The 57,523-nt window shown below is 62.7% G+C and carries 45 protein-coding genes, 2 tRNA genes and 1 riboswitch; of the genes, 32 read left to right on the top strand and 15 right to left on the bottom strand.

The window, feature by feature from the left end:
- Window positions 1-193: 193 nt before the first annotated feature.
- Entirely contained in the window at window positions 194-1,615 is a 1,422-nt protein-coding gene (gene hldE / locus ACIPOO_RS07775; RefSeq protein ID WP_274131719.1) for a bifunctional D-glycero-beta-D-manno-heptose-7-phosphate kinase/D-glycero-beta-D-manno-heptose 1-phosphate adenylyltransferase HldE, read from the top strand.
- Window positions 1,616-1,736: 121 nt separating this feature from the next.
- Here the strand turns inward: hldE and ACIPOO_RS07770 are convergent, their stop codons facing one another.
- The 4 genes from ACIPOO_RS07770 to ACIPOO_RS07755 form a co-directional block, all read right to left on the bottom strand.
- Window positions 1,737-2,708 carry a metal ABC transporter ATPase gene (locus tag ACIPOO_RS07770; protein ID WP_400605638.1) on the bottom strand — a complete coding sequence of 324 codons (972 nt, stop codon included), beginning with the start codon at window positions 2,706-2,708 and terminating at the stop codon, window positions 1,737-1,739.
- Window positions 2,709-2,743: 35 nt separating this feature from the next.
- Window positions 2,744-3,553 (bottom strand): aldo/keto reductase, encoded by an 810-nt coding sequence (locus ACIPOO_RS07765; RefSeq protein ID WP_400605636.1) that lies wholly within the window; start codon window positions 3,551-3,553, stop codon window positions 2,744-2,746.
- The gene (locus ACIPOO_RS07760; protein WP_400605633.1) at window positions 3,550-4,725 is read right to left on the bottom strand and encodes an NAD(P)/FAD-dependent oxidoreductase; all 1,176 of its coding nucleotides are present in this window, start codon (window positions 4,723-4,725) and stop codon (window positions 3,550-3,552) included. The genes ACIPOO_RS07765 and ACIPOO_RS07760 overlap by 4 nt, the downstream gene beginning before the upstream one ends.
- Window positions 4,726-4,788: 63 nt before the next feature.
- Entirely contained in the window at window positions 4,789-5,121 is a 333-nt protein-coding gene (locus ACIPOO_RS07755; protein ID WP_274131715.1) for a multidrug efflux SMR transporter, read from the bottom strand.
- Between the two features lie 107 nt (window positions 5,122-5,228).
- Here ACIPOO_RS07755 and ACIPOO_RS07750 point away from each other — a divergent pair, with 107 nt between their 5' ends.
- Together ACIPOO_RS07750 and waaA are read left to right on the top strand one after the other, a co-directional pair.
- Window positions 5,229-6,113, top strand: a complete 885-nt coding sequence (locus tag ACIPOO_RS07750) for a LysR family transcriptional regulator (RefSeq protein ID WP_400605630.1) — start codon at window positions 5,229-5,231, stop codon at window positions 6,111-6,113.
- Window positions 6,114-6,127: 14 nt separating this feature from the next.
- Window positions 6,128-7,399 (top strand): lipid IV(A) 3-deoxy-D-manno-octulosonic acid transferase, encoded by a 1,272-nt coding sequence (gene waaA / locus ACIPOO_RS07745; protein ID WP_400605628.1) that lies wholly within the window; start codon window positions 6,128-6,130, stop codon window positions 7,397-7,399.
- A 132-nt stretch (window positions 7,400-7,531) separates the two neighbouring features.
- Here waaA and ACIPOO_RS07740 read toward each other — a convergent pair whose 3' ends face one another.
- Window positions 7,532-8,971: a TolC family outer membrane protein gene (locus tag ACIPOO_RS07740; protein ID WP_274131710.1), complete on the bottom strand. Its 1,440-nt coding sequence runs from the start codon at window positions 8,969-8,971 to the stop codon at window positions 7,532-7,534.
- 168 nt (window positions 8,972-9,139) lie between these two features.
- A riboswitch (TPP riboswitch) is annotated at window positions 9,140-9,244 on the top strand.
- A gap of 169 nt (window positions 9,245-9,413) precedes the next feature.
- On the opposite strand from ACIPOO_RS07740, the gene thiC reads away from it, so the two are divergent.
- Complete coding sequence (gene thiC, locus ACIPOO_RS07735) at window positions 9,414-11,300, top strand: phosphomethylpyrimidine synthase ThiC (RefSeq protein ID WP_400605625.1); 1,887 nt, start codon at window positions 9,414-9,416, stop codon at window positions 11,298-11,300.
- 153 nt (window positions 11,301-11,453) lie between these two features.
- Window positions 11,454-12,743, top strand: a complete 1,290-nt coding sequence (gene cytX, locus ACIPOO_RS07730; protein ID WP_274131707.1) for a putative hydroxymethylpyrimidine transporter CytX — start codon at window positions 11,454-11,456, stop codon at window positions 12,741-12,743.
- On the opposite strand, the gene ACIPOO_RS07725 is transcribed toward cytX, so the two are convergent.
- On the bottom strand, window positions 12,712-13,458 hold the full coding sequence (locus ACIPOO_RS07725; protein ID WP_400605621.1) for an RsiV family protein: 747 nt from the start codon (window positions 13,456-13,458) through the stop codon (window positions 12,712-12,714). The genes cytX and ACIPOO_RS07725 overlap by 32 nt on opposite strands.
- A gap of 230 nt (window positions 13,459-13,688) precedes the next feature.
- On the opposite strand from ACIPOO_RS07725, the gene ACIPOO_RS07720 reads away from it, so the two are divergent.
- The 9 genes from ACIPOO_RS07720 to ACIPOO_RS07680 all read left to right on the top strand — a co-directional run bounded on the left by ACIPOO_RS07720 (window position 13,689) and on the right by ACIPOO_RS07680 (window position 23,931).
- Complete coding sequence (locus ACIPOO_RS07720; protein WP_400605619.1) at window positions 13,689-14,306, top strand: NUDIX domain-containing protein; 618 nt, start codon at window positions 13,689-13,691, stop codon at window positions 14,304-14,306.
- Window positions 14,297-14,749 carry a DUF1249 domain-containing protein gene (locus ACIPOO_RS07715; protein WP_274131704.1) on the top strand — a complete coding sequence of 151 codons (453 nt, stop codon included), beginning with the start codon at window positions 14,297-14,299 and terminating at the stop codon, window positions 14,747-14,749. The genes ACIPOO_RS07720 and ACIPOO_RS07715 overlap by 10 nt, the downstream gene beginning before the upstream one ends.
- A gap of 958 nt (window positions 14,750-15,707) precedes the next feature.
- Entirely contained in the window at window positions 15,708-16,517 is an 810-nt protein-coding gene (cpdA, locus tag ACIPOO_RS07710; RefSeq protein ID WP_400605617.1) for a 3',5'-cyclic-AMP phosphodiesterase, read from the top strand.
- Window positions 16,518-16,704: 187 nt separating this feature from the next.
- Window positions 16,705-17,271: a YqiA/YcfP family alpha/beta fold hydrolase gene (locus tag ACIPOO_RS07705; protein ID WP_400606330.1), complete on the top strand. Its 567-nt coding sequence runs from the start codon at window positions 16,705-16,707 to the stop codon at window positions 17,269-17,271.
- Between the two features lie 102 nt (window positions 17,272-17,373).
- Complete coding sequence (gene parE / locus ACIPOO_RS07700) at window positions 17,374-19,278, top strand: DNA topoisomerase IV subunit B (protein WP_274131701.1); 1,905 nt, start codon at window positions 17,374-17,376, stop codon at window positions 19,276-19,278.
- Window positions 19,275-20,255 (top strand): esterase-like activity of phytase family protein, encoded by a 981-nt coding sequence (locus ACIPOO_RS07695; RefSeq protein WP_400605615.1) that lies wholly within the window; start codon window positions 19,275-19,277, stop codon window positions 20,253-20,255. The genes parE and ACIPOO_RS07695 overlap by 4 nt, the downstream gene beginning before the upstream one ends.
- A gap of 35 nt (window positions 20,256-20,290) precedes the next feature.
- Complete coding sequence (locus ACIPOO_RS07690; protein WP_400606327.1) at window positions 20,291-20,773, top strand: TIGR02281 family clan AA aspartic protease; 483 nt, start codon at window positions 20,291-20,293, stop codon at window positions 20,771-20,773.
- Window positions 20,774-20,783: 10 nt separating this feature from the next.
- Window positions 20,784-23,042, top strand: a complete 2,259-nt coding sequence (gene parC / locus ACIPOO_RS07685) for a DNA topoisomerase IV subunit A (protein WP_400605613.1) — start codon at window positions 20,784-20,786, stop codon at window positions 23,040-23,042.
- 181 nt (window positions 23,043-23,223) lie between these two features.
- Complete coding sequence (locus tag ACIPOO_RS07680; RefSeq protein WP_274131698.1) at window positions 23,224-23,931, top strand: membrane integrity-associated transporter subunit PqiC; 708 nt, start codon at window positions 23,224-23,226, stop codon at window positions 23,929-23,931.
- A 601-nt stretch (window positions 23,932-24,532) separates the two neighbouring features.
- Here the strand turns inward: ACIPOO_RS07680 and ACIPOO_RS07675 are convergent.
- Window positions 24,533-26,062 carry a histidine kinase gene (locus ACIPOO_RS07675; RefSeq protein ID WP_400605609.1) on the bottom strand — a complete coding sequence of 510 codons (1,530 nt, stop codon included), beginning with the start codon at window positions 26,060-26,062 and terminating at the stop codon, window positions 24,533-24,535.
- A 130-nt stretch (window positions 26,063-26,192) separates the two neighbouring features.
- Here ACIPOO_RS07675 and serB point away from each other — a divergent pair, with 130 nt between their 5' ends.
- Window positions 26,193-27,404 (top strand): phosphoserine phosphatase SerB, encoded by a 1,212-nt coding sequence (gene serB, locus ACIPOO_RS07670; RefSeq protein WP_400605606.1) that lies wholly within the window; start codon window positions 26,193-26,195, stop codon window positions 27,402-27,404.
- A gap of 125 nt (window positions 27,405-27,529) precedes the next feature.
- On the opposite strand, the gene ACIPOO_RS07665 is transcribed toward serB, so the two are convergent.
- From ACIPOO_RS07665 to ACIPOO_RS07650, 4 genes are all read right to left on the bottom strand, one after another.
- Window positions 27,530-29,320: a molecular chaperone gene (locus tag ACIPOO_RS07665; protein ID WP_400605603.1), complete on the bottom strand. Its 1,791-nt coding sequence runs from the start codon at window positions 29,318-29,320 to the stop codon at window positions 27,530-27,532.
- Between the two features lie 283 nt (window positions 29,321-29,603).
- A complete protein-coding gene (asd, locus tag ACIPOO_RS07660; RefSeq protein WP_274131694.1) occupies window positions 29,604-30,467 on the bottom strand; it encodes an archaetidylserine decarboxylase in 864 nt (287 codons plus the stop codon).
- A gap of 50 nt (window positions 30,468-30,517) precedes the next feature.
- Window positions 30,518-31,333 (bottom strand): thiosulfate sulfurtransferase, encoded by an 816-nt coding sequence (gene rhdA, locus ACIPOO_RS07655; protein WP_400605600.1) that lies wholly within the window; start codon window positions 31,331-31,333, stop codon window positions 30,518-30,520.
- A 46-nt stretch (window positions 31,334-31,379) separates the two neighbouring features.
- Window positions 31,380-32,915, bottom strand: coding sequence for an HDOD domain-containing protein (locus ACIPOO_RS07650; protein ID WP_400605598.1), 1,536 nt, complete (start codon window positions 32,913-32,915; stop codon window positions 31,380-31,382).
- A gap of 211 nt (window positions 32,916-33,126) precedes the next feature.
- Between ACIPOO_RS07650 and motA the strand changes: the two genes are divergently transcribed.
- Window positions 33,127-33,978: a flagellar motor stator protein MotA gene (gene motA, locus ACIPOO_RS07645; protein ID WP_274131691.1), complete on the top strand. Its 852-nt coding sequence runs from the start codon at window positions 33,127-33,129 to the stop codon at window positions 33,976-33,978.
- A gap of 3 nt (window positions 33,979-33,981) precedes the next feature.
- Entirely contained in the window at window positions 33,982-35,001 is a 1,020-nt protein-coding gene (gene motB, locus ACIPOO_RS07640; RefSeq protein ID WP_274131690.1) for a flagellar motor protein MotB, read from the top strand.
- Window positions 35,002-35,227: 226 nt separating this feature from the next.
- Here the strand turns inward: motB and rsgA are convergent, their stop codons facing one another.
- Window positions 35,228-36,259, bottom strand: a complete 1,032-nt coding sequence (rsgA, locus tag ACIPOO_RS07635; RefSeq protein ID WP_400605595.1) for a small ribosomal subunit biogenesis GTPase RsgA — start codon at window positions 36,257-36,259, stop codon at window positions 35,228-35,230.
- A 112-nt stretch (window positions 36,260-36,371) separates the two neighbouring features.
- Between rsgA and orn the strand changes: the two genes are divergently transcribed.
- Window positions 36,372-36,908, top strand: coding sequence for an oligoribonuclease (gene orn, locus ACIPOO_RS07630; protein WP_274131688.1), 537 nt, complete (start codon window positions 36,372-36,374; stop codon window positions 36,906-36,908).
- 109 nt (window positions 36,909-37,017) lie between these two features.
- Here orn and queG read toward each other — a convergent pair whose 3' ends face one another.
- Window positions 37,018-38,115, bottom strand: a complete 1,098-nt coding sequence (gene queG, locus ACIPOO_RS07625; RefSeq protein ID WP_400605593.1) for a tRNA epoxyqueuosine(34) reductase QueG — start codon at window positions 38,113-38,115, stop codon at window positions 37,018-37,020.
- Window positions 38,116-38,177: 62 nt separating this feature from the next.
- On the opposite strand from queG, the gene ACIPOO_RS07620 reads away from it, so the two are divergent.
- From ACIPOO_RS07620 to ACIPOO_RS07565, 12 genes are all read left to right on the top strand, one after another.
- Window positions 38,178-39,674, top strand: a complete 1,497-nt coding sequence (locus tag ACIPOO_RS07620; protein WP_400605591.1) for an NAD(P)H-hydrate dehydratase — start codon at window positions 38,178-38,180, stop codon at window positions 39,672-39,674.
- A complete protein-coding gene (tsaE, locus tag ACIPOO_RS07615) occupies window positions 39,662-40,132 on the top strand; it encodes a tRNA (adenosine(37)-N6)-threonylcarbamoyltransferase complex ATPase subunit type 1 TsaE (protein WP_400605589.1) in 471 nt (156 codons plus the stop codon). The genes ACIPOO_RS07620 and tsaE overlap by 13 nt, the downstream gene beginning before the upstream one ends.
- Before the next feature lie 2 nt (window positions 40,133-40,134).
- On the top strand, window positions 40,135-41,574 hold the full coding sequence (locus ACIPOO_RS07610; protein ID WP_274131684.1) for an N-acetylmuramoyl-L-alanine amidase: 1,440 nt from the start codon (window positions 40,135-40,137) through the stop codon (window positions 41,572-41,574).
- Window positions 41,571-43,559, top strand: coding sequence for a DNA mismatch repair endonuclease MutL (gene mutL / locus ACIPOO_RS07605; RefSeq protein ID WP_400605586.1), 1,989 nt, complete (start codon window positions 41,571-41,573; stop codon window positions 43,557-43,559). The genes ACIPOO_RS07610 and mutL overlap by 4 nt, the downstream gene beginning before the upstream one ends.
- Entirely contained in the window at window positions 43,559-44,530 is a 972-nt protein-coding gene (gene miaA, locus ACIPOO_RS07600; protein WP_274131682.1) for a tRNA (adenosine(37)-N6)-dimethylallyltransferase MiaA, read from the top strand. Before mutL ends, miaA begins: the two co-directional genes overlap by 1 nt.
- 90 nt (window positions 44,531-44,620) lie before the next feature.
- Window positions 44,621-44,881, top strand: coding sequence for an RNA chaperone Hfq (gene hfq, locus ACIPOO_RS07595; RefSeq protein WP_007921378.1), 261 nt, complete (start codon window positions 44,621-44,623; stop codon window positions 44,879-44,881).
- A 12-nt stretch (window positions 44,882-44,893) separates the two neighbouring features.
- A complete protein-coding gene (hflX, locus tag ACIPOO_RS07590) occupies window positions 44,894-46,195 on the top strand; it encodes a ribosome rescue GTPase HflX (protein ID WP_400605581.1) in 1,302 nt (433 codons plus the stop codon).
- A 96-nt stretch (window positions 46,196-46,291) separates the two neighbouring features.
- Complete coding sequence (gene hflK / locus ACIPOO_RS07585; RefSeq protein WP_400605579.1) at window positions 46,292-47,470, top strand: FtsH protease activity modulator HflK; 1,179 nt, start codon at window positions 46,292-46,294, stop codon at window positions 47,468-47,470.
- Entirely contained in the window at window positions 47,470-48,339 is an 870-nt protein-coding gene (gene hflC, locus ACIPOO_RS07580) for a protease modulator HflC (RefSeq protein WP_274131677.1), read from the top strand. The genes hflK and hflC overlap by 1 nt, the downstream gene beginning before the upstream one ends.
- 295 nt (window positions 48,340-48,634) lie before the next feature.
- On the top strand, window positions 48,635-49,822 hold the full coding sequence (locus ACIPOO_RS07575) for an ATP phosphoribosyltransferase regulatory subunit (RefSeq protein WP_274131675.1): 1,188 nt from the start codon (window positions 48,635-48,637) through the stop codon (window positions 49,820-49,822).
- A 54-nt stretch (window positions 49,823-49,876) separates the two neighbouring features.
- Window positions 49,877-51,169 carry an adenylosuccinate synthase gene (locus ACIPOO_RS07570; RefSeq protein WP_274131674.1) on the top strand — a complete coding sequence of 431 codons (1,293 nt, stop codon included), beginning with the start codon at window positions 49,877-49,879 and terminating at the stop codon, window positions 51,167-51,169.
- Between the two features lie 149 nt (window positions 51,170-51,318).
- The gene (locus ACIPOO_RS07565) at window positions 51,319-53,253 is read left to right on the top strand and encodes a methyl-accepting chemotaxis protein (protein WP_400605575.1); all 1,935 of its coding nucleotides are present in this window, start codon (window positions 51,319-51,321) and stop codon (window positions 53,251-53,253) included.
- A 164-nt stretch (window positions 53,254-53,417) separates the two neighbouring features.
- Here the strand turns inward: ACIPOO_RS07565 and ACIPOO_RS07560 are convergent.
- A tRNA-Leu gene (locus tag ACIPOO_RS07560) sits at window positions 53,418-53,504 on the bottom strand.
- A gap of 231 nt (window positions 53,505-53,735) precedes the next feature.
- Window positions 53,736-53,822, bottom strand: a tRNA-Leu gene (locus ACIPOO_RS07555).
- Between the two features lie 227 nt (window positions 53,823-54,049).
- Between ACIPOO_RS07555 and rnr the strand changes: the two genes are divergently transcribed.
- Together rnr and rlmB are read left to right on the top strand one after the other, a co-directional pair.
- Entirely contained in the window at window positions 54,050-56,668 is a 2,619-nt protein-coding gene (gene rnr / locus ACIPOO_RS07550) for a ribonuclease R (protein ID WP_400605572.1), read from the top strand.
- On the top strand, window positions 56,665-57,423 hold the full coding sequence (gene rlmB / locus ACIPOO_RS07545; protein ID WP_400605570.1) for a 23S rRNA (guanosine(2251)-2'-O)-methyltransferase RlmB: 759 nt from the start codon (window positions 56,665-56,667) through the stop codon (window positions 57,421-57,423). Before rnr ends, rlmB begins: the two co-directional genes overlap by 4 nt.
- The last annotated feature ends 100 nt before the right edge of the window (window positions 57,424-57,523 follow it).

Here is a 57,523-nt window from a genome sequence, read left to right as displayed (position 1 = left end):
CCTTTGACGCCTATCGCGAGCAAGCTCACTCCTACAGGATTTGCGCAAGACCTGTAGGAGTGAGCTTGCTCGCGATGGGGCCGGCACAGGCATCCTCACGTTCTGTTACGCCGACTTTTCCCCAAGGCCTCAAGCCTTTCCAAACCCTGTGCTAAGATTCCGGCCTTGTTCATTCTTAGTTACGGGTTGTTCGATGAAGTTGTCCATGCCGCGTTTCGATCAGGCACCAGTTCTGGTAGTGGGCGATGTCATGCTCGACCGCTATTGGCATGGCGGTACCTCCAGAATTTCCCCTGAGGCCCCGGTGCCAGTGGTCAAGGTCGACCAGATCGAAGATCGCCCGGGCGGCGCAGCCAACGTTGCGCTCAACATCGCAGCCCTGGGCGCCAAGGCCTCGCTGGTCGGCGTGACCGGTGAAGACGAAGCCGCCATCAGCCTGAACAACAGCCTCAAGGCCGCAGGCGTGACGGCCCGCTTCCAGCGCGTTGCCCACCAGCCGACCATCGTCAAGCTGCGGGTCATGAGCCGTCACCAGCAACTGCTGCGCATCGATTTCGAAGAACCCTTCGCGACCGACGCCATCGCCCTGAGCGAGGAAGTCGACTCCCTGCTGGACGGCGTCAAGGTGCTGGTGCTGTCCGACTACGGCAAGGGCGCGCTGAAAAACCATCAGGTGCTCATCAAGTCCGCCCGTGACCGCGGGATTCCTGTGGTCGCCGACCCCAAAGGCAAGGACTTCAGCATCTATCGCGGCGCCAGCCTGATTACCCCGAACCTCAGCGAATTCGAAGCCATCGTTGGCCATTGCGTCGACGAAGCCGAGCTGGTGGCAAAGGGCGCGAAGCTGATGACCGATCTCGAACTGGGCGCGCTGCTGGTCACCCGTGGCGAGCACGGCATGACCTTGCTGCGCCCCGACCAGCAGGCCCTGCACCTGCCGGCACGCGCCCGGGAAGTGTTCGACGTGACCGGCGCCGGTGACACCGTGATTTCCACCCTGGCCGCCGCCCTGGCCGCCGGAGAAGAGCTGCCCCACGCGGTGGCCCTGGCCAACCTGGCCGCCGGCATCGTGGTCGGCAAGCTGGGTACCGCTGCCATCAGCGCCCCTGAACTGCGTCGCGCCATCCAGCGTGCCGAAGGTTCGGAACGCGGCGTGCTGACCCTCGATCAACTGCTGCTGGCCGTCGAAGATGCGCGGGCCCACGGCGAGTCGATCGTGTTCACCAACGGCTGTTTCGACATCCTGCATGCCGGCCACGTGACCTATCTGGAACAGGCCAGCGCCCAGGGTGACCGGCTGATCGTCGCGGTCAACGACGACGCATCGGTGAGCCGCCTCAAGGGGCCGGGTCGTCCGATCAACAGCGTCGACCGGCGCATGGCGGTCCTCGCCGGGCTCGGCGCGGTGGACTGGGTGATCAGCTTCCCCGAGGGCACACCGGAAAACCTGCTGACCCACGTCAAGCCCGATGTGCTGGTCAAGGGCGGCGACTACAGCGTCGATCAGGTGGTAGGCGCGCCGATAGTCCAGGCCTACGGCGGCGAAGTGCGCGTGCTGGGTTTGGTAGAGAACAGCTCGACCACCGCGATTGTCGAGAAGATCCGCGGGCAGTAGCGCAAAACCACATACCGCTGTAGGAGCGCGCTTGCCCGCGACGGCGGTGTGTCAGTCAGCATTCATGTATCTGACACACCGCCGTCGCGGGCAAGCGCGCTCCTACAGGTCAGTGTAGCTTTCAGGTTTTATGCAGCGTCTTGCGCGCCATGCGCAGCAGCTGTTTGGCGCCCACCTTCAAGCGGCGCTTGATGCCCGGCTTCTTCGCTTTCGCAGGCGTCAGCCCCTGCGCCAGCAGCCAGTCCTTCCAGCGAATCCGCTCCTCACGCACCACCCAGCCTTCCTGCGCCGCGAAGCTTTCGGCCAGGTACAAACCACGGGTGCCCGCCGGTGACAGCTTGTCGTTCTTGAGCGTATACAGCTCAGGCAAGGGCACGCCATTTTCCAGCGGCATCAGGTAAAGGTCAGGCTTGCTGCGGTTAAGCCGTGCGACCAACTGGTCATTCTCCAGCGTCTCATCGACGTGAAACAGGCTCAGCGGCCTTGCCTCCCGGGGCACTTCCAGGCGCATGTCGTAGATCAACTGCAGCGAAGCGGTCGGCAGGTGCACATAGGCGCGCGGGCGTTCGATCAAGGTCATGCTGCCGCAGCGCACGGGGCGCGCAGCGCCGGACAGCGGGCTCAGGCGAAAGGGCATGGCCTCGCGGTAGTGCAGGGCGGCAGCGTAGGGCGCAGGCAGCCAGGTGTCGTTGAAGCGCCCGCCGAGCCAGCCCTGGGGCGTTTCGATCAGGCATTCCTCGGCCACTTCCTGAATCGCCGTGTGCAGCGGCAGGTTCAGCTCGTGGGCCGGCACGTAACCGGAAATCAGCTTGAGCACCACATCGCCACGGTCCTGGCGGCGCTGGCGCACCAGCACCCAGTAATCGCGGTTCTGCCAGTTCAGCGTCAGGCGCACCGAGACCCCCAGGTTGGCCAGTTCCGTGGAGAAGCGCTCGCTGTCCTGCACCTCGATCTTGCGACGACGTTGCAGCGTCTGGGAAAAATTCAGCGGCATCCCGACGCTCTGGTAACTCAGGCCTTCGGGAGTGGCTTCGACGAACAGCGGCAGGGTCTTGAAGTTGCTCGGGTTCTTGCGGATCAGCGTTCGCGGCATATCGGCTCCTTCTTGCGTTGGGGTCGGCCGCCCGTTCAGTTCTGACGGCGGATCACGGAGGCAGCGGTTGCCACGTTATGGGCCAGGTGCAGCGGGTTGATGGTCCCGACGATAGCACCGGTGACGCCAGGATGTGCGAACAGCAGTTCGAAACTGGCTTGCACAGGATCGACACCTGCGCCTGCGCAAACGTGCCCGCTGGCCAGCGCTTTTTTGATCAGAATGCCTTTGGCGTGAACAGCAGCGTAGTCCAGCACCGGCTTTTCGCCCTGTTCGTTGAGGTTGTAGGTGACCATGGCGCAGTCGCCATCCTGCAAGGCCAGCAGGCCGCCTTCCACGGTTTTGCCCGAGAAGCCGAAACCGCGAATCTTGCCTTCGCGCTTGAGCTCGGCCAGCGTCTGGTACACCCCGCACTCATTGAGCACGTGCAGGTCGTTGCCGTCCGAGTGCACCAGCACCAGGTCGATGAAGTCGGTTTCCAGGCGTTTGAGGCTGCGCTCCACAGACAGGCGCGTGTGCGCCGGGCTGAAGTCATGGCGGGACTGACCCGCCTCGAATTCTTCGCCGACCTTGCTGACGATGACCCAGTCCTGACGCTGGCCGCGCAGCAGAGGGCCCAGGCGTTCTTCGCTGCGGCCATAGGCGGGGGCGGTGTCGATCAGATTGATGCCCAGGTCCCGCGCCTGCTTGAGCAGCATCCGCGCTTCGTCGTCATCGGGGATGGTGAAGCCGTTGGGGTATTTGACGCCCTGGTCGCGGCCCAGCTTGACCGTACCCAGGCCGATAGGGGAGACGTCGATGCCCAGGCTGCCCAGCGGGCGATGCAGATCGTGCAGAGTCTTCATGGCAGCAGCACGTCCCACACAGGTTTGGCCAGCGCCGGCCGGGGCAGGTCTTTGCGCGCCGGTTGTGGAATCGGGTGGATGTCATCCCGCGACAGTGAAGCCAAGACCCGATCGGCGAAGTCCGGCGCCAGCGCCAGTTTGGTCGGCCAGCCCACCATCAGCCGCCCCTGAACGTCGAGGAAAGCATTGTCCGGGCGTACCAGGCCGCTTTGTTGAGGCTCGGCGCGGTCCACGCGCAAGGTTGCGAACTGCGCCTGGCTCAGGTCGATCCAGGGCAGCAGGTGAGTCAGTTCCTTTTTCGCCGCGGCGATCTGTTCGGCGGGCTCGCGGGCCACGCCTTCGGCTTCGGAGATGTCGCCGCCCAGGTACCACACCCACTGGCCATCGGCCGCTGGATGGGTGGTGACCGTGATGCGCGGCTTGGGACCGCCACCCAGGCAGTGGGCGTATAGCGGCTTGAGCGTCGGCCCCTTGACCATGACCATGTGCAGCGGACGACGCTGCATGGCCGGATGGCTGACGTTCAGCGTCTTGAGCAGATCGGCCGTACCGCCGCCGGCGCTGAGCACCACGCGCTGGGCGTGGATGTCGCGGCCATCGACACGCAGGCCGACCAGTTCATCTTCGTGCAGCAGCGGCTCGATGTTCTCGCCCGCCAGCAGGCTGTCGCCGGCCAGTTCAGCCAATTTCTCGATCAGGCTGGGAACATCGATGACCAACTCGGCCAGGCGGTAGACCTTGCCCTTGAAGCGCGGATCCTGCAGCGCAGGCGGAAGGTCCGTGCCCTTGACCTGATCGACCCGGCCGCGCACTGCCTTGCTGGCGAAGAAACTGGTGAGGTTGCCCGCCAGAGTGCCCGGCGACCACAGGTAGTGCGCCTCCGACAGCAGACGCACGCCCGACAGGTTCAACTCGCCCTTGCCTGCGAGCGCCTCACGCCAGCGGCGGGGCATGTCGGCGATGGCTTCCGAGGCGCCGGACAGCGCGCCGTGCAGTGCATATTTGGCGCCGCCATGGATGATGCCCTGGGATTTGACCGTCTGCCCGCCGCCCAGGCTGGCGCTTTCCACCACGATAGTCGAGAAGCCCTGCCGACGCAGGCGAGCGTTGAGCCAGAGGCCGGCAACGCCTGCGCCGACAATCAGGACGTCAGTGGAAATAGCGGAAGACATGAACACCTCAAATGGCGAAACGAATTGCGCCATTATAGGGGAACAGGCTTTTGAGTAACCTGCTTAATGCCCTGCGGTTTTCGAGAACAGCTGAATCACCACTACCCCGGCGACGATCATCGCCATGCCGGCGATGGCAGGCAGGTCGAGTTTCTGGCCGTAGATGATCAGCGCCGCGATGCTGACCATGACGATGCCCATGCCCGCCCAGACCGCGTAGGCCACGCCCACCGGGATGCTGCGCACCACCAGCGTCAGCATCCAGAACGCCACGGCGTAACCGACGATCACCAGCAGCAGCGGCAGTGGCGTGCTCAGGCCTTTGACGGCTTTCATCGAAACAGTGGCGATGACTTCGGCGCAGATGGCGATGGCGAGCAGGTAGTAGGCAGACATGATGAAAGTCCTCTTTGCAGATACGTCTTCAATGGCTGCCGATTCTAGTGATCGTTCAGATGGGGTAAAGTCATTACCTATCTCACTGGCTGATAGGTTGCCGTGTCATGGAATGGAGCCTTGAACAAATCAGGCTGTTCGTCAGCGCCGCCGAGCAGCGCTCGTTTTCCGCCGTAGCGCGAGAATCCCGGCGGGCGCAGTCGGCGGTCAGCAGTGCGATTGCCATGCTGGAGACCGATCTGGGCGTGAGCCTGTTCGATCGCAGCAGTGGTCGCCAGCCGCGCTTGACCGAAGCGGGCAGCGCTTTGCTTGAAGAAGCGCGGGAACTGCTGCGCCAGTGCGAGCGGCTGGACGGTCGTGCCCTGGCGTTGATGCGCGGCCAGGAAGCGCGGTTGCGCCTGGCCCATGACGAAGCCATGCCGTACCAGCCGGTCCTCGACAGCCTGGACGCGCTGGATCAACGCTTCCCCAGCGTGGAGGTGCAACTGGCCAGCGGCGCGCAGGGCGATGTGGCGCGCAAGCTGGTGGAGCGGCGCGCAGACCTGGGCCTGCTGTTTCATCACGACCAGATGCCCGAAGCCCTGGAGCGGCGGGTGCTGGGCAGTGTGGAGATGGTCACGGTCTGCGCGGTCGATCATCCCCTGGCGAGCCAGCCGGTGGTCACCCGCCAGCAGCTGGCGCGGCACCGGCAGTTGCTCATCGCGCCGCAGCAGAGTGGCTATCCCGGTGGCGAGCAACTGAGCCCGCAGGTATGGCGCGCGGACAGTTTCTACGTCATGGCCGAACTGCTGATGCGCGGCCTGGGCTGGGCCTGGCTGCCGCGCCACGTGGTGCAATACCCGGCCTATCAGAACCAGATGATCGAACTGAGCAGCGAGTGGACGCCGCCTGCGCTGGTGGTGGAAATGGTCTGGCGCCGCGACGAACCCCTGGGGCCTGCCGCACGCTGGCTGGCCGAATGCTTCACCCATCATTTGAAGGCCATTGGCTGATAAACTCCGCGCCCATGAATAGAACTCTCTACACACTGCTGTTTCATCTTGGCCTGCCGCTGATTGCCCTGCGCCTGTGGCTGCGGGCCCGCAAGGCCCCTGCTTATGCACAACGTATCGGTGAACGGTTCGCTCGCGGGCTGCCGCCCATGCAGAAGGGCGGCATCTGGGTGCACGCCGTGTCGGTGGGCGAGAGCATCGCTGCCGCGCCGATGATCCGCGCGCTGCTGGCACGTTATCCACAACTGCCGATCACCATCACCTGCATGACGCCCACCGGGTCCGAACGCATCCAGTCGATGTTCGCCAACGAGCCGCGCATTCAGCATTGCTACCTCCCATACGATTTTCCGTGGGCGGCGGGGCGTTTTCTCGATCATATCCAGCCCAAGGTCGGCGTGATCATGGAGACCGAGCTGTGGCCCAACCATATTCATCAATGTGCGATGCGGGGTATTCCAACAGTTCTGGCCAACGCGCGTCTGTCGGAGCGTTCGGCGCGGGGTTACGGAAAGTTCGCCAGACTGACCCGGCCGATGCTCGCCGAGATGAGCCTGATCGCCGTGCAGACCGAAACTGAAGCCCAGCGTTTTCGTGACCTGGGTGCGCGCCCTGAGCGCGTAACCGTCACCGGTTCGATCAAGTTCGACCTGACCATCGACCCGCAGTTGCTGGCGCGTGCGGCGCAGCAGCGAGCCGACTGGCAAACCACCGGGCGGCCGGTGTGGATCGCCGCCAGTACCCATGCCGGTGAGGATGAGGTGGTTCTCGCCGCCCACCGCGAGGTGCTGAAAAAGCATTCCGAAGCCTTGCTGATCCTGGTGCCGCGCCACCCCGAGCGCTTCAACAGCGTGTTCGAGTTGAGCCGCCAGCAGGGTTTTGCCAGTGTCCGTCGCTCGACCGCCGAGCCGGTCACCCGCGAAACCTCGGTGCTGGTGGGCGACACCATGGGCGAGTTGCTGTTTCTCTATGCGCTGGCTGACATCGCCTTCGTCGGTGGCAGCCTGGTGCCCAACGGCGGGCACAACCTGCTGGAGCCTGCGGCGCTGGACAAGCCGGTATTGAGCGGCCCGCATCTGTTCAACTTCCTCGAAATCGCAGCGATGCTGCGCAGTGCCGGGGCGTTGGAGGAGGTGAGCGATGCGGCGGGATTGGCAGCGGTGGTGCAGCGATTGATCGAGGGGCCTGAGCAGGCGAAAGCCATGGCCGATGCGGGGTTGGCGGTGATGAAGGCCAATCAGGGCGCGTTGCAGAAGTTGCTGGACGGGATCGGTCGGTTGATCTGATTCCGGAGCAGCACGGCTTTTTCAAAGACGCGGCCGTTGTAGGAGCGCGCTTGCCCGCGACCGCGTTCGGTCAGGCGCCATCAATGTCACGGGCCGACGTCTTCGCGGGCAAGCGTGCTCCTACAGGGGAGTTTACCGCTCTGAAGGACGCTCGAAATTCTTCGCCGCTTCCTTCGCCAGATCCGGCGGCAGGAAGTCCTTGTCCGGGTTGTAATCGGGTTTGAGGAAGCGCGACAAATCCTGCAAGTCCCCCGGGCTCAGCGTGCCGGCCGCTTGCTTGAGGCGCAGGTTGTCGAGGATGTAGTCGTAGCGGGTGTTGTTGTAATCACGCACCGATGCGTACAACTGACGCTGCGCATCGAGCACGTCGACGATGTTGCGCGTGCCCACCTGATAGCCGATTTCCGTGGCTTCCAGCGCGCTCTGGTTGGAAATGATCGACTGTTTGCGCGCCTGCACCTGTTCCACGTCGGTGTTCACGGCACGGTGCAGGTTGCGGGTGTTTTCCACCACCTGGCGGCGCAGGCCCTCGCGCTGTTGTTCGGTCTGGCCGAGGCGGGCGTAGGCTTCGCGCACTTGCGAGCTGGTCAGGCCGCCGCTGTAGATCGGGATGTTCACCTGCAAACCAATGGTGCGTTGTTCGACGCTGCCGTGGAAGTCCTGCCCGGTGTAGTTCGGGTTGGTGAAGCCCAGCGGGTCGTTGTCGCCTTTCTGGTACTGGGCGACGGCATCGACGGTCGGCGCGTGCCCGGCCTTACGCTGGCGCAGGGTTTCTTCGGCGGCGCTGACGGCGTAGTTGCTGGCCAGCAGGTTGAGGTTCTGTTGCGAGGCCGTGTCGACCCAGGATTTCGCATCGTTGGGCGACGGCGCCAGCACCGGCAGGGTGTGGACGATGCCTTCGATGGAGTTGTATTCGCGATTGGTCAGGGTCACCAGCGCCTGGAAGGCGTCGTCCACCTGACGCTTGGCGACGATCCGCGCCGCCCGGGCAGTGTCGTAGCTGGCCTGGGCCTGGAGCACGTCGGTCTTGTCGGAAAGCCCCACGTCGAAGCGCTCGTTGGCCTGATCCAGTTGGCGCTTGAACGCGGCTTCTTCGGCCTTGGTCGAGGCCAGGTTGTCCTGGGCGCGCAGCACCGAAAAATAGTCCTCGGCGCTTTGCAGAATCAGGTTCTGCTCGGTCGCGGACAATTGCAGGATGGCCTGTTCGTTGACGTCCTTGGCCGCCTTGAGCTGGAACCAGCGGTCGGCGCGGAAGATCGGTTGGCTCAGGGTGGCGCGGTAGACCGTGCCGCTGCGGTTGATGACCGCAGAAGGTTCGTCGATCTTGGTGCGGGTGTTGTTGATGTCGGCACCGCCGGAAATGTTCGGCAACAGCCCGGCGCGGGCCTGGGGCACGATCTCTTTCTGCGCATCATAGCTGGCGCGGGCGGCGGCGAGGTCGGCGTTGTTGTTCACAGCTTCCTGGTAGACGCTGACCAGACCGGTCTTGGTCGGCAGTGGCAAGTCCGCTGCTGTGGCCATCGCGTTGGATGCGCATGAAACGGCAATGGCCAGTGAGAGTTTGCGCAGCATAGACATTCCCTAGTAATTCAGCTGTGTGAAGACGTGGCCGCAAGATCGCTTTGCGCCGGTTGCGAGTGTAGTTCCACAAGATCGCGACAACAATCCGACAGATGCGCCATTTAACGAGCGTTTGAATTCCGCGCTTGGCGTTTGCCGGGTGTGGCGTCTAGACTGACGCCGTTCTTGTCGGGGTGCCTTGCTATGAGGCTGAGATCGGATAATCCGGATCCCGTTGAACCTGATCAGGTTAGCGCCTGCGTAGGGAACAAGATTTCTCGTCTCCCGGCGAGTCCTCTTGAGTATCGTCCGGGTCTTTTTTGTTCATTTTTTGAACAGTCCTCGTGTTTCGATTCTCGGCATCCGTATTCTCACAGGGTGCATCCGTCCGTTCGATTCAGGCTCAAGCTCCGACAATCCATGCGCTGCACCATGATGTCCGGAGAGCCTGTTGATGAGTACAAAACTAAAAAACGCCAATCTGAGTGAATCCGCCCAGGTCGATTCGGGGTCGGTGCAGCCGTTCACCCGCTCGCAGAAAATCTACGTCCAGGGTTCGCGCCCGGACATCCGCGTGCCGATGCGTGAAATCAGCCTGGATGTGACCCCCACAGACTTCGGTGGCGAGATCAACGCGCCGGTCTGCGTGTACGACACCTCGGGCCCCTACACCGATCCCAACGTCATCATCGATGTGCGCAAAGGCCTGGGCGACGTGCGCTCGGCGTGGATCGACGACCGTGGCGACACCGAACGCCTGGGCGGCCTGAGTTCCGACTTCGGCCAACAACGCCTGGCCGATGCCGAACTGACCAAACTGCGCTTCGCCCACGTGCGCAACCCGCGCCGCGCCAAGGCCGGCGCCAATGTCAGCCAGATGCACTATGCGCGTCAGGGCATCATCACCGCCGAGATGGAATACGTCGCCATCCGCGAAAACATGAAGCTGCAGGAGGCCCGCGCTGCCGGCCTGCTGAAGCAGCAACACGCCGGCCACAGCTTCGGCGCCAGCATTCCCAACGAGATCACCCCTGAGTTCGTGCGCGAGGAAATCGCCCGCGGCCGCGCCATCATTCCGGCCAACATCAACCACGTCGAACTGGAACCGATGATCATCGGCCGCAACTTCCTGGTGAAGATCAACGGCAACATCGGCAACAGCGCGCTGGGCTCGTCCATCGAAGAAGAAGTGGCGAAACTCACCTGGGGCATTCGCTGGGGGTCGGACACCGTCATGGACCTGTCCACCGGCAAGCACATTCACGAAACCCGCGAGTGGATTATTCGCAACTCGCCTGTGCCCATCGGCACCGTGCCGATCTATCAGGCGCTGGAAAAGGTCAACGGCGTGGCTGAAGATCTGACTTGGGAGCTGTTCCGCGACACGCTGATCGAGCAGGCGGAGCAGGGCGTCGACTACTTCACCATTCACGCTGGTGTGTTGCTGCGCTACGTGCCGCTGACCGCCAAGCGCGTCACCGGGATCGTCTCCCGTGGAGGTTCGATCATGGCCAAGTGGTGCCTGGCGCATCACAAGGAAAACTTCCTCTACACCCACTTCGACGAAATCTGCGAAATCATGAAGGCCTACGACGTCAGCTTCTCGCTGGGCGATGGCCTGCGTCCGGGCTCGATTGCCGACGCCAACGACGAAGCGCAGTTCGGTGAGCTGGAAACCCTTGGCGAGCTGACCAAGATCGCCTGGAAGCATGACGTGCAATGCATGATCGAAGGTCCGGGCCATGTGCCGATGCAGCTCATCAAGGAGAACATGGACAAGCAGCTGGAATGCTGCGACGAGGCGCCGTTCTACACCCTCGGCCCGCTGACCACCGACATTGCGCCGGGTTACGACCACATCACCTCGGGCATTGGCGCGGCGATGATCGGCTGGTTCGGTTGCGCGATGCTCTGCTACGTCACGCCCAAGGAACACCTGGGCCTGCCGAACAAGGACGACGTCAAAACCGGGATCATTACCTACAAGATCGCCGCCCATGCAGCCGACCTCGCCAAGGGCCATCCGGGCGCGCAGATTCGCGACAACGCCCTGAGCAAGGCGCGTTTCGAATTCCGTTGGGAAGACCAGTTCAACCTCGGCCTGGACCCGGACACCGCGCGTTCGTACCACGACGAAACCCTGCCGAAGGATTCGGCCAAGGTCGCGCATTTCTGCTCCATGTGCGGGCCGAAGTTCTGCTCGATGAAGATCACCCAGGAAGTCCGTGAGTACGCGGCCAACCAGAAGATCGAAGCGGTGGACCTGTCTGTGGCCGAAGGCATGCGCGAGCAGGCCGAGCGGTTCAAGCAGGAAGGCAGCCAGTTGTACAAGAAGGTCTGACACCACGCCCGCCCTTCTGTAGGAGCGCGCTTGCCCGCGACGGCGGTGGGTCTGACACCTGATGTTTCTGACCCAACGCCATCGCGGGCAAGCGCGCTCCTACAGGGGGCTTTGCGCATGAATCCAATAACAATGCTCCTCCGAGATAACAACGTGAACACACCCGGCACCTACTCCCCCGACATCCCCGTCCCCGCTGCCAAGCGGGTGTTCGGCGGTCGGGATCTGTTTTCCCTGTGGTTTTCCCTGGGCGTGGGCCTGATGGTCCTGCAAACCGGCGCATTGCTTGCGCCGGGGCTGGGACTGTCTGGCTCGATGCTGGCCATCTTCCTCGGCACCCTGGTGGGGGTTCTGCTGCTTGCCGCCGTCGGCGTGATCGGCAGCGACACCGGCCTGTCGTCCATGGCCGCCCTCAAGCTGAGCCTTGGCAGCAAGGGCGCGGCGCTGCCGGCCATCCTCAATCTGCTCCAACTGGTGGGTTGGGGTTCGTTCGAAATCATCGTCATGCGCGACGCGGCCACGCTGCTGAGCGCTGGCGCCTTTGCCGAAGGCAGCCTGTGGACAAGCCCGCTGCTCTGGACGCTACTGTTCGGCGGCCTGGCCACCTTGCTTGCCGTCAGCGGCCCGCTGACCTTCGTGCGGCAGATCCTGCGCAAGTGGGGCATCTGGCTGCTACTGGCCGCGTGCACCTGGCTGACCTGGAACCTGCTGAGCAAGGCTGATCTGGCGGCGCTGTGGGCCCGTGCCGGAGATGGCTCGATGCCGTTTGCCGTGGGTTTCGACATTGCCATCGCCATGCCGCTGTCCTGGCTGCCGCTGATCGCCGACTACTCACGCTTCGGCAAGCGCGCCACCGGTGTGTTTGGCGGCACGGTGCTGGGTTTCTTCATCGGCAACTTCTGGCTGATGACCCTGGGCGTTGCCTACACCTTGGCCTTCGCGCCAAGCGGCGAAGCCAATGCGCTGCTGCTGGCGCTGGCCGGCGCTGGAATGGGCATTCCGCTGCTGCTGATTCTGCTGGACGAGTCGGAAAACGCCTTTGCCGACATCCATTCGGCAGCGGTTTCCAGCGGGATTCTGGTGAAGATCAAGGTCGAGCATCTGGCGCTGGCCATCGGCGTCATCTGCACGCTGATCGCCTGTCTTGCGCCATTGGCGCAGTACCAGAACTTCCTCTTGCTGATCGGCTCGGTATTCGCGCCGCTGTTTGGCGTGGTACTGGTGGATCACTTCATCCTGCGTCGTCGCAGCCATGGCGCCGCGACTGAGGGTTTGCGCTGGATGACGCTTCTGGCCTGGCTGGGCGGGATTTCCACCTATCACCTGCTGGCCAATCTCTACCCGGACATCGGCGCAACACTGCCAGCGCTGATCGTCGCTGGCGTGCTGCAACTGATCCTGGGCAAGGCGATCAGCTCCGGCCGGGGAACAGTTCCGGCTTGATGATGCCGTTGAGCTGAGGGTAAGGAATCTTCAGCTCGATGTGGCCCATGGCGTACGGGGCGATGGTGGTGACCGGATATTTCAGGATCACTGCACCGTACGTCAGGGCGATGTTTGAAGTTCGCTTGAATGGCCACATCTTCTGGAACTCGGTGTCCTTGTCCAGCTTGGTGCTGACCTGCCAGGCCTGGTGCGCCATTTCAGCCTTCGCCCAGAACGCTGCTTCCTGGCCTGGCACCAGCATGTCGGCCAGCGTCAGTACGCGCTGTTGCTGGCGCGAATAGTTGATGAAGGCGCGGCCCGGGTTGCCGTGGGCGCCGCCGGTGTCCAGGTAGCTGGACAGCTCGACCACCACGATTCCGTCATGCTGCTCACGTACCTTGGCCTGCAAATAGCTGCTGTAGCGCGCCGGCGCCGTGGCCAGGAACTGTTCCTGGTACGCCTTGAGGGTCGGTGGCACCGGACCGTCGGTGTCGCTGCGGGTCAGCTGCAGCAGGGTGCGCTGCACGATGGCATCGAGCTTGGCTTCGTCTGGGAAATGCACGGTATCGATATTGACCAGCGGGCAATCGCTGGCGGTGCAGCCGGGTTTGACTAGCTCCGAGGCGTCACGCTGAACGGTCAGCGGACTGCGCATATTGGGTTGGAACAGGCTCTGGCAGGCGCCCAGAATCAGGGCCAGGCAGGCCATCGAAATGATCTTCAGAAACGACATGGTGATCCTTGACGTTGACATAAAGGGCCATCACTTGGGTGCAACGGCAACAGGCTTCGACTGCGTCTGGCGCAATCAGTTCGCCACTGGGCGGATTAGAGTGCCTTTCGGTTGCCGTCGTCTACCTTTACAGCCGGATTTGCGCGTCTGAACGCCCGGCAAGGGCTGCATCCGGCGCGTCAGCACGTTAGGATGGGGCCATGAACTGAGCGCCTTGCAGTGAGAAACCTATGACCGATACCGAGAAATCGACGCCCACAAAGCATGAAATCACCCGGCGCGAAACCTGCTTCAAGGGTTTCTATCAGCTGGATCGTCTGCACCTGCGCCATGAGCTTTTCGACGGCGGCATGAGCCCGGAAATTTCCCGCGAGCTGTTCGTGCGTCACGATGCCGTGTGTGTCTTGCCTTACGACGCCAAACGCGATGAAGTGGTGTTGATCGAGCAGTTCCGGGTCGGCGTGATCGGCAAGCATTCAAACCCCTGGCTGATCGAAATGGTCGCGGGCCTGATCGACAAAAAAGAGCAGCCTGAAGAGGTTGCTCACCGCGAAGGAGAAGAGGAAGCTGGGCTTGTCTTCAACGCGTTGTGGCCGATCACCAAATACTTTCCGTCGCCCGGCGGCAGCAATGAATTCGTTCACCTGTACCTGGGCAAATGCGACAGTGAGGGGGCGGGCGGCGTCCATGGGCTTGAAGAAGAGGCCGAAGACATCCGTGTGTCGGTCTGGTCGTTCGACGACGCGATGCAAGCCGTAAAAGACGGACGCATCGTCAACGCTGCAACTATCATCGCAATACAGTGGCTGGCGCTCAATCGCGCCGAAATCAGGGGGCTGTGGTCGTGAATCTTTTGCGCGAGCGCTACCGTGTCGACCTTGCCGGGCTGCAGGCAGCCTGCGAGGCGAACTACGCGCGCTTGATGCGTCTTTTACCCGAGATGCGCAATGAACAACGTTCCCGCCGGGTGGCCGTCACCCAGGGCGATCAGATGCTGGGCGTGCTGTCGGTCGAAGTCGTGCAGAACTGCCCGTACACCTCGACGCTTCTAGTGCGTCAGGAACACAGCCTGCCGTGGCTGCCGGTGCCTGTCCTGGAAGTGCAGGTGTACCACGATGCGCGCATGGCCGAAGTCATCGGCGCCCAGCACGCTCGGCGTTTCCGCGGCATCTACCCATACCCCAACGCCCACATGCACCAGCCCGACGAAAAGGCCCAGCTCAACATCTTCCTCGGCGAATGGCTGAGCCACTGCCTGGCCTGCGGACACGAGTTCGAAGCGGTTCGCTGAGCATTCCTTATCCGCACTTCTCTCTCGTAGCAGCACGGCTTGCCGGCGGGAGCGGTGTGTCAGTCAACCCATCTGTCCCTGACACACCGCCCCCGCCGGCAAGCCGTGCTGCTACGGGGCGGTGTACAACCAAAGCTCTTGATCTTGATCTTGATCTTCTTACGCGATGGTACAGGCGCCACCGAACGCGACGTCAAGGCGCCAGGCCGAACGGAGGTGTCGCGTAGTGGGTTGAGCGGCAGGAAGCCGCGAAAGCCGTGCAGGCCATGGATGGCCCATCACGGCGGACCCACGGAGCGGCGCCGGAGTGAGGGAACCGGGACGAAGTCGCGGCCCAGCCTGTCGCAAATGGTTTGGCTACTTTGCCGAAACAAAGTAGCGCGCCGTAAAGGCGCAAAGGTGATTCCGAGTCGACATCGCGAACGGATATGCTCACCAGAATCTGGACCACTACCACTGGGGGCAGATCCGTTATCGAGTGCACTGGACCTGAGGGTTTCGCCCCTTACGGGCGACCTACTTTCTTTCGGGAAAGTAGGCAAACCATTTGCTCCTGGCTGGGGTCCTTCGGACTTCCCTCGACTCCGGCGTCGTTCCGGGGGCACGCCATGATGGGCCATCCATGGCCCGCACGGCTTTCGCGGCTTCCTGCCGCTCATCCCCCTCCACGACACCTGCGCTCGGCCTGGCGCCTTTACGTCGCGTTCGGCGTCGCCTGCACCATCGCGCACAAAGATCAAAATCAAAATCCAAAGCACCCCACCGCCCTGTAGCAGTCCGGCTTGCCGGCGAGGCGCCCTCAAGATCGCTGTCGTCGGCAAGCCGGACTGCTACGGGACCGATTACACCCACGCGCCTGTCGATCTTGCACAAATGAGAACTGCAACCCTGTTTCCGGGTTTGCCGTTGCTCCAATCAAACACCATAATCCGGCCATACCCGCTCAAGGAGATGGCCTTTGCCGAGCGCAGCCCTGAATTCGTCCTCTGTATTGTTGGTGCAACTATCCGACAGCCATTTGTTTGCCGAAGCGGACGGCGCGCTGCTGGGCATGACCACGCGCGACAGCCTCACGGCGGTCGTGGACCGGGTGCTGGCCGAGCAGCCGCAGATCGATCTGGTGCTGGCCACCGGCGATCTATCCCAGGACGGCACGGTGGAGTCGTATCAGGCGTTTCGCCAGGCGAGCGAGCGGCTGGATGCGCCCAAGCGCTGGCTGCCGGGCAACCATGACGAGCTGCGGGAGATGGCGATTGCCGCGCAGCAGAGCGACGTGCTCGACCCCGTTGTCGACATCGGCAACTGGCGGGTGACGATGCTGGATTCCGCCGTGCCGGGTTCTGTGCCCGGTTATCTGGAAGACAAGCAACTGCAACTGCTGGCCCAGGCCCTGAGCGAGGCGCCGCAACGCCATCATTTGATCTGTCTGCATCATCATCCGGTGCCCATTGGCGCGGCGTGGATGGAGCCCATCGGTCTTCGCAACCCGGATGCCCTGTTCTCGGTACTGGAACGTTTTCCCCAGGCCCGTGCTTTGCTCTGGGGCCACGTGCATCAGGAGTTCGACCAGATGCGCAATGGGCTGCGCCTGATGGCTTCGCCCTCGACCTGCATTCAATTCGCGCCGAACAGCGAAGACTTCGCCCTCGACGCGAAGGCTCCGGGGTATCGCTGGCTGCGTCTGTTCGACGACGGGCACATGGAAACCGGTGTGTCGCGCATTGATCCGGACCTGTTCGAGGTCGATCTCAGTGGCGCCGGGTATTGAAGGAAACATCCTGAATTCGCCACACACCGCCAACAAACGAGTGTTCACGCCGTTGTCCCTGTAAACTGCGTGGCTTTGCCGTGTGAGGCAGCCCCAGGCGGCCCCTTGAATCGCAGCTTACGGAGACGATCCCGTGAACCCGCAACATTCGACTCTGCTTTATATTCACGGCCTGAACAGCTCGGCGATGTCGAAAAAGGCCACGCAACTGGCCTCCCTCATGCGAACGCTGGGGCTTGGCGAGCAATTGCGCGTGCCGGAGTTGCACCATCACCCGCGCCAGGCCATCGCCCAGCTCGAGGCGGCCATCGAGGAACTAGGCGGTCGGCCATTACTGGTCGGCAGCTCGCTCGGCGGCTACTATGCGACTCACCTTGCTGAGCGGCATGGTCTGAAGGCGGTGTTGATCAACCCTGCGGTCAATCCGCACCAGTTGTTCGACGGCTTCCTGGGCACGCAACAGAACCTGTACACCGGCGAAACCTGGGAGCTGACCCACGATCACGTGGCTGCGCTGGCTGAGATAGAAGTGCCGGCGCCGCAGGACCCCCAGCGTATCCAGGTGTGGCTGCAGACGGGTGACGAAACGCTGGACTACCGCCGCGCCCAGGCCTTCTACCGGGCGTGCGCGCTGCGCATCGAGGCCGGTGGCGATCACAGTTTCCAGGGGTTTGCCGATAAACTGCCCACCCTGTTGAGCTTTGCCGGGTTTGCCCCGGAACTGCTCCAGGCCATCGATCTGTCGTCGTTGTGAATGTGCGACCGATCAAAGCCTTTGCTGCAACAAATATGTAGAACACGCTTGGAACAATAGCGTCACTCCGAAATTTCATGAACGACTTGATGACGAGACCCCATGGCCAATCCCAGCGCTAGCTCTTATAACGCAGACGCCATCGAAGTCCTCTCGGGCCTCGACCCGGTCCGCAAGCGGCCGGGCATGTACACCGACACCACGCGGCCGAACCACCTCGCCCAGGAAGTCATCGACAACAGCGTCGACGAAGCACTGGCCGGACACGCCAGATCGGTGCAGGTCATCCTGCACGCCGACAACTCCCTGGAAGTGGCCGACGACGGTCGCGGCATGCCGGTGGATATTCACCCGGAAGAGGGCGTGTCGGGCGTCGAGCTGATCCTCACCAAGCTGCACGCGGGCGGCAAGTTCTCCAACAAGAACTACCAGTTCTCCGGCGGCCTGCACGGCGTGGGGATTTCCGTGGTCAACGCGCTCTCGACCCAGGTGCGGGTGCGGGTCAAGCGTGACGGCAACGAATACGAAATGTCCTTTGCCGACGGCTTCAAGGCCAGCGAACTGGCAGTCGTGGGCACGGTTGGCAAGCGCAATACCGGCACCAGCGTCTATTTCGCCCCGGATCCCAAGTATTTCGACAGCCCCAAATTCTCGGTCAGCCGCCTCAAGCACGTGCTCAAGGCCAAGGCCGTGCTGTGCCCGGGCCTGACCGTCAGCTTTGAAGACAAAGGCACCGGCGAGAAGGTCGAGTGGCATTACGAAGATGGCCTGCGCTCCTACCTGCAGGACTCGGTCAGTGACTTCCTGCGCCTGCCTGAAGAGCCCTTCTGCGGCGTGTTTGCCGGCAACAAGGAAGCGGTGGACTGGGCGCTGCTGTGGCTGCCCGAGGGTGGCGACAGCGTTCAGGAAAGCTACGTCAACCTGATCCCGACCGCCCAGGGTGGCACCCACGTCAACGGCCTGCGTCAGGGACTGCTGGATGCGATGCGCGAGTTCTGCGAATTCCGCAACCTGCTGCCACGGGGCGTGAAACTGGCCCCCGAAGACGTCTGGGAACGCATCGCCTTCGTGCTGTCGATGAAGATGCAGGAGCCGCAATTCTCCGGCCAGACCAAGGAGCGCCTGTCGTCTCGCGAAGCGGCGGCATTCGTCTCCGGCGTGGTCAAGGACGCCTTCAGCCTGTGGCTCAACGCCCACCCTGAAATGGGCATGCAGTTGGCCGAGCTTGCGATCAACAACGCCGGTCGTCGCCTCAAAGCCAGCAAGAAGGTCGAGCGCAAACGCATCACCCAGGGGCCTGCGCTGCCGGGCAAACTGGCGGACTGCGCCGGTCAGGACCCGATGCGCGCCGAGCTGTTTCTGGTCGAGGGTGACTCGGCCGGTGGTTCGGCCAAGCAGGCGCGGGACAAGGAATTCCAGGCCATTCTGCCGTTGCGCGGCAAGATCCTGAACACCTGGGAAGTCGATGGCGGCGAAGTGCTCGCCAGCCAGGAAGTGCACAACATCGCCGTGGCGATCGGAGTCGATCCGGGCGCGGCTGACATGAGCCAGCTGCGCTATGGCAAGATCTGCATCCTGGCCGACGCCGACTCCGACGGCCTGCACATCGCAACCCTGCTGTGTGCGTTGTTCGTCCAGCACTTCCGCCCGCTGGTCGAGGCCGGTCACGTCTACGTTGCCATGCCGCCGCTGTACCGCATCGACCTGGGCAAGGACATCTACTACGCCCTGGACGAAGCCGAACGTGATGGCATTCTCGACCGCCTGGTGGCCGAGAAGAAGCGCGGCAAGCCACAGGTCACCCGATTCAAAGGCCTTGGCGAGATGAATCCGCCACAGTTGCGTGAGACCACCATGGACCCGAACACCCGGCGCCTGGTGCAACTGACGCTGGACGACATCGAAGCCACGTCGCAGATGATGGACATGTTGCTGGCGAAAAAACGCGCGGGCGACCGCAAGGCGTGGCTTGAATCCAAAGGCAACCTGGCCGAGGTGATGGTTTGAGGCGAGGCTGGCTGGCCGCCCTGTTGCTGGCCGCCGCTCCCGCGTTCGCCGCGCCGCTGCCGGAGCTGAAGTTGTTGTCCGAGCATCCGGTGGACGACATGGTGGGCGGCAATCTCTCGGGGCTGGCCTCGTGCGATGGCGTGCTGTGGACGGTATCCGACCGCGACGACACGCTGCTGTACCGTCTCGACACTTCGGCGACGGTGTGGAAGGCGCGGGCGCAGGTCCTCGAGATTCCGCCGATTCCCGACAGCGGCCTGTCAGCGACCCTGCGCGGCATGGCCAAGGCTTCGGCGCTGGTGCGTGGCGGCGATCTGGATTTCGAGGGCGTGAGCTGTGACGCTGCCGGCAACCGTTATCTGGTCAGCGAGGCCTATGCCACGGTGCTGAAAGTGCCGGTGGACGGCGCACCGACCTGGCTCGACCTGCCCAGGGCGCTGGTCGAGGAGGCGCAGTCGGCGGGAATGCTGCAGCACTTCAACGCGATCTTCGAAGGCATCGCGATCAACCCTGCCGGCGACCGGCTGTGGCTGGCCGCCGAGCGCGAGAAGCGCGGGCTGCTGACTGCAAAATTGGGTAATGACGGCTGGGAATGTGATGCCAGTTGCATCCTCAAGGTCGAGTCCGGCAACGACATCCTGCCGCCTGAACTGGGCGGTAAATCGGTCGCCAAGGATTTCTCCGACATCTCGCTGTACAAGGGCAAGCTGTACACCCTGGAGCGGGCGGCGTACCGGATCTGTCGGCGTACCCTGGAAACCGGGCAACTCGAAACCTGCTGGTCCTTCGCCCAAGAGGCACTGAAACCCAACCGGCTCTACGATCAGAAATACGGCCTGACCGAGGCGCTGATCGTTGACGACAAGGGCGCCTGGGTCGGGACTGACAACAACTTCGGTGCTCGCGCCGATGGCGAAAAACGCCCCATTGTCTGGCGCTTTGCGGCGCCTGAGGGTGGCTGGAGCGCCAGGCCTTGACCCAGGCACCTCCCGGCAAGCGCGCCGGGCGCCTGATGCTGATCATCGTCTGGGCCGCAGCGCTGTTCCTGGCGACGCGGTTTTTCGGCGAGTGGGAGCAGCGTCAGGAAAACCCGAACACCAGCGTCAGCTCCGAGCATGGCGACGGTTACGTCGAGGTGCAACTGGTGAGCAATCGCGAGGGGCATTTCGTCATGACGGGGCAGATCAATGCCCGCCCGGTGCAGTTCATGCTCGACACCGGTGCGACCAACGTCGCGATCCCGCAAGCGGTGGCAGACGCATTACGCCTGGAGCGTGGTGCCCGGGTCGAGGTGAGCACGGCCAATGGCCGCACCGAGGCTTTTCGGGCCACGCTGAACAGGCTGCAGATCGGCGATATCGTCCTGGACAACGTGCGCGCCCTGGTGGTGCCCGGTCTGGACGGCGATCAGGTGCTGCTGGGTATGAGCGCCATCAAACAACTCGAATTCACCCAGCGCGGCGGCACCTTGCTGCTGCGCCAGACGACAAAATGATGAGGCCCGCATGAGCGACTCCCTTGACCTCAGCCTGGACGGCGTAGAACGCCGCTCGCTGGCTGACTTCACCGAACAGGCCTATCTGAACTACTCCATGTACGTGATCATGGACCGTGCCCTGCCGCACATCGGCGACGGCCTGAAGCCTGTACAGCGGCGTATTGTCTACGCCATGAGCGAGTTGGGCCTGGACGCCGACGCCAAACACAAGAAGTCGGCGCGTACCGTCGGCGACGTGCTCGGCAAGTTCCACCCCCACGGCGACTCGGCCTGTTACGAAGCCATGGTGCTGATGGCGCAGTCCTTCAGCTATCGCTACACGCTGGTCGATGGCCAGGGCAACTGGGGTGCGCCGGACGATCCCAAGTCGTTCGCGGCCATGCGCTACACCGAGGCGCGCCTGTCCCGTTACTCCGAGGTGCTGCTGACCGAGCTTGGCCAGGGCACGGCGGACTGGGTGCCGAACTTCGACGGCACACTGGATGAACCTGCCGTTTTGCCGGCACGTTTGCCGAATATCCTGCTCAACGGCACCACCGGCATCGCGGTCGGCATGGCCACCGACGTGCCGCCGCACAACCTGCGTGAAGTCGCGTCGGCCTGTGTGCGCCTGCTGGACGAGCCCAAGGCCACCATCGAGCAGCTTTGCGAGCACGTTCAAGGCCCGGATTACCCGACCGAAGCGGAAATCATCACGCCGCGCCATGACCTGCTGAAAATCTACGAAAGCGGCCGTGGCTCGGTGCGCATGCGCGCCGTGTATCGCGTCGAAGACGGCGACATCGTGGTCACCGCGCTGCCGCACCAGGTGTCCGGGGCCAAGGTGCTGGAGCAGATCGCCGCGCAGATGCAGGCCAAGAAGCTGCCGATGGTCGCCGACCTGCGTGACGAATCGGACCATGAGAACCCGTGCCGCATCGTCATCATCCCGCGCTCCAACCGCGTCGATCCCGAAGAGCTGATGCAGCATCTGTTCGCCACTACTGAGCTGGAATCCAGCTACCGGGTGAACATCAACATCATCGGCCTGGACGGCAAGCCGCAGCTGAAGAACCTCAAGGCGCTGCTGTCCGAATGGCTGCAGTTCCGCATCACCACGGTGCGTCGCCGCCTGCAGTTCCGCCTGGACAAGGTCGAGAAGCGGCTGCACCTGTTGGAAGGCTTGCTCACTGCTTACCTGAACCTGGACGAAGTGATCCACATCATTCGTACTGCCGAACACCCGAAAGCCGAACTGATCGCGCGTTTCGAGCTGTCGGAGATTCAGGCCGACTACATCCTCGACACCCGCCTGCGTCAGTTGGCACGTCTGGAAGAGATGAAGCTGCGTGGCGAGCAGGACGAGTTGCTCAAGGAACAGGCCAAACTACTGGCCCTGCTGGGCAGCGAAGCCAAGCTGCGCAAACTGGTGCGTACCGAGTTGCTCAAGGATGCGGAAACCTATGGCGATGATCGCCGCTCGCCTATCGTCGAGCGCGCCGAAGCCAAGGCGCTGTCCGAAAACGAACTGATGCCGACCGAGCCTGTGACGGTCGTGCTGTCGGAAAAAGGCTGGGTGCGCTGCGCCAAGGGCCATGACATCGACGCGACCGGGCTTTCCTACAAAGCGGGCGACGGCTTCAAGGCCGCGGCCAACGGTCGCTCCAACCAGTTTGCGGTGTTCATCGACTCCACCGGCCGCAGCTATTCGCTGGCGGCCCATACATTGCCGTCGGCCCGTGGCCAGGGAGATCCGTTGACCGGACGCCTGACGCCACCGCCAGCCGCAACCTTCGAGTGCGTACTGCTGCCGGACGACGATGCGCTGTACGTCATCGCTTCCGACGCCGGTTACGGGTTTGTGGTCAAGGGTGAAGACCTGCAAGCCAAGAACAAGGCGGGCAAGGGGCTTGTCAGTCTGCCTGCGGGCGCCAAGGTGATCCTGCCGCGCCTGGTGCCGGACCGTGAGCAGAACTGGCTTGCGGCGGTGACCACCGAAGGCCGCCTGCTGGTGTTCAAGATCAGCGACCTGCCGCAACTGGGCAAGGGCAAGGGCAACAAGATCATCGGTATTCCGGGCGATCGCGTGGCCAGCCGCGAAGAATACGTGACTGACCTTGCAGTCATTCCTGATGGCGCCACCCTGGTGCTCCAGGCGGGCAAGCGCACGCTGTCTCTGAAACCCGACGATCTTGAGCACTACAAAGGGGAGCGAGGCAGACGTGGCAATAAGCTACCACGCGGATTCCAGCGAGTTGATGCATTGTTAGTGGAAAGCGCTACGTAAACGGCCGTTTTCAGCGATCGATCTTCGTATTGTCACCAAGATCGACGCAGAATCGCTGGAGTCATCGGGCATATTCACGGATGATATGACGTCCTTTGGCGCCAGCGTGGCTGAGTGCCTTTATGTTCTCTGAGTATTTGACATTGTGGGCCCGTCGTGTGGTGCCCACTTGGACGGAATGATGAATTTTCTACGCGTTCCTTTTGTTCTGTTGTTAACCGGCGTTCTGGGTTTGGCCGGGTGCAGTGTTCATCAGCCTACTTCGCTCTATCAACTGGACAGCGGCGAACCAGGCCAACCAAAACAAAGTGCCGGCGTGGCTGTTGTGCTCGGGCCGGTTTCCGTTGCTGATTACCTGCAGCGGGAAACATTACTTCAGCGTCAGCCCGATGGCAGCCTGACTGCCTCGAAGGATGGCCGCTGGGCCGGCAGCCTGTCTGCCGACATCGACCAACTGCTGCTGCGCCAACTGGCGTGGAAGCTCGACAGCCAGCGCGTGGTGATGGCGCCGGCTGCGGCCAATTTCACGCCTGACGTGCAGGTGGTGCTGTCGATCACCCGTCTGGACTCCGGCGAGAACCAGCCTGCGGTGCTCGATGCCCAATGGCGTCTGCTGGACCGTCGCGGCACCGTGCGTGACAGCAAGCTGGTGCACCTGGAAGAGCCGCATGCCGGCACTTCCGCTGCTCAGGTCAAGGCTCAGGGCGTGCTGTTGCAGCGTCTGGCCGAGCAGTTGAGTGCTGCGGTCAAGCCGGTGGCTGCGCAGCCATTGGTCGCTGACGAGCCGAAGAAGTCCGCCCAGCCCGCCAAGACCCGCACCGATCAGGACAAGCCAAAGATCCCGATGGCCTCGCCGATTCGCACCGATCTGGAAGTGTTCCGCTTCTAAGGGCCACGCCCAACAAGAAAGCCCGCAGTGATGCGGGCTTTTTTGTGGGCGATGGGTTAGGGAAGATGCACAGGTCACGTCGCCCCGGAATCTGTAGGAACGCGCTTGCCCGCGACGGCGATGTGTCTGAGGGGTATGTGCTGGCTGACACCACGCCGGTCGCGGGCAAGCGCGCTCCTACGGCCTGCGGCCAGAATCAAAAGCGCGGACGTGCACCCTGTAGGAGCGCGCTTGCCCGCGAGGGCGGTGTGTCTGAGGGGTATGTGCTGGCTGACACTACGCCGGTCGCGGGCAAGCTCACTCCTGCGGCCTGCGGCCAGAATCAAAAGCGCGGGACGTGCAACCCTGTAGGAGCGCGCTTGCCCGCGACGGCGGTGTGTCTGAGGGGTGTGTGCTGGCTGAGACTACGCTGGTCGCGGGCAAGCGCGCTCCTACAATGCCGTGGTGGTCCCGTAACCTGTAGGAGTGAGCTTGCTCGCGATGGCGATCTGCCTGGCGGGGATGTGTCGGCTGACACGCCGCAATCGCGAGCAAGCTCACTCCTACGGCCTGCGGCCAGAATCAAAAGCGCGGACGTGCAACTCTGTAGGAGCGGGTCAGGTCAGACCTTGCGCGCTTCGTGCATGCGCGCCAGTTGGCGTTCGAGCATCGACGGGTAGGGTTCCATCAGGCGCTCGACGCAGCTTGCGCCTTCGGGGCTGGCGATCGGGCGGATGCGGGCGCGCTGGCGGATGGTGTGGTCTTCGCTGATCTTGCGCTCCACCAGCAGCAGGTTGCGGCTGTGTTGCGAAAGGGCGAGGGCGTCCTGGGCGGTTTCGGTCAGCAGCAGGTCGATCTGGTCCATGCCGTGCAGGCCTTCGCCCAGCGTAAGGCCCAACTGCAATTGCAGGGTGATGCCGCTGTCGGCCACTTCGATCTGCAGCGCATGGCTCAGGGCGCGCAACAGCTCGCCGCAGCAAATCGCGTTGGTCAGGTAGTCGTCGCCGCTGTCCTGGGTGCTGAACACCATCAGCGAGCTGCCATCGTTGAGCGTGTGCAGTTCGCTGTCATACAAGGATGCAGCCTGGTCGATGCAGTCGCGATAGCGCTCCAGCAACTCGGTCAGGCGGGTGCGGGGCAGGCGGCGCAGTTGTTCCTGGGAACCCAGTTGCACGGCCAGCACGGCGCTGTATTGCGGCTGCAAAGGCACCACTGGCAACACAGGGCGCGGGGCCGGCTTCTGCACCACCGGAGTTTCGTCACGAAGATCGGCGAACGGGTCGTCTTCGTCTTCCTGATCTTCCTCGGCCACGATGCGGCGGGCCGGAATGGCCGTGGCACGCGGTTTTGGCGCTTCGTCGAACTCGGGATCGGCGAGGTCGCTGGCGTCAAATTCGGGCGAGGCGTCGTCGTCTTCCTCAACCTGTTCAGGTTCCGGAGCCGGTGCAGGCTCGGGCTCAGGCGGCGCGTAGGACGCCTTGAGCTGGCGCGCCAGGTCGCCGATTTCGTCCTGACGGTCGGTAGCCGGGGTGTACGGGTCGATATAACGCAGCCACATGCGCAGTTGCAGCATGGGCGTCGAGATATGCCGCCCCAGGCGCAGGCTCAATGCCAGCGCCAGTGCGAGCAGGATACCGGCCAGAATGCCCATGCTTTGCAGGCTGATGGTCAGCGGCTGCTGGAACTGGCTCATGTCCAGGCTGATGCGCAGGGTGCCGGCGACCACGTCCTGAAAGGTGATCTTGATCTCGTACAGGCCCTCGGCCTCACCCAGCAGGCCGTTTTTCGGGCGCTGGCCCGCTTCGGCGAGGATTCGGTTATCCATGCTGTAGATGGCCGCGTGGGCCACCAGCGGGTTCTTGACCAGATTACCCAGCAACACGTTGAGGCTCAGGATGTCGTTGGACACCAGAAGCTCGGTGGCGGAGGTCGCGGTTTGCGTGGTCAGGGCCTGGCCCAGCGCGTCCGCCTGCTCGTGCATGGCTTGCTTGAACTGCAAGCCCATCACGCAGGCGTAGATCACCAGCGCCAGCGCGACGAGGATCACGTTGTGGCTGGCGATGCGCAAAGCTATCGGAACGCGTCGGTGACGCAATGCCCGGAAGATCAGCAAGAAGAAATTATCGGTTTTTACTGGCGTGGGCCGGTTCACTGAGCACGGCTCTCTTGGAGAAGTTGGGGCGCAGTATAGCGAGCGACCCAGACGGGGCAAAGCGCTCGCTGTGCCCGGCGGTCACTGAAAGTGCGTAGAATGCGGTTTTTTTCCACAGCGGGGGTGCGCCTTGCGCGAAATTGTCCTGATTAACATCACCGGCGAAGACCGCCCGGGTCTGACTGCGGCCTTTACCGGCGTCCTGGCCCAGGGCGGCGTCGATGTCCTGGATATCGGTCAGGCCGTGATCCACGACACGCTGTCGTTCGGCATTCTGGTCCAGATCCCGGACACCGAAAGCGGGGCGGCGGTGCTGGACCAGGTCCAGTCGAAGGCCGATGAACTGGGGCAGCAGGTGCTGTTCACTCATGTCAGTGAAGACGATTACCAGCATTGGGTCGACGATCAGGGCAAGGACCGGCACATCGTCACGCTGCTGACGCGCAAGGTCACCGCCGAGCAGTTGCAGACCGTCAGCTCGATCACCGCCAAATACGGCCTGAACATTGACCGGATCGACCGTCTGTCCGGGCGTATGCCACTGGACATGCCGAGCGACAAGGGCAAGGGCTGCATCGAGTTTTCCGTACGTGGCGAGCCGGCCGATGCCCAGCAGATGCGCGCCGAATTCCTGCACGTGGCGCAGGAGCTTAACGTCGACATCGCTTTCCAGCAGGATTCGCTGTTCCGCCGCAACCGCCGTCTGGCGGTGTTCGACATGGACTCGACGCTGATCGAAGCCGAAGTCATCGACGAGCTGGCCAAGGCCCACGGCGTGGGTGACCGCGTGTCGGAAATCACCGAGCGCGCCATGCGCGGCGAACTGGACTTCCGCGCCAGCTTCAAGGAGCGCCTGGCGCTGCTCAAGGGCCTGGACATCAAGGTGCTGGACGAAATCGGCGCATCGCTGCGCCTGACCGAAGGTGCCGAGACCCTGTTCGCCGAACTCAAGCGCCTGGGCTACAAGACTGCGATCCTGTCAGGCGGCTTCACCTATTTCGCTCGGCAGTTGCAGGCCAAGCTGGGCATCGACTACATCTTCGCCAACGAGCTGGAAGTGGTTGATGGCAAGTGCACCGGCGTTGCCGTGGAGCCGATCGTCGACGCCCAGCGCAAGGCCGATCTGTTGCGCGAGCTGGCGAGCAAGGAAGGTTTGAGCCTGGAGCAGACCATTGCCGTGGGCGATGGCGCGAACGACCTGCCGATGCTGGCGATTGCCGGCCTGGGCGTGGCCTTCCGCGCCAAGCCGCTGGTCAAGCAGTCGGCGAAACAGGCGATCTCGACCCTGGGCCTGGATGGCGTGCTGTATCTGCTGGGCTTCCGGGATCGGGAAGGGCTATAAAGACGTTGTAACTTCTGTAGGAGCGAGCTTGCTCGCGAATGCTGACGCTCATCCGATGAAGATCTGTTGGATGTACCGGCCCCTTCGCGAGCAAGCTCGCTCCCACAGGTCGAAATCAGAATGCCTTACAACACCGTCCACAACGAATCGAATTCCTGCTCTGGCACTTCGCTGCCCGGGGCGGGTTTCTTCGGTGCTTCCAGGATCTGATATTCGAACTGGTTGTAGCTGCCGGTCGTCGCCCGACGATTGCTCAAGGTGGCGCGGCGCTCGTCGCCGGTGGTGTTGATCATCACCTTGCTGCCGTCCTCGAAGGGCAGGCGCGGGGCGACCACGGTCGCTGGCACGTCGATGGCCCGTACCTCGGGCAACAGCAGCGCTCGCAGGTACTGGCTGCTCTGCTCGCCCCGCAGCAATTGCATGCCACAGGCCTGGGCAAAGGGCGCAATCAGCTCGACTCCCATCTGCGTGCCACCGCTGCGCACCTGGCGCACCCAGCGCACGACCGCGATGCTCCAGCCATGGCCGTGGTCCTGAATTCCGATCATCTCCCCGGCCTGCAACTGGTCAGGCACGTCCTTGGGCCACGCCAGGCAGTAACCACCGGGGCTGTGATTGACGATGTTCAGGCTGTAGCTGGGAAAGCCTTTCTGGGCGTCGGAAGCGGGGGCGCCGCCGTCGGCTTCGTCACGCTGGTATTCGATTTCTTCGAACGGCAGCATGGTGGTCGATGTGCCCTTGCGCTGCACCTCGATCGACTGCGCCCAAGGGTCATGCTTTTCCGGTACGAGCGGTTCGAGGGTGTATTCGGCGACCTTGCTGACGGTCACGGCCGGCACCAGCAGCAGGTCGCTGAAGCTCTGCTGCCCGCCAACGAAATAGTGCAGGGCGCTCATGCCGACGCAGACGGTCAGGGTGCCCTGGCCCGGCATGCGCTGGAAGGCGCGCTCGGACACATCGCCCCATGCGGCCGCAAGATGCTGCAAAACATCGATCGACAGGCCCGGGGGCACGTGCAGATAAGACTGCGAACGCTGCTCGATGGGCGTGTCGATGTAGCGCTGCAAGGCGGCGGACAGGGCGCGGGGGTTGATGCCCAGCAGACTGGCGCGCTGATCCTCGGTGTACAGCGAGGTGTAGCGCGGCGCAGTGTCGGTGCCGTGGGCCACCGCATAGAGGCTGGTGTCGTCCACCGGCTGCTGGAGGGTGACCATGGAACTCCAGGCGTCCAGCGCATCGGCCAGCTTGCCGATGTTGTGCTGGCGCATCTGGTTGCAGCGTGAGCAGCCCATCAACAGCGCCACGGTGTAGGTCTGTTCCACCGTCAGCGTGCGAGTGTGGTGTGCCTGGCTGTCAGCAACGGGGATGTTATGCAGTTGATGCTGCCGGGCGATCTGGTAGATCAGGTGCAGCTCCAGCCACAGGCCATCCTGCACCGGGCAATACAGCTGGTTGGCGCGGATCAGCGGGCCGTTGAGGCAATGCATTGCCCGTTGCAGCGCGGTTGTCAGCAGGGTGATGCGATCCCGGGTGAGCCTGGGTGCCACCTTGGCGATGATCTGTTTGTAGCCGATGGCCAGATGGTTTTGCAGGGCCTGACACAGGTTCGCGACCTTGCGCGGGCGCTCTTCGAGCACCACCGACTGGTTCAGAAAGTGCCGCTCAAGGTGCTTGCACACGAAAAAAACTTCCGGGCGCAGCAATTCGAGCAACTGCAGGCGGTTGTCGCTGGGGGTGAGCAACTGGTTCAGCTCGCCCAGGCCCTGGTAGAGCTGGCGGGCCATCTCGCCGAGGTTGGCTTTGGGAAGCGTGGCGATCCAGCGTTTCAGGTCTTTGGGCGTCGCGTCACAGAACGACAGGCTCGACTGCGTCGGCACAGGTGCGCGCAACAACAGTGGGAGGCTCAAATTACTCATGTGACAAACAAACTCCAAAAGCTACTGGCTCGAAAGGCTGCAGGAAACTGCGTGGATAAAGGTGCGCAGGCCGAGCGAAACGAGCAAGTTTACGTCAATTGGAAGCGAAATTTCCTACAACACCGATAAGTGACTTTACCATCATCGGTATTTCAGAACAGTCCTAATATCAAAATGACATTGTATCGTCCGTGATACTTCGGCTTCATGACCGCCCATGGCGGACCGTATCCGGGGATACGGGACCGCCAACAAAAGCGTGTCAGGATTTGTCAGGCAATAATCAGGCCTGAGCGGGGACGGCCAGCAACTGGCCCATTTGCGTTGGCGATCCTGCCGCCAGGGTCTGCGCCCATTTCACCTGATCCGGCCCGAACAGCACGATGGCGGTCGAACCCAGTTTGAAGCGGCCAAGCTCGGCGCCTTTCTCCAGATGAATCGGGGCGCGCGCGGCTTCGTCGTAGCGGAAAGTCTTGAGTTCGCGCTTGGGTGGCGTGACCAGGCCCGCCCAGACCGTTTCGATGGAAGCGACAATCATCGCACCCACCAGCACCACGGCCATCGGGCCACGCTCGGTATCGAACAGGCAAACGACGCGTTCGTTGCGGGCGAACAGTTCAGGGACGTTTTCAGCGGTGGTCTGGTTGACCGAGAACAGGCGGCCCGGCACGTAGACCATCTCGCGCAGGGTGCCAGCCAGCGGCATGTGCACGCGGTGGTAGTCTTTCGGCGACAGGTAAATGGTCGCGAACTCGCCGCCCATGAACGGCGCGGACAGACGTGCATCACCGCCCAGCAGTTCCAGGGCGCTGAAGCTGTGGCCCTTGGCCTGGAAGATGCGGCCATGTTCGATCGGGCCCAACTGGCTTACGGCACCGTCGGCAGGGCAGAGGATCGCCCCGGGGGTTTCGTCCAGCGGGCGCGCGCCCGGTTTCAGGGCGCGGGTGAAGAAATCGTTGAAGTGCGGATACGCGGTGACGTCTTCAACCAGTGCCTGGGACATGTCGACCTGATAGCGGCGCACGAACCACTGGGTGAACGCATTCTTGAACCAGCGCACGCGGCATTCGGCGACGCAGCCGGCCAGGCGCGAGAGCAGATGATGGGGCAGCAGGTATTGGAAAAGAATAAACAGACGCTGTTTCATCAAGGATCCTAAAGTGTTTCAAAAAAGGGTTGAAGGCCGATGTGCAGGTGTCACTTTTCGATCGGCGTGTCCGGGTGGTTGCCCCACTCGCCCCACGAGCCGGCGTAGCCCTTGATGCGTGGGTAGCCCAACGCCTTGGCCACCAGGTAGGTGAAACCCGAGCGATGGTGTGTCTGGCAATGGGTGATCACTTCCTTGTCAGGGGTGATGCCCAGTTCTTCGAGAATTTGCGGCATATCGGTGCGGATGCGCAGGCTGCGCGCCTTGTCCATGCCGGCGGTCCATTCGAAGTTCACGGCACCGGGGATGTGGCCGCCCCGGGCTGCCACCATCTTCTCGCCGGAATATTCCAGCGGGCCGCGGGCGTCCCAGATCGCGAGGTCGGCGGCGCCCAGGCGGCTTTGCAGGTATTCGCGGGTGGCGGTGGGCTCATCGTGCAGGGTCAGCGCCACCGGGCCGCCGGCAGATGCCGGTACTTCGGTGGAAAGCGGCAAGTTCTCTGCCTGCCAGGCCAGCAGCCCGCCATCCAGGTAGTGGTACTTCGAATGCCCGATGACATCCAGCAGCCAGATGAAACGCCCGGCCCAGCCACCGCCTTCGTCGTCGTACACCACGTAGACCGCGTCAGGGTCGTGGCCCAGTTCGCCGAACAGCGCTTCAAGCTGCGCCTGGGTCGGTAGCAGGCCCGGAGCAGGCGGCTGGCCCAGTTGCGTGCGCTTGGGATCGACGAAGCGCGCGCCGGGAATGTGGCCGGCGTCGTAGCGGGCCGCGCTGGTCAGGTCGACCAGGATCAGTTCTGAAGCACCAAGGCGTGCCTGCAGATCGGCGGGCTCGATCACCAGTGGCAAGCTTGAGAAGGCAGACATGTGAGGTCTCCAGATCGCGAAAAAGAGGCGAATTGTAGCTCAGCTGTCAGCCATTGCGTTGGCTAAAGGTGCTCAGTGCCTTCTCGATACATTGCCCCGTTTTACCAAAGGCCTGAACCGTGACTTCCGAGAACGGCCCGCCGCCCTGATCCGCTGCAACCAGCATCAGCACCCGGCCATTGCTGGCCAGTGAGCGGATCAGCAGGTTTTCGCCGCTGAACAGGTTTCGCAGTTGCGCGGGCAGCAGGGCCGAGAACTGCGCGTTGTTGCCGGGCGTCAGGCGCAGTTGGGTGGCCTGGGCCAGAAGCCGTTGCAGCACGGTGCTTTCCTTGTAGGGAATCAGCAGCGCTGCGGCGGATTTATCCACACCCGCAATCTGGTGCACCCGCAGGCTGTCACTCTTGCGATCGAGCATCAGCAGCACCACGCGCTGCATGCCTGAAGCCACCAGTGCGTCACGGGCGCAGAGGGTCAGGTGCATGGCGTTGGCGAAGGCACTCGGTTCCTTGAGCAGGTCGCCGCAGTGCTTGCGCCACACCTGCAACGCTTCGGCCGATGGCGGCGGAGCGGGCAGCAGGCCCTTGTGCACCCGGCGCGTGTCCCACGGCCAGAGCAAGGCTTCGGCCGGATGCCACACCCCCGGCGCTGCGTGCTGGCGGGCGCTGGCGGCGGCGTTCTGGTGTACTTGCTGCTGCAATTCCATCAATGGCTGTTGCAGGTACAGGCTGGTGAGCAATTGCCAGCGCAGGTTATGCGGCGTGTCCCAAGCCTGTTGCGCGGACAGCGCCAGCCCGTTGGCCAGCAGAATGGTGTTGGCTGGCTGGTTTAGCCAGCGGCGCAGCAGCAGGTCGGCGTCCAGCGCCTGCTGCTGTTTGAGGGGTTCGGCGTTCTCATGGGCGATGCGCAGCACCTTGACCAGGTTGCGCTGCTCGTTCATCAGCAGGTTGTAACCCTGAGTGACCCAGACCGGCAGCCGCCAGCGCTCAGCCAGCGCCTGGCAGACGTCCAGCAAGCGTACGCCAAACAAGGCCTTTTCGACGCGTTTGGCGCATTCGCCCTTGTGGATAACCCGCAGCTCCCACTCTTCCAGCAGCTTGGGATGCGCCAGCGCCATGGGCCACAGCGGCGCCAGGAACAGCAGGCTGCCCAGGTGGATGTCCTGCCACAGCCGCGCCAGTTGATTGGCGAACAAGCCGTAAGCCTGCTGGGTGGCGTGCTGGCTGATCAATTGCAACTGACGCAATGCCACCGGGATGCGTTGCAGTTCCACGCTGGGCAGGCGCGCAAGCAGCGTACCGGTGCGCGCCAGGCCCAGCCGGTTCAGCGCCACTTCCAGGCTTTCCGCAGGCTCGGCCAGGCCGCTGCTGTGCAGGTTGGCTTCGCGCAGGACGCTGAGCACCAGAGCGGGGCTGTCCTGCATCAGGTCGGCAATGTCACGCAGGGACTTGCGGCTGTCGTTCAGCGCGGCCTGGACCTTGGCGTAGGCCACCGCCGGGACGGGCAGGGCAATGCTATCGAGTTGAGTGAGCCAGGTATCGACCGTTTGCGGAACGGGGAGCGTCGAAGCTTTTTCTGATTGCATTCACAAGACCCATACGGCTGGGAGGTTTTGATCGGCGTCGAATGCTGGCATCATGCTGGCCTTCGCGCTGCTGTGCCCGAGCCAGACGCCAGACAGGATTTTCGCCTGATTTGACTATAGTCTCGCGCACTCGTGCCGATAAGGAGAACAAGAGTTTTGAGCGCTTCTCGCACAATGACCATGAACCCGACTCAGTAAGTATTTTCTACCTATGGCAAAAATTATCGGCATCATCGTCGTTTTCGCGAGCGTCCTCGGCGGCTACGTACTCTCCCATGGTCAAATCGCTGCGTTGATCCAGCCTTTCGAGGTGCTGATCATCGGCGGTGCGGCGTTCGGCGCATTCTTGCAGGCGAACCCGGGCTACATGACCATGCACGTGATCAAGAAATCCGTGAAGATGTTCGGCTCGCGGTTTACCCATGCTTTCTATCTGGAAGTGCTGGGCCTGATCTACGAGATCCTCAACAAGAGCCGTCGTGAAGGCATGATGGCCATCGAGGGTGACATCGAAGAACCGGAAAACAGCCCGATCTTCGCCAAATACCCAAGCGTGCTCAAAGACACCCGCATGATCGCCTTCATCTGCGATTACCTGCGCATCATGTCGTCCGGCAACATGGCTCCCCACGAGCTCGAAGGCCTGTTCGACATGGAACTGCTGAGCATGAAGGAAGAGCTGGAACACCCCTCCCATGCCGTGACCGGCGTGGCCGACGGCATGCCCGGTTTCGGTATCGTCGCGGCGGTACTGGGTATCGTGGTGACCATGGCGTCCCTGGGTTCCGGTGACAAGGCAGCGATCGGTATGCACGTAGGTGCGGCACTGGTCGGTACCTTCTTCGGTATTCTCGCGGCCTACGGCTTCTTCGGCCCGCTGGCCCAGTGCCTGGCCCACGATGCCAAGGAAGAGATGAACGTGTTCGAGTCGATCAAGGCCTCCCTTGTTGCTTCGGCCTCGGGCGTTCCGCCTTCACTGGCCGTCGAATTCGGCCGCAAGGTCCTGTATCCAGCGCATCGCCCCAGCTTCAGCGAGCTGGAACAAGCTGTTCGCGGTCGTTGATCCATGGAAAATAATCAGCCGATTATCGTAAAGCGCGTCAAGCGCTTTGGCGGAGGGCACCACGGTGGTGCCTGGAAAATCGCCTTTGCCGACTTCGCGACGGCAATGATGGCGTTCTTCCTGGTGCTGTGGCTGATGTCCTCGGCAACGCCTGAGCAGTTGATCGCCATCGCCGGTTACTTCAAGGACCCGGTCGGTTTCTCCGACAGCGGCTCGCCCTACGTCATCGACCTGGGCGGTTCGCCCGAAATGTCGCCGGACCAGACCCTCAACCCTGAAGTCAAATCCACTCCTGCGCCGGACAAGGTGCCCGTGGATGCCGACAAGGAAGAGGCGGCGGCCGAACAGGTCGAGCAAGAGCGTCTGGAGATGCTGTTGCAAGAGCTTCAGACCAAGGTCAACGAGAACCCGCAACTGGCGAAGTTCAAGGACCAGATCCTGTTCGAGATCACCCAGGACGGCCTGCGCATCCAGATCATGGACGCGGAGAACCGCCCGATGTTCGACATCGGCAGTGCACGTCTGAAGCCGTATTTCGAAGACATCCTGCTGGCCATGGCCGACACCATCAAGACGGTGCCGAACAAGGTGAGCGTCAGCGGCCACACCGATGCCACGCCTTACGTGGGCAACAACGGATTCGGCAACTGGGAGCTGTCGGCCAACCGCGCCAACGCCGCGCGCCGTGCATTGACGGCAGGTGGCTATCCGGACGGGCAGGTGGCTCGCGTGGTCGGCTTCGCCTCGTCTTCGCTGTATGACAAGGACAACCCGAACAACCCGATCAACCGCCGCATCGACATCACCGTGCTGACCAAAAAGGCCCAGGCGCGTATCGAAGGCGACCAGAACGCAGGGGAAGCGCCCAAGACCGGCCCGGCACCTGCTCCGGCTGCCCAGCCAGGCGCGTCGAACAGCCCGGCCCCCGTGGATCCGCAGGCTTACGCCCAGCCCCACGAGATCCGGCAGAAGCTGAATATCTTCGATCAGGGGCAGTTGAAGATCGACGAAACCAAGAACTGAAACAGGTTCTGACAAAAACGCCGCGATGATCGCGGCGTTTTTGTTTCTGCGGTTAACGCCACCCGTAGCAGTCCGGCTTGCCGGCGTCGGCGATCGTCAAGTTCTGTGGGAGCGGGCTTGCCCGCGAAGGTGGCGGGTCAGTCAGCCTCAATGTGTCAGGTCTGGCGCTTTCGCGGGCAAGCCCGCTCCCACAATTGTTCAGCGTAGGAGCCAGAAAGCGCGCTGTTCAGTAGCCGCTGTCAGGAAGGCTGGCGATGATCGAGCGATAGCTGTTCATCCGCTGCTGCTGCACGCGGCCGTCTTCCAGGGCCTTGAGCAGCGCGCAGCCCGGTTCGCGGTCGTGCTTGCAGTCGCGGAAGCGGCAGCGGCCGAGCAGGTCGTTGAATTCGATGAAGCCCGCTTCGACATCGGCGCGGCTCACATGGCCCAGGCCGAATTCCCGGATGCCGGGGGAGTCGATCAGATCGCCGCCACGGGGGAAGTGGAACAGCCGCGCGGTGGTGGTGGTGTGGGTGCCCTGCCCGGAATATTCCGACAATGGCCCGACCCGAGTTCCCACTTCCGGCAGCAGGCTGTTGACCAGCGAGGACTTGCCCACGCCGGACTGGCCGACGAACACGCTGATGTGGCTGTCCAGTTGGTCCTGCAGTTGCTGCATGCCGTTGCCGTGGTGCGCCGAGACTTCCAGCACCGGGTAGCCCAGGGTGCGGTAGACCGCCAGCAAGGCATTGAGCGCCGGGGCGTTCTGCTCGTTGATGAGGTCGTACTTGTTGAGCAGCAGCAGCGGGCGAATCCCGGCGTGCTCGGCGGCCACCAGGTAGCGGTCGATCAGGTTGGCGTGGGGCTCGGGGGCCGGGGCGAACACAATCACGATCAAATCGACGTTCGCCGCCACGGGTTTTAGCTGGCCGCGGGAATCCGGGCGGCACAGTTCGGTACTGCGCGGCAGTTGCGCGACGATCACGCCAATGCCCTGGTTGCCCGCACGCCACACGACCTTGTCGCCGGTGACCAGCGCTGGCAGGTTGGCGCGCAGGTGGCAACGGAACACCTGCCCGCTCAGCTCGCCGTCCTGCGCCTCGACTTCCACCTGCACGCCGAAGTGCGCGATCACCAGGCCCGTTTGTTCGGGTCCCAGATCGCCGCCTTCCAGCGTTTCCAAGGCTTGCGATTCACGTTTGGCGGCGCGGGCTGCGCGTTCGCCCTGAATCTTTTCGATGCGCCAGTTCTGGCGGCGATTGAGTTGGCGTTTGGCCATGGGTGCTCAGTGATCCATTTTATGACGCGTAAAGCTGATGAATGATGAAAACGCCGGGAGTCTAGCACGCCCGCCTGAGCTAAACTGCGCGCCTAAGCGTAGGAGCCGACATATGCAGAACAAGCAGAACCTGATCTGGATCGACCTGGAAATGACAGGTCTGGACCCTGATAACGACGTCATCATCGAAATGGCCACCATCATCACTGACAGCGAGCTGAACACGCTGGCCGAAGGCCCGGTGATTGCCGTGCACCAGAGCGATGAACTGCTCAACGGCATGGACGAGTGGAACACCCGCCAGCATGGCGGCTCGGGCCTGACCCAGCGCGTGCGCGAGAGCAAGATCTCCACCGCCGAGGCGGAAGCCATGACTCTGGAGTTCATCAAGCAGTGGGTCCCGGAGCGCAGCTCGCCGATCTGCGGCAACAGCATCTGCCAGGATCGCCGCTTCCTTTATAAACGCATGCCGACCCTGGAAAACTACTTCCACTACCGCAACCTTGACGTCTCGACTCTCAAGGAACTGGCCGCCCGCTGGTCGCCTGAGTTGAAGTTCAAGAAGGGCAGCACCCACCTGGCGCTGGACGACATCCGCGAATCCATCGCCGAGCTGCGTTTCTATCGCGAGCATTTCATCAAGGTCTGAGCCCCCACATCTCCCTGTAGGAGCGCGCTTGCCCGCGATGCCGGTGTGTCAGACGCCAATTTTTACGCTGACACACTGCGGTCGCGGGCAAGCGCGCTCCTACAGGCGTTTAGAGGCCGTGCTGGCGTAATGCCCATTCCACATGCTCGCGCACCATCTCCGACGGGTAATCCAGCCGTGCCTTCAACGCCTCGATCACCGGAATACTCGACGGCGCATTCCCCAGCCCCACCGCCAGATTCCTCAACCACCGCTCATAACCCGCCCGCCGCAAGGGCGAGCCTTCGGTGTTGCTGAGAAAAGTCGATTCATCCCACAAGAACAGCGTGGTCAGCTCCACATTGTCCAGGCCGTGACGCGGCTTGAAGTCGTTCTGTTCGGTTGGCCGGGCAAAGCGGTTCCACGGGCAGACGATCTGGCAGTCATCGCAGCCGAACACCCGGTTGCCGATCAACGGCCGCAAATCTTCCGGAATCGCCGTTTTCAGCTCGATGGTCAGGTAGGAAATGCAACGCCGGGCGTCCAGCACGTAGGGGCCGACGAAAGCATTGGTCGGGCAGATGTCCAGGCACGCGCTGCACCGGCCGCAGTGTTCGGTGGCGTGAGGCGCATCGACCGGTAGCGGCAAATCGACGAACAGTTCGCTGAGAAAGAAATAACTGCCGGCCTTGCGGTTGAGCACCAGGGTGTTCTTGCCGATCCATCCCAGCCCCGCCTGCTCTGCGATGGCTTTTTCCAGCACCGGCGCGCTGTCCACGAATGCCCTAAAACCGAACGGGCCGATGGCCTGCTGAATGCGCTCGGCCAGTTGCTGCACGCGTTTGCGGATGAGCTTGTGGTAGTCGCGGCCCAGGGCGTAGCGCGACACGTAGGCTTTCTCGGGCCGATTCAGCAATTGCGCCATCTGCGTGTCGCCGGGCAGATAGTCCATGCGCAGGGAAACAACTCGCAACGTTCCCGGCACCAATTCGTCGGGATGCGAACGTTTGCTGCCATGGGCTGCCATATAGTCCATCTCGCCGTGATACCCGGCTTCGAGCCAGCGCTGCAGATGCTGCTCATGTTCCGCCAGATCCAGCCCCGAGATGCCGACCTGCTGGAAACCCAGCTCGCGCCCCCAATCCTTGACCGATTGGGCAAGCTCGTCCAACTGGGCAGCATTCAAGGGCACAGCGTTTGTGGATGGATCTACAGTAATCGCGGACATGCAAGGAGGACACCGGGGCACAGGTGCGTATAATTCTGCCAGACATCGGAGCCCGAAGACGCATGTTGCACAGTAAACCTCCATTACCCGACGCGCTGTATGGCGCAGCCCAGGTGCGCGACCTCGACGCGCGCCTGATCGCAGCAGGTACGCCCGGCTTCGAATTGATGCAGCGCGCAGCCCATGCGGCATGGCGCGCGCTGCGTCGTCGCTGGCCTGATGCCGGCGACGTGACGGTGCTGGCAGGGCGCGGCAATAACGCTGGCGATGGCTACCTGATCGCCGCGCTGGCCAAGCGGGCGGGTTGGCAGGTGCGGGTGCTGGCGGTGGGGGATACCGCTGCGCTGACCGGCGACGCCGAGTCTGCTTATAAAGAGGCGCTGGCCGAAGGCGTCGATGTCCGGCCCTGGCAGCAACAGGCCCTGAGCGGTGTGCTGGTGGATGCGCTGCTGGGCACCGGGCTCAAGGGCGACGTCCGCGTCCCTTACGCTGATGCCATCGAGGCGATCAACGCCAGCGGGCTGCCGGTGCTGGCGGTGGATATCCCCTCGGGGCTGTGCGCCGACACAGGCCATATGCTGGGTAAAGCGGTGCGCGCTGACCTCACCGTGACATTTATCGGGCTCAAGATTGGCCTGTTCACCGGAGATGCGCCGGATCTGGTGGGCGAGCTTGTGTTCGACGATCTGCAGGCCGATCCGGCCATCGTCGCTCAGGTCCCGGTCAGCGTGAAACGACTGGATACATTCAATCTGCCGCGCCTTGCGCCTCGCTCGCGTACCTCGCACAAGGGCATGTTCGGGCGCGCGCTGGTGATCGGCGGTGATCTGGGCTTTGGCGGTGCGGCGCTGCTGTCCACCGAAAGCGCGTTGCGCTGCGGCGCGGGCATGGTGACGCTGGCGACCCGGCCCGAGCACGTTTCGGCGGCGCTGGCGCGGTTTCCGGAAGTCATGAGTGCGGGCATCAGTTCGGCCAACCAGTTGATGGGGCTGATCGAGCCTGCGACGGTGCTGGTGGTCGGCCCTGGACTGGGCCAGGCGGCCTGGGGGCGCAGCCTGCTGTCTGCGGCAGCGAACGCCGAGCGCCCGCAGGTGTGGGACGCCGATGCGCTGAATCAGCTGGCGGCGGGGTCGGTCAGCCTGCCCGAAGGTTGCGTGATTACACCGCACCCAGGCGAGGCGGCGCGGCTGTTGGGCGTCAGCACCCGAGAGATTCAGGCTGATCGCCCGGCGGCGGCGAAAGCCCTGGCTAAAAAATTTGATGCCGTATGCGTCTTGAAAGGTAGTGGCAGTTTGATTTCAAGTCCGACCGGCGAGCTGGCGTTGGCCGACCACGGACACCCGGCGATGGCCACCGGTGGGTTGGGGGACGTGCTGGCCGGAGTCATCGGCGCGCTGATGGCGCAACGCATGCCGGCATTCGAGGCTGCCTGCCTGGCCGTGTGGCTGCACGCGCTGGCGGGCGAGAAATGTGGTTCTGACGGACGCGGTCTGGCTGCCGCTGATCTGATTCCTGTGATTCGCAAGCTTCTGGAGGAGCAACAACCGTGTCTGAGTTAACCCTGCACCTGGTGGGTGAAGAGGCGATGACGAACTTTGGGGCACGGATTGCCCAAGTGACTGAAAGCAATGGGATTATTTTTCTCGAGGGGGATCTCGGGGCGGGCAAGACGACCCTGTCGAGGGGCATCATCCGGGGCCTGGGGCACACTGGCGCGGTCAAAAGCCCGACTTTCACCCTCGTGGAACCTTATGAAATTGGGAGAAATCGCGCGTATCACTTTGATCTTTACCGACTTGTTGATCCAGAAGAGCTAGAATTCCTCGGCATACGCGATTACTTCGAAGGAGAAGCGCTGTGCCTGATCGAGTGGCCGAATCTGGGTACAGGCTTTTTGCCAAAGCCTGACCTGATCATTACCATTAGGCCGCACGCTGATGGTCGAGCGCTGACACTGAGCCCGGAAAGCTCGCGTGGGCAAGCGTGGTGTGCCGCTTTGGCTTTGGAATTCAAATAGATATGGGGTTAGGTATGCGCATGCGCGCGCTGGTTACTGTGGTAGGACTGTTGCTGACGACACTGGCTGTCGATGCGTTGGCCGCTACACAGGTACGAAGTGTCCGCTTGTGGCGCGCTCCGGATAACACCCGCCTGGTGTTCGACCTGTCCGGGCCGGTTCAGCACAGCGTCTTCACGCTGCAGTCCCCGGACCGCCTGGTGATCGACATCAATGGCGCGACCCTGGGTGGCTCGCTGAACATCGGCACCGCCAATACGCCGATTACCGCCATGCGTTCGGCCCAGCGCACCCCTGACGACCTGCGGGTGGTCATCGACCTGAAAAAGGCCGTGACCCCGAAGAGCTTCACCCTGGCGCCGAACGCACAGTACGGCAACCGTCTGGTGGTCGACCTGTACGACAACCCGGCCGACGCCAACCCGACGCCAACCGTGGCCGATACCCCGGCAACCGTCGCCCCGGCCACGCCTGCGGTGCCGGTCAGCCCGTCCAAGCCTGAAATCAAGTTGCCGCCTGTGCCTAACGGCAAGCGCGACATCGTGGTGGTGGTCGATGCCGGTCATGGCGGCGAAGACCCCGGCGCTTCGGGTGGCCGTGGCCAGAAAGAAAAGAACGTGGTGCTGTCCATCGCCAAGGAGCTGCAGCGCCAGATCAATGCCGAGAAGGGCTATCGCGCAGAGTTGACCCGCACCGGCGACTACTTCATTCCGCTGCGTAAACGCACCGAGATTGCCCGCGCCAAGGGCGCCGACCTGTTCGTTTCCATTCACGCCGACGCCGCGCCTTCATCGGCTGCCTTCGGTGCATCGGTGTTCGCCCTGTCTGAACGCGGCGCGACGTCTGAAACCGCGCGCTGGCTGGCCGACAGTGAAAACCGCTCCGACTTGATCGGTGGTGCGGGCGCCGTGAGCCTGGACGACAAGGACCGCATGCTTGCGGGCGTATTGCTCGACCTGTCCATGACTGCATCGCTGACGTCCAGCCTCAACGTCGGGCAGAAGGTCCTGAGCAACATTGGCCGTGTGACTTCGCTGCACAAGTCCCGGGTCGAGCAGGCGGGCTTCATGGTGCTCAAGTCGCCGGACATCCCGTCGATCCTGGTCGAAACCGGGTTCATCTCCAACGCCGCCGAAGCCAACAAGCTTGAAGGTGCGAGCCATCAGCAGGCGCTTGCGCGTTCGATCACCGCTGGCGTGAAGCAGTTCTTCCAGCAGAACCCGCCGCAGGGCACTTACATCGCCTGGCTGCGCGACAACGGCAAGCTGGCCATGGGCCCGCGTGAGCACACCGTGCGCCCGGGCGAGTCCCTGAGCATGCTGTCGGCGCGCTATGACATGAGCATGGAGGCGTTGCGCAGCGCCAACAGGTTGAGCTCCGATGAGCTGAAAGTCGGCCAGCAATTGAAGATCCCGAGCGCAGAACTGGCGGGTGAGCCATGACCGACCTGCTGCTCGATGAGCAAGGCTTCGACGTTACTGTAGGCAGCGATACCCCGGCAGCACAGGCTGCGCGCATCCAGTTGCTCAGCCCGCGGCTTGCCAACCAGATCGCCGCGGGCGAGGTGGTCGAGCGCCCTGCGTCGGTCATCAAGGAGCTGCTGGAAAACAGCCTGGACTCCGGCGCCCGGCGTATCGATGTCGACGTCGAGCAGGCAGGTATCAAGCTGTTGCGCGTGCGCGACGACGGTGGCGGTATTTCGCCCGATGACCTGCCGCTAGCCTTGGCGCGCCACGCCACCAGTAAGATCCGTGACCTGGAAGACCTCGAGCGGGTCATGAGCCTGGGCTTTCGTGGTGAGGCGCTGGCATCGATCAGCTCCGTCGCCCGCCTGACCCTGACTTCGCGCACCCGCGACGCCGATCAGGCCTGGCAGGTGGAAACCGAAGGCCGCGACATGGCCGCCCGCGTGCAGCCTGCTGCGCATCCTGTGGGCACCTCGGTGGAAGTGCGCGACCTGTTCTTCAATACCCCGGCCCGGCGCAAGTTCCTCAAGGCCGAGAAGACCGAATTCGATCACCTGCAAGAAGTCATCAAGCGCATGGCCCTGGCGCGTTTCGACGTAGCCTTCCACCTGCGCCACAACGGCAAGACCATCCTCAGCCTGCATGAGGCCCGCGATGACGTGGCCCGTGCGCGGCGCGTCTCGGCGGTCTGCGGGCCGGGCTTTCTCGAACAGGCGCTGCCCATCGAGGTCGAGCGCAATGGCCTGAAACTCTGGGGCTGGGTCGGTTTGCCGACGTTCTCCCGCAGCCAGGCTGACTTGCAGTATTTCTTCGTCAACGGCCGTGCGGTGCGCGACAAACTGGTTGCCCACGCGGTCCGTCAGGCTTACCGCGATGTGCTGTTCAACGGCCGGCACCCGACGTTTGCCCTGTTCTTCGAGGTCGATCCGGCGGCAGTGGACGTCAACGTTCACCCGACCAAACACGAAGTGCGCTTCCGTGACGGGCGCATGGTGCATGACTTCCTTTATGGCACGCTGCACCGCGCGCTGGGTGATGTGCGCCCTGAAGATCAGGTGGCGGGCACCACCTCTGTTACCGCGCTGGTGCGCCCAACCGGGCCGGAAGCCGGCGAGTTCGGCCCGCAGGGCGAGATGCGCCTGGCCAACAACGTGCTGGAAACCCCGCAGGGCCCGGCCTGGAACCCTCCTGCCGGCTCCGCGCCGGGCAGCGGCAGCGGTTCGGGCTATCAATATCAGTACACGCCGCGCCCTGCATCGGTGTTGCCGGCGCAAGAAGCGCGGGCGGCCTACAGTACGTTCTTTGCTCCGCTGCCGGGCGCTCAGGCCAGTCCGGATGCCTCCGCTGGCGTCGCGCTGCCCGAGTCCCAGGGCGATATCCCGCCACTGGGTTATGCGCTGGCGCAGCTCAAAGGCATCTATATCCTTGCCGAAAACGCCCACGGGCTGGTGCTGGTGGACATGCACGCCGCCCACGAGCGGATCATGTACGAGCGCCTGAAAATCGCCATGGCCAGCGAAGGCCTCTCCGGCCAGCCGCTCCTTGTGCCTGAGTCGATCGCCGTCAGCCAGCGCGAGGCCGATTGCGCCGAGGAGCACATGGCGACCTTCCAGCAACTGGGCTTCGAACTGCAGCGCCTGGGCCCCGAGAGCCTGGCGATCCGGCAGATTCCGGCATTGCTCAAACAGGCCGAAGCCAACCGGCTGGTGCACGATGTACTGGCGGACCTGATGGAATACGGCACCAGCGACCGGGTGCAGGCGCACATGAACGAACTGCTCGGCACCATGGCCTGCCACGGCGCCGTGCGCGCCAACCGCCGCCTGGCCATCCCGGAAATGAACGGCCTACTGCGCGACATGGAAAACACCGAGCGTAGCGGTCAATGCAACCACGGGCGGCCGACCTGGACCCAACTGGGCCTGGACGATCTCGACAAACTGTTTCTGCGCGGTCGCTGATGAGTGCCTATCCTCCGGCCATCTTTCTGATGGGGCCGACCGCCGCTGGCAAGACCGATCTTGCAATCGAACTGACCAAGGTGCTGCCGTGCGAACTCATCAGTGTCGACTCGGCGCTGGTCTATCGTGGCATGGACATCGGCACCGCCAAGCCTTCAAAAGCGCTTCTGGACAAGTATCCGCATCGATTGATCGATATTCTCGACCCGTCGCAGAGCTACTCCGCCGCTGATTTTCGTACCGACGCCTTGCAGGCCATGGCCGAAATCACCGCCCGGGGAAAAATTCCCCTGCTGGTCGGTGGCACCATGTTGTATTTCAAGGCTCTATTGGAGGGCCTTGCCGACATGCCGGCTGCCGATCCACAGGTTCGGGCACAACTGGAAGCCGAAGCGGCGAGTCGTGGCTGGCAGGCATTGCACGATGAATTGGCGAGTATCGACCCGGTGTCGGCGGCGCGGATTCATCCCAACGATCCACAGCGGCTGGTGCGGGCGCTGGAAGTTTATCGGGTCAGCGGAATGAGCATGACCGCGCATCGCGAGCAACAAAGTGCGCAAAGTGCTCAAGCTGGCGGTTCGGGGCGGCATCAATTGCCCTATACTGTCGCAAATCTTGCGATTGCTCCGGCAGATCGCAAGGTATTGCATGACCGGATCGCACTGCGTTTCGGGCAAATGCTCGATGAAGGATTCGTTGAAGAAGTCGTAGCGTTACGTTCGAGGGGTGACCTGCACTCGAATTTGCCGTCTATCAGAGCTGTAGGGTATCGCCAGGTCTGGGACTACCTTGACGGCAACCTGACCCGCGACGAGATGCGCGAACGCGGCATCATCGCCACGCGCCAGTTGGCCAAGAGGCAGTTCACCTGGCTGCGAAGCTGGGAAGATTTACACTGGTTGGACAGCCTGGCTTGCGACAATCTGCCACGCACCTTGAAATACCTGGGATCGGCCTCCATATTGAGCTGAGTCCTTGCAATAGCCGTCTATCCTTGGGGGGTAACGGCCCAAGCCAATGTTTTCGAATTTATTCTATTGATCCTTAAAGGAGTGCGGCACATGTCAAAAGGGCATTCGCTACAAGACCCTTACCTGAATACTTTGCGTAAAGAGAAGGTCGGGGTTTCGATCTATCTGGTAAACGGTATCAAACTGCAAGGCACGATCGAGTCGTTCGACCAGTTCGTCATTTTGCTGAAAAACACTGTCAGCCAAATGGTTTACAAGCACGCTATCTCTACCGTCGTTCCAGTTCGTCCAATTCGCCTGCCTAGCGCTTCCGAATCCGAACAGGGTGATGCTGAGCCAGGTAACGCCTGATAGGAGTCTGCCTTGTTCTTTGAGCGCCACGGTGGTGGTGAGCGGGCAATCCTCGTTCATTTGGATGGCCAGGACCCTGAGGCGCGCGAAGATCCGCAGGAGTTCCGGGAACTGGCTGTTTCGGCGGGTGCCGATATCGTCGCGTTCATCAACGTGCCACGACATCGGCCAACGGCCAAATATCTGGTAGGCAGTGGCAAGGTCGAGGAATTGCGCGATCTGGTCCACGCCGAAAAAACTGATATCGTCATCTTCAATCACATCCTTACGCCCAGTCAGGAACGTAACCTCGAACGTGTGTTCGAGTGTCGCGTGCTTGACCGTACGGGTCTGATTCTCGACATCTTCGCCCAGCGCGCCCGGACTCACGAGGGCAAGCTGCAGGTCGAACTGGCCCAGCTTGAACACATGAGCACGCGCCTGGTTCGCGGCTGGACTCACCTTGAGCGTCAGGGCGGTGGTATCGGCCTGCGCGGTCCGGGTGAAACCCAGCTCGAGACCGACCGGCGTCTGTTGCGGGTGCGCCTGCGCCAGATCAAGAGCCGTCTCGAAAAGGTCCGCAGCCAGCGTGACCAGGCCCGTCGTGGCCGCTCGCGCGCGGACATCCCGACCGTTTCGATCGTTGGCTACACCAACGCCGGCAAATCGACGCTGTTCAATGCGGTGACCGATTCCGACGTCTACGCTGCTGACCAACTGTTCGCCACCCTTGACCCGACCCTGCGACGTCTTGAACTCAACGACCTGGGGCCGATCGTGCTGGCCGATACGGTGGGATTCATCCGCCATCTGCCGCACAAGCTGGTCGAGGCCTTTCGGGCTACGCTCGAAGAGTCGAGCAACTCGGACCTGTTGCTGCATGTGATCGACGCTCATGAGCCCGACCGCATGGAGCAGATCGAGCAGGTAATGGCGGTACTGGGCGAGATCGGTGCCCAGGACTTGCCGATGCTCGAGGTCTATAACAAACTCGATTTGCTCGAGGGGGTCGAGCCTCAGATCCAGCGCGATGCCGATGGCAAGCCGCAAAGGGTCTGGGTTTCCGCTCGTGACGGTCGTGGCCTGGACTTGCTCAAGCAAGCCATCGCCGAATTGTTGGGCAACGATCTGTTCGTTGGCACCCTGTGCCTGTCGCAACGCTTCGCAAGGCTTCGCGCGCAGTTCTTCCAGCTGGGAGCGGTGCAGAGCGAGGAGCATGACGAGGAAGGCCAGAGCCTGTTGGCTGTAAGGCTACCCCGAGTTGAATTCAATCGCCTGGTGAGTCGCGAAGGACTGCAGCCGCTGGAATTCATCGAGCAACACACTTTGCAATAAAAGCCTGAAAAAGCGGTTGTGCTGCTTTGACAGGCATTCTGTAGCATTGGTCGGCGCGCCGCGGGCGCGTCTTTGCTTTATCAGATGGAGAGCGCTATGGCTTGGAATGAGCCGGGTGGCAACTCGAACAATCAGGATCCCTGGGGCGGCAAGCGCAAGGGCGGCGACCGCAAGGGGCCACCGGATCTCGACGAGGCCTTCCGAAAGCTGCAGGAAAGCCTGAATGGGTTGTTCGGTGGTGGCAAGAAACGCAGTGGTGATGGCAGCGGCAGTGGCGGCGGTTCGGGCAAGGGCGGCGGTTTCGGCCTGCTCGGCATCGGCCTGGTCGCGCTGCTCGCAATCTGGCTTTACAACGCCATTTATGTGGTCGACGAGCAGGAACAGGCGGTTATCCTGCGCTTCGGCAAGTACTACGAAACAGTGGGTTCGGGTCTGAACATCTATTTCCCGCCATTCGATCGCAAGTACCTCGAGAACGTGACGCGCGAGCGTGCGTACAGCAAGCAGGGCCAGATGCTCACCGAAGACGAGAACATCGTCGAGGTGCCGTTGACCGTGCAATACCGAATCACCAACCTGCAGGATTTCGTGCTGAACGTCGATCAGCCTGAAGTCAGCCTGCAGCATGCAACCGAAAGTGCCCTGCGCCACGTGGTCGGCTCGACCGCCATGGACCAGGTGCTGACCGAAGGTCGCGAGTTGATGGCCAGCGAAATCAAGGAGCGCCTGCAGCGTTTCCTCGATACCTATCGCACCGGTATCACCGTGACCCAGGTGAACGTACAGAGCGCTGCGGCGCCCCGTGAAGTTCAGGAAGCCTTCGATGACGTGATTCGTGCCCGTGAAGACGAGCAGCGTTCGCGCAACCAGGCCGAGACCTACGCCAACGGTGTGATTCCGGAAGCCCGTGGTCAGGCCCAGCGCATCGTCGAGGACGCCAACGGTTACCGCGATGAAGTCGTGTCCCGTGCCAAGGGTGAGGCAGACCGCTTCACCAAGCTGGTGGCCGAGTATCGCAAGGCGCCGGAGGTCACGCGTGAGCGTCTGTACCTGGACACCATGCAGGAAGTCTTCAGCAATACCAGCAAGGTGCTCGTGACCGGCGACAAGGGTCAGAACAACCTGCTTTACCTGCCATTGGACAAAATGATCGAAAGCAGCCGCAGTGGTTCGGCCACGTCGGGCAATGGAGGTGCGACGGTGATCGCAGATCCGGGTTCCCGGGCCGCCGATACGCAACAGCAACGTGAAACGCGCACCAGGGAGACTCGCTGATGAGCAATAAATCTCTGGTCGCCCTGATCGTCTGTGCCGTACTGGCCGTGGTCGCGTGGAACAGCTTCTATATCGTCTCGCAGACCGAGCGGGCGGTATTGCTGCAGTTTGGTCGTGTGGTCCAGGCGGATGTCGCGCCAGGCCTGCATGTGAAGGTTCCTTACGTGAACCAGGTTCGCAAGTTCGACGGTCGCCTGTTGACCCTGGACGCGCCGACCCAGCGTTTCCTGACGCTGGAAAAGAAAGCGGTCATGGTCGATGCCTACGCCAAATGGCGCGTGAAGGACGCAGAGCGTTTCTACACCGCGACATCGGGCCTGAAGCAGATCGCTGACGAGCGCCTGTCCCGCCGCCTGGAGTCCGGGCTGCGTGACCAGTTCGGCAAGCGCACCCTGCACGAAGCCGTGTCGGGTGAGCGCGATGCGTTGATGGCTGACATCACCGCTTCCCTGAACCGCATGGCCGAGAAGGAACTGGGCATCGAAGTCATCGACGTCCGCGTCAAGGCCATCGACCTGCCCAAGGAAGTGAACCGCAGCGTGTTCGAGCGCATGAGCACCGAGCGTGAGCGTGAAGCTCGCGAGCACCGCGCCAAGGGTAACGAGCTGGCCGAAGGCATCCGTGCCGACGCCGATCGTCAACGCCGCGTGCTGCTGGCCGAAGCCTATCGTGAGTCCGAGGAAGCCCGTGGTGACGGTGATGCACAAGCCGCCGCCATCTATTCCAAGGCCTACGGTCAGGATCAGGAGTTCTACGCGTTCTACCGCAGCCTGCGTGCCTACCGCGAAAGTTTCGCGAACAAGAGCGACGTGATGGTGCTGGATCCGGGCAGCGAGTTTTTCCGCTACCTGGAGAAAGCCAAACCGTAATCGCGCACGGTAATTGATGGCCCCGCCGGGCGGCAAAACTGTCCGGCGGGGTGATCCTGCGCCAAAACGTGTGTATGATGCGGCAGCCGGGAAATTCCCGGCTTTTTTGCGTCTACACGATTGATTGGCCGTGGCGTGTTTCGTGCGCGGCAGTTTTTTCGAGGACAGTGTTCGCAAAGCTGCGAGACAGAAGGCTCAGGCGCAAACGCCCTGAAAACGACGTCCGCAGGGCACTGTCTGCTTCACTCAAGGCCCGCCCGAGGGTTGGCCGCCCGGATCATAGGGGAAAGGCGTAATGGCAACGGTTGACCGCTGGCTGCTGCCGGATGGCATCGAGGAAGTACTGCCGCCGGAAGCTGCGCGCATAGAAGTGGCGCGTCGTCAGGTGTTGGATCTGTTTCAGAGCTGGGGCTACGAGTTCGTCGTCACCCCGCACATCGAATACCTCGAATCACTGCTCACAGGTGCTGGCCAGGATCTGGATCTGCGCACCTTCAAGGTGGTCGACCCGCAGTCGGGCCGGCAGATGGGTTTCCGTGCGGACATCACCCCGCAGGTCGCCCGGATCGACGCGCACACCCTGCGCCGCGAAGGCCCGAGCCGCCTGTGCTACGCCGGTAGCGTCCTGCATGCGCAGCCTCGCGCCCTGTCGTCCTCGCGCAGCCCGATCCAGTTGGGTGCCGAGTTGTACGGCGACGCCAGCCCAAGCAGCGATGTCGAAGTCATCAGCCTGATGCTGGCTATGCTTCAACTGTCGGACGTGCCTGATGTCCATATGGACCTGGGCCATGTCGGTATCTACCGTGGCCTGGCCCGTGCGGCCGGTCTATCGGGCGAAGTCGAGCAGCAGCTGTTCGATGCCCTGCAGCGCAAGGCCATCGACGAAGTCGTGACCTTGACCGAAAACCTGCCAGCGGATCTGGCCGCCATGCTGCGTGCATTGGTCGATCTGTGCGGTGGTCGTGAAGTGCTCGCTGCTGCCCGTGACCGTCTGGCCAAGGCTCCGGCGCCGGTCATCGAGGCGCTGGACGATCTGCTGGAAATCGCAGAGCGTCTGTCGGCCCGCTTCCCGGATCTGCCGCTGTACTTCGACCTGGGCGAGCTGCGTGGCTATCACTACCACACCGGCGTGGTGTTCGCGGTATTCGTTCCGGGCGTTGGCCAGTCCATCGCCCAGGGCGGTCGTTACGATGATATCGGTGCCGACTTCGGTCGTGCGCGTCCGGCAACGGGCTTCTCCACCGATCTCAAGACCCTGGTCACGCTAGGGCAGGCACAGATCGAGCTACCGTCTGGCGGTATCTGGATGCCTGACAGCACCGATGCGGCACTCTGGCAGAAAGTCTGCCAGCTGCGCAGCGAAGGTGAGCGCGTGGTCCAGGCGTTGCCGGGCCAAGAGGTCTGCGCAGCGAAAGAAGCCGACTGTGATCGGCAATTGATTCAGCATGGCGAGCTTTGGCAGGTAATGCCGCTGGCCTCTTGAGTTTTCCAGTCGGCTGCAGCCGGCACCAAGTTTGCGTGAATGAGGACAAGTGTTATGGGTAAGAATGTCGTAGTCCTGGGCACCCAGTGGGGTGATGAGGGCAAAGGCAAGATCGTTGATCTGCTGACCGAACATGCTACCGCGGTAGTTCGCTATCAAGGCGGCCACAACGCCGGTCACACCCTGGTGATCGATGGCGAGAAAACCGTCCTGCACCTGATTCCGTCCGGTGTCCTGCGCGAAGGCGTGCAGTGCCTGATCGGTAACGGTGTGGTCGTGGCGCCTGACGCACTCATGCGTGAAATCACCAAGCTGGAAGAGAAGGGCATTCCTGTGCGCGAGCGTCTGCGCATCAGCCCGTCCTGCCCGCTGATCCTGTCGTACCACGTGGCGCTGGACCAGGCCCGTGAAAAGGCCCGTGGCGAGCAGAAGATCGGCACCACCGGTCGCGGCATCGGCCCGGCCTACGAAGACAAGGTTGCACGCCGTGGCCTGCGCATCGGTGACCTGTTCCACCGCGAGCGTTTCGCCGCCAAGCTGGGCGAGCTGCTGGACTACCACAACTTCGTGCTGGTCAATTACTACAAAGAGCCTGCAATCGATTTCCAGAAGACTCTGGACGAGTGCATGGAATACGCCGAGCAACTCAAGCCGATGATGCTGGACGTCACCGCTGCGCTGCATGAAATGCGTCGTGCCGGCAAAGACATCATGTTCGAAGGCGCTCAGGGTTCGCTGCTGGACATCGACCACGGTACCTACCCGTACGTCACCAGCTCCAACACCACTGCTGGCGGCATCGCCACCGGTTCCGGCGTTGGCCCGATGTTCATCGACTACATCCTGGGCATCACCAAGGCCTACACCACTCGCGTCGGTTCCGGTCCGTTCCCGACCGAACTGTTCGACGACGTCGGCGCCTTCCTGGCCAAGCGTGGCCACGAGTTCGGTGCGACCACCGGTCGTGCCCGTCGTTGCGGCTGGTTCGACGCCGTCATCCTGCGTCGCGCCATCGACGTCAACAGCATCTCGGGCATCTGCCTGACCAAGCTGGACGTACTGGACGGTCTTGAAACCATCAACATCTGCGTGGGTTACAAGAACGAAAACGGTGCCGTGATCGAAGCTCCGACCGACGCCGACAGCTACATCGGCCTGGAGCCGGTGTACGAGCAAGTGCCAGGCTGGAGCGAATCGACCCTGGGCGCCAAGACCCTGGAAGAGCTGCCAGCCAACGCCCGCGCTTACATCAAGCGTCTGGAAGAGCTGGTCGGCGCACCGATCGACATTATTTCGACGGGCCCGGATCGCAACGAAACCATCGTTCTGCGTCACCCGTTCGGTTGATAAGTCGTTGATGCACAAACAAAGGGTCGCTCAGGCGGCCCTTTGTTTTGCCTGCAATATCCCTCTTTCGATTACGGCACAACACTTGCTGTAAATACCGCCAGAAAAGACGCCATCATTTTAGTGGCGCTTGCGCTGGGGGATCTCCTGTGTCTGCCGTTCTGTCGCTTTTTCGCAGCCGCTTGCTGCGCCCCGTATTCATTGCCCTTGGCATTGCCCTTTTGGTGCAGGTGCTGGTTGCGCTCGCCCTGACCCGGAGCACGGTCACGGCGCTGGAGTCCGATCTCGCCGCGCGCCTGGGTGTAGATTCGCAACACTTGTCCGGGGAGCTTGAGCAGGCAAGCCGCGACGTAACATCGAGTCTGGACAGCCTTTCGCAGAATACCCGCCAGCGCTTGAGCGCAGGGCTCTCTACGCGCCTGAAGGACGAGCAGAAGCAACTGCGTGCGACGCTGGAGAAGGATCTGAAGGATTCGGCGACAGACATGGCCGAGCTTCTCGCAGCGGTCGCGCCCCGCGCCATGTGGGACAACGATACGCCGACGCTTTCCGAGTTCGCCCGCCGTGCCCAGCGCAATCCCAACGTGCTGTTCGTGGTGTACGACGACGCTCAGGGCGAACACCTGACCCGCTACCTGAACCGCGACAGCGAGGCGATCAAGTCGCTGCTGGCCAAGGGCGATGGCGAGCGTGCCATGGACAAGGTGCTCAATGCCGCGCAGAAAGACCCGCAGGTGTACTACGTCGAGGCGTCCATCAGCCCCAATGGCGTCGAGATCGGCAAGGTGCGCATGGGCGTTTCCACGGCCTCGGTCGAGACTGACCTGGCGGCGCTGGACAAACGCTTCACGGCGCTGATCGGCAGTGGCGAGCAACTGGTGTCCGAGAGCCTGGGTGGTGCTGCGGCGGAGAGTTCCGGCGCGCTGCGTGCGCGGCTGCAAACGGCGCAAGGCTCGGCCACGGCGATGGCGACCAATACCCGTTCAGCGGTTCAAGAAGCGGCAGAGGCGCTGCGCCTGAAAATAGGCGTGGGTCTGGCGCTGGTCGGGTTCGGCGTGTTGATCGTGCTGGCGGTGGTGTTGGGGCGCCGGGTCGTGCTGCGTATCCAGTTACTCAACCGTGCGCTGGATGATCTGGCGGCGGGAGAGGGCGACCTGACCAAGCGGGTCAAGCTCAACAGCAATGACGAGATCGGTGACATGGCGGCTGCCGTGAACCGTTTCGTCGACAAGTTGCAGCCCATCGTGCGTGAGGCCGGGGATGTGGCGCAGCAGACGGGCGTCGAAATCGGTGCGATGAGCAAGCGCAACGCCGGGGCCGATGCTGCGGCCGAACTGCAGCGCGATGAAGTAGCGGCCAGTTTGCAGGCGCTGTCGCACATGGCCGACGAGGCGCAGGCTGAAAGCAAGGCGATGCAGGCGGCCTTGCAGCAAGTGGTGGATATCCGCCAGGCAACCGATGAAAACACCCGCATCTCCGCGCAGGTGGGCAATCTGATCGAGGCGCTGGCCGGACAGGTCGAAACCGGGTCGCAGGTGATCGAGCGCCTCGCGCAGCAGAGCGAACAAATCGAGGTGGTGCTGGAAGTGATTCATGGCATTGCCGAACAGACCAATCTGCTGGCTCTCAACGCGGCGATCGAAGCGGCGCGGGCCGGGGAAACCGGTCGCGGCTTTGCCGTGGTGGCGGATGAAGTGCGGGCGCTGGCCAGCAAGACGCAAAGCTCAACCGGTGACATTCAGGAACACATCGCGAAATTGCAGTCAGGCGCGAAAGAGGCCGTGGCCACTATCGGGCTGGCCGGTCGTCAAGCCAAGGAAGGGCTGGCCGTATTGCGCGACAGTGCGCGTCTGCAGCAAAGCGTGCAGACATCGGTCGAGCAGGTGCATGCGGCGATAGGCCTGGCGACGCGTGCGGCCGAGCAGCAGGCGCAGGGTGCGCAAGCGGTGCGTGGGCGTGTCGAGGTCATTCATGCACAGGCAGAGAAGGCCGCGCAGGCGGTGGTAGAGACGACGGCCAGTGGCAAGGCGCTGGACAAACTGGCGGCGCAGCTCAAGGCGAGCCTGGGGCAGTTCCGCGCATAGACCCGTAGCAGCACGGCTTGCCGGCGGGGGCGGCGTGTCAGCCAACATATTTGGCGCTGACACACCGCTCCCGCCGGCAAGCCGTGCTGCTACGTAAAGTAGGTGAGATTTTCCAAACCCCAGAAAGCACAAAACCGAGCACTTGGCTCGGTTTCGTTTTTGTTTGGTGCCCAGGAGAAGACTCGAACTTCCACGACCGTAAGGTCACCAGCACCTGAAGCTGGCGTGTCTACCAATTTCACCACCTGGGCATGGCGCTGATTTAATTAGATTTTTCGTTTTAATGCAACATAAATTTGAGAAAAATTAGCGCGAGATGGATTTTTTGCAGGATGCGCCCAAAGGGAGGCGGGCGAGAAGGGCGGTCGCTGTTCGCAATCGCGCAAGTCGGGGAATGGACTAGGCTGGGAGATGGTTCTGCTGCGGGTTTTTTCAAACCCCGGAAAGCACAAAACCGAGCACTTGGCTCGGTTTCGTTGAATTGGTGCCCAGAAGAAGACTCGAACTTCCACGACCGTAAGGTCACCAGCACCTGAAGCTGGCGTGTCTACCAATTTCACCATCTGGGCAATTCGTTGATTTCATTCGACTATTTGTTTAAAAAGCCGCTTGATTTCAACTACAACGTGGCGTGTGCCGTCGTTGTGGGGCGCATCTTACGGATGGGAATCGGGGCTGTAAACCCCCGAAGTGAAATTTTTTTTGAAATAGCGAAAAGACTCAGCAAACGCTGCCTTCGCGTTTCAATCGGGTATATGCCAAACTAATTGCATACAGATAAGGTGAACTCATTCTAATGGCCGATTGGCAGTCCCTCGATCCCGAGGCCGCTCGTGAAGCGGAAAAATACGAAAACCCCATCCCAAGCCGCGAACTGATCCTGGCGCACCTCTCCGAGCGCGGGTCACCCGCAGCCCGTGAAGAGCTTGTCGCAGAGTTCGGCCTGACCACCGAAGATCAGATCGAGGCCCTGCGCCGGCGCCTGCGCGCCATGGAGCGCGATGGCCAACTGATCTACACCCGCCGCGGCACCTACGCGCCGGTGGACAAGCTCGACCTGATCCTGGGCCGCATCAGCGGTCACCGCGACGGCTTCGGCTTCCTGGTCCCGGACGACGGTTCGGACGACCTGTTCATGAGCCCGGCGCAGATGCGCCTGGTGTTCGATGGCGACCGTGCCCTGGCACGTGTTTCGGGCCTTGATCGTCGTGGCCGTCGCGAAGGCGTGATCGTCGAGGTCATCTCCCGCGCCCATGAAACCATCGTCGGTCGCTACTTCGAGGAGCAGGGCATCGGTTTCGTCGTCGCCGACAATCCGAAGATCCAGCAGGAAGTGCTGGTCACGCCGGGCCGCAACGCCAACGCCAAGATCGGCCAGTTCGTCGAGGTGAAGATCACTCACTGGCCGACGCCGCGCTTCCAGCCTCAGGGCGACGTGGTCGAAGTCGTGGGCAACTACATGGCGCCGGGCATGGAAATCGATGTCGCGCTGCGTACCTACGACATCCCTCACGTCTGGCCTGAAGCAGTGCTCAAGGAAGCCGCCAAGCTCAAGCCCGAAGTGCAGGAGAAGGACAAGGAACACCGCATCGACCTGCGCCACCTGCCGTTCGTCACCATCGACGGCGAAGACGCCCGCGACTTCGACGACGCGGTGTACTGCGAAGCCAAACCGGGCAAGCTGCGCCTGTTCTCCGGTGGCTGGAAGCTGTACGTGGCCATTGCCGACGTCTCCAGCTACGTGAAGATCGGCTCGGCGCTGGATGCCGAATCCCAGGTGCGCGGCAACTCCGTGTACTTCCCGGAGCGCGTGGTGCCGATGCTGCCCGAGCAGTTGTCCAACGGCCTGTGCTCGCTCAATCCGCTGGTCGACCGTCTGGCGATGGTCTGCGAGATGACCATCTCCAAGACCGGCGAAATGACCGACTACGTGTTCTACGAGGCGGTGATCCATTCCCATGCACGCCTGACCTACAACAAGGTCAGCACGATGCTGGAACACCCGAAAACCGCCGAGGCCAAGCAACTGCGCAGCCAGTACGGCGAAGTCGTGCCGGACCTCAAGCAGCTCTATGCGCTGTACAAGGTCCTGCTGGGCGCCCGCCATGCCCGCGGCGCGATCGATTTCGAGACCCAGGAAACCCGGATCATCTTCGGTTCCGAGCGCAAGATCGCCGAAATTCGGCCGACCACCCGCAACGACGCTCACAAGCTGATCGAAGAATGCATGCTGGCGGCGAACGTGGCCACCGCGCAATTCCTCAAGAAACACGAGATTCCTGCGCTGTACCGCGTCCACGACGGCCCGCCGCCGGAGCGCCTGGAAAAACTGCGTGCCTTCCTCGGTGAACTGGGCCTTTCCCTGCACAAGGGCAAGGACGGTCCGTCGCCGAAGGACTACCAGGCGCTGCTGGAAAACATCAAGGACCGTCCGGATTACCACCTGATCCAGACCGTCATGCTGCGCTCGCTGAGCCAGGCGGTTTACACCTCCGACAACAACGGCCACTTCGGCCTGAATTACGAGGCGTACACCCACTTCACCTCGCCGATTCGCCGCTACCCGGACCTGCTGACCCATCGGGCCATTCGCAGCGTCATTCACTCGAAGCAGGACACCCCGCACGTTCGTCGTGCTGGTGGTTCGACCATCCCGAAAGCGCGGATCTACCCGTACGACGTGGCGGCGCTGGAGCAGTTGGGCGAACAGTGCTCGATGAGCGAACGCCGTGCCGACGAGGCCACGCGCGACGTGACCAACTGGCTCAAGTGCGAGTTCATGAAGGATCGCGTGGGCGAGTCGTTCCCGGGCGTGATCACGGCTGTGACCGGCTTTGGTCTGTTCGTCGAGCTGACTGACATCTACGTCGAAGGCCTGGTGCACGTCACCGCGCTGCCGGGCGACTACTACCACTTCGACCCGGTTCATCACCGTCTGGCGGGCGAGCGCACCGGTCGCAGCTTCCGTCTGGGTGATACCGTTGAAGTGCGGGTCATGCGCGTCGATCTCGACGAGCGCAAGATCGACTTCGAAATGTCCGACAAGGCCGCTGTTTCGCCGACGACCCGCAAGCGCAAGGCCGCAGAGCCTGCGCCTGTCGAGAAGGCCGCGGAAAAGACCAGCACCTCTCGCCCGAGCCGTCGTGCCGCCAAGGAGCCTGTGGTCGAGGCCTATCGCCCAAGCGATGCGGCAGCCAAGAACGCCGAAGTGCGCAAGAGTCGCGAGATGAAAAAAGCCCTGCTGGCTGAAGCGAAGGGTGGTAGCAAGGCGTCGTCGGGAAAGCCGTCCCGGAGTGACTCCGCTCCTGCCGGCAAGTCGGCAAAACCGAGTAAACACCGTAAAGGCCCGCCAAAATCGGGCTCGGCTCCGGCTGCCAAGAGCGGCGGGGCGCGTAAACCTAAGGCGAAGTCATGAGTCAGCTGGAAAAAATCTACGGCGTTCACGCGGTAGAAGCGTTGTTGCGTCATCACCCCAAGCGGGTCAAGCAGATCTGGCTGGCTGAAGGCCGCAGCGACCCGCGCGTTCAGGTGTTGATCGATCTGGCGGCGCAGAACCGTGTGTCGGTTGGGCAGGCCGAGCGCCGTGAGATGGACGCCTGGGTTGAAGGCGTTCACCAGGGCGTGGTGGCGGATGTCAGCCCAAGCCAGGTCTGGGGCGAGGCGATGCTCGACGAGCTGCTGGACCGTACCGAAGGCCCGCCGCTGATTCTGGTGCTGGACGGCGTGACCGACCCGCACAACCTCGGCGCCTGCCTGCGTACTGCCGACGCGGCCGGTGCGCTGGCGGTGATCGTGCCCAAGGACAAGTCCGCGACCCTGACTCCGACCGTGCGTAAAGTGGCGTGCGGCGCGGCGGAAGTGATTCCGCTGGTGGCCGTGACCAACCTGGCGCGCACCCTGGAAAAACTCCAGCAGCGCGGCCTGTGGATCGTCGGCACGGCGGGCGAGGCCGAACAGGAACTGTATCAACAGGACCTGACCGGCCCGACCATCATGATCATGGGCGCCGAAGGCAAAGGCATGCGCCGCCTGACCCGCGAGCACTGCGACTACCTGGTGCGCCTGCCGATGGCCGGTAGCGTCAGCAGCCTGAACGTGTCCGTGGCGACCGGTGTCTGCCTGTTCGAAGCGATGCGCCAGCGCAGCGCCAAGGCTGCTGCCAAAAAATAACCGTTGCAGGAGCGGGGGGGGGGGGGGGGGGGGGGGGGGGGGGGGGGGGGGGGGGGGTGTGGGGGGGAGGGGGGGCGCCGCCGGCCGCGGCCCGCGCAGG

Source organism: Pseudomonas sp. NPDC090201 (assembly GCF_044746825.1).
GTDB lineage: Bacteria > Pseudomonadota > Gammaproteobacteria > Pseudomonadales > Pseudomonadaceae > Aquipseudomonas > Aquipseudomonas putida_AD.
This window is presented reverse-complemented; position numbering and strand designations above follow the sequence as displayed.

Excerpts from the sequence above, each read along its gene's own strand:
- hldE (WP_274131719.1), top strand. The coding sequence starts at position 194 with ATGAAGTTGTCCATGCCGCGTTTCGATCAGGCACCAGTTCTGGTAGTG.
- ACIPOO_RS07770 (WP_400605638.1), bottom strand. The coding sequence starts at position 2,708 with ATGCCGCGAACGCTGATCCGCAAGAACCCGAGCAACTTCAAGACCCTG.
- ACIPOO_RS07765 (WP_400605636.1), bottom strand. The coding sequence starts at position 3,553 with ATGAAGACTCTGCACGATCTGCATCGCCCGCTGGGCAGCCTGGGCATC.
- ACIPOO_RS07760 (WP_400605633.1), bottom strand. The coding sequence starts at position 4,725 with ATGTCTTCCGCTATTTCCACTGACGTCCTGATTGTCGGCGCAGGCGTT.
- ACIPOO_RS07755 (WP_274131715.1), bottom strand. The coding sequence starts at position 5,121 with ATGTCTGCCTACTACCTGCTCGCCATCGCCATCTGCGCCGAAGTCATC.
- ACIPOO_RS07750 (WP_400605630.1), top strand. The coding sequence starts at position 5,229 with ATGGAATGGAGCCTTGAACAAATCAGGCTGTTCGTCAGCGCCGCCGAG.
- waaA (WP_400605628.1), top strand. The coding sequence starts at position 6,128 with ATGAATAGAACTCTCTACACACTGCTGTTTCATCTTGGCCTGCCGCTG.
- ACIPOO_RS07740 (WP_274131710.1), bottom strand. The coding sequence starts at position 8,971 with ATGCTGCGCAAACTCTCACTGGCCATTGCCGTTTCATGCGCATCCAAC.
- thiC (WP_400605625.1), top strand. The coding sequence starts at position 9,414 with ATGAGTACAAAACTAAAAAACGCCAATCTGAGTGAATCCGCCCAGGTC.
- ACIPOO_RS07725 (WP_400605621.1), bottom strand. The coding sequence starts at position 13,458 with ATGTCGTTTCTGAAGATCATTTCGATGGCCTGCCTGGCCCTGATTCTG.
- ACIPOO_RS07720 (WP_400605619.1), top strand. The coding sequence starts at position 13,689 with ATGACCGATACCGAGAAATCGACGCCCACAAAGCATGAAATCACCCGG.
- ACIPOO_RS07705 (WP_400606330.1), top strand. The coding sequence starts at position 16,705 with ATGTCGAAAAAGGCCACGCAACTGGCCTCCCTCATGCGAACGCTGGGG.
- parE (WP_274131701.1), top strand. The coding sequence starts at position 17,374 with ATGGCCAATCCCAGCGCTAGCTCTTATAACGCAGACGCCATCGAAGTC.
- ACIPOO_RS07690 (WP_400606327.1), top strand. The coding sequence starts at position 20,291 with ATGCTGATCATCGTCTGGGCCGCAGCGCTGTTCCTGGCGACGCGGTTT.
- parC (WP_400605613.1), top strand. The coding sequence starts at position 20,784 with ATGAGCGACTCCCTTGACCTCAGCCTGGACGGCGTAGAACGCCGCTCG.
- ACIPOO_RS07680 (WP_274131698.1), top strand. The coding sequence starts at position 23,224 with ATGAATTTTCTACGCGTTCCTTTTGTTCTGTTGTTAACCGGCGTTCTG.
- ACIPOO_RS07665 (WP_400605603.1), bottom strand. The coding sequence starts at position 29,320 with ATGAGTAATTTGAGCCTCCCACTGTTGTTGCGCGCACCTGTGCCGACG.
- asd (WP_274131694.1), bottom strand. The coding sequence starts at position 30,467 with ATGAAACAGCGTCTGTTTATTCTTTTCCAATACCTGCTGCCCCATCAT.
- rhdA (WP_400605600.1), bottom strand. The coding sequence starts at position 31,333 with ATGTCTGCCTTCTCAAGCTTGCCACTGGTGATCGAGCCCGCCGATCTG.
- ACIPOO_RS07650 (WP_400605598.1), bottom strand. The coding sequence starts at position 32,915 with ATGCAATCAGAAAAAGCTTCGACGCTCCCCGTTCCGCAAACGGTCGAT.
- motA (WP_274131691.1), top strand. The coding sequence starts at position 33,127 with ATGGCAAAAATTATCGGCATCATCGTCGTTTTCGCGAGCGTCCTCGGC.
- motB (WP_274131690.1), top strand. The coding sequence starts at position 33,982 with ATGGAAAATAATCAGCCGATTATCGTAAAGCGCGTCAAGCGCTTTGGC.
- rsgA (WP_400605595.1), bottom strand. The coding sequence starts at position 36,259 with ATGGCCAAACGCCAACTCAATCGCCGCCAGAACTGGCGCATCGAAAAG.
- orn (WP_274131688.1), top strand. The coding sequence starts at position 36,372 with ATGCAGAACAAGCAGAACCTGATCTGGATCGACCTGGAAATGACAGGT.
- queG (WP_400605593.1), bottom strand. The coding sequence starts at position 38,115 with ATGTCCGCGATTACTGTAGATCCATCCACAAACGCTGTGCCCTTGAAT.
- ACIPOO_RS07620 (WP_400605591.1), top strand. The coding sequence starts at position 38,178 with ATGTTGCACAGTAAACCTCCATTACCCGACGCGCTGTATGGCGCAGCC.
- ACIPOO_RS07610 (WP_274131684.1), top strand. The coding sequence starts at position 40,135 with ATGGGGTTAGGTATGCGCATGCGCGCGCTGGTTACTGTGGTAGGACTG.
- mutL (WP_400605586.1), top strand. The coding sequence starts at position 41,571 with ATGACCGACCTGCTGCTCGATGAGCAAGGCTTCGACGTTACTGTAGGC.
- miaA (WP_274131682.1), top strand. The coding sequence starts at position 43,559 with ATGAGTGCCTATCCTCCGGCCATCTTTCTGATGGGGCCGACCGCCGCT.
- hfq (WP_007921378.1), top strand. The coding sequence starts at position 44,621 with ATGTCAAAAGGGCATTCGCTACAAGACCCTTACCTGAATACTTTGCGT.
- hflK (WP_400605579.1), top strand. The coding sequence starts at position 46,292 with ATGGCTTGGAATGAGCCGGGTGGCAACTCGAACAATCAGGATCCCTGG.
- hflC (WP_274131677.1), top strand. The coding sequence starts at position 47,470 with ATGAGCAATAAATCTCTGGTCGCCCTGATCGTCTGTGCCGTACTGGCC.
- ACIPOO_RS07575 (WP_274131675.1), top strand. The coding sequence starts at position 48,635 with ATGGCAACGGTTGACCGCTGGCTGCTGCCGGATGGCATCGAGGAAGTA.
- ACIPOO_RS07570 (WP_274131674.1), top strand. The coding sequence starts at position 49,877 with ATGGGTAAGAATGTCGTAGTCCTGGGCACCCAGTGGGGTGATGAGGGC.
- rnr (WP_400605572.1), top strand. The coding sequence starts at position 54,050 with ATGGCCGATTGGCAGTCCCTCGATCCCGAGGCCGCTCGTGAAGCGGAA.
- rlmB (WP_400605570.1), top strand. The coding sequence starts at position 56,665 with ATGAGTCAGCTGGAAAAAATCTACGGCGTTCACGCGGTAGAAGCGTTG.